47 protein-coding genes and 2 pseudogenes (1 of these 49 only partly in view) are annotated in these 57,671 nt (G+C 38.0%); 29 read left to right on the forward strand and 20 right to left on the reverse strand.

Annotated elements, in window-relative coordinates:
- Nucleotides 1-812 carry the final stretch of a PEP/pyruvate-binding domain-containing protein gene (locus BWI92_RS06105; RefSeq protein WP_141234699.1) on the forward strand. It extends 841 nt beyond the left edge of the window, so 812 of the gene's 1,653 nt are visible here — the last part of the coding sequence; its start codon lies off the left edge, out of view; it ends in the stop codon at nucleotides 810-812.
- Between the two features lie 72 nt (nucleotides 813-884).
- Here the strand turns inward: BWI92_RS06105 and aspS are convergent, their stop codons facing one another.
- Nucleotides 885-2,648: an aspartate--tRNA ligase gene (gene aspS / locus BWI92_RS06110; protein WP_095161234.1), complete on the reverse strand. Its 1,764-nt coding sequence runs from the start codon at nucleotides 2,646-2,648 to the stop codon at nucleotides 885-887.
- Nucleotides 2,649-3,015: 367 nt separating this feature from the next.
- On the opposite strand from aspS, the gene crtD reads away from it, so the two are divergent.
- Both crtD and BWI92_RS06120 read left to right on the forward strand, forming a co-directional pair.
- Nucleotides 3,016-4,488, forward strand: a complete 1,473-nt coding sequence (crtD, locus tag BWI92_RS06115; RefSeq protein ID WP_095161235.1) for a 1-hydroxycarotenoid 3,4-desaturase CrtD — start codon at nucleotides 3,016-3,018, stop codon at nucleotides 4,486-4,488.
- 59 nt (nucleotides 4,489-4,547) lie between these two features.
- Nucleotides 4,548-5,057, forward strand: coding sequence for a DUF4293 domain-containing protein (locus tag BWI92_RS06120; RefSeq protein ID WP_095161236.1), 510 nt, complete (start codon nucleotides 4,548-4,550; stop codon nucleotides 5,055-5,057).
- 300 nt (nucleotides 5,058-5,357) lie between these two features.
- Here the strand turns inward: BWI92_RS06120 and BWI92_RS06125 are convergent, their stop codons facing one another.
- Nucleotides 5,358-6,326: an SIS domain-containing protein gene (locus BWI92_RS06125; RefSeq protein ID WP_095161237.1), complete on the reverse strand. Its 969-nt coding sequence runs from the start codon at nucleotides 6,324-6,326 to the stop codon at nucleotides 5,358-5,360.
- 127 nt (nucleotides 6,327-6,453) lie between these two features.
- Between BWI92_RS06125 and BWI92_RS06130 the strand changes: the two genes are divergently transcribed.
- The 5 genes from BWI92_RS06130 (at nucleotide 6,454) to BWI92_RS06150 (ending at nucleotide 13,785) form a co-directional block, all read left to right on the forward strand.
- Nucleotides 6,454-8,808 carry an ATP-dependent DNA helicase RecQ gene (locus tag BWI92_RS06130; protein WP_095161238.1) on the forward strand — a complete coding sequence of 785 codons (2,355 nt, stop codon included), beginning with the start codon at nucleotides 6,454-6,456 and terminating at the stop codon, nucleotides 8,806-8,808.
- Nucleotides 8,809-9,102: 294 nt separating this feature from the next.
- Nucleotides 9,103-10,386, forward strand: a complete 1,284-nt coding sequence (purD, locus tag BWI92_RS06135) for a phosphoribosylamine--glycine ligase (RefSeq protein ID WP_095161239.1) — start codon at nucleotides 9,103-9,105, stop codon at nucleotides 10,384-10,386.
- Between the two features lie 190 nt (nucleotides 10,387-10,576).
- On the forward strand, nucleotides 10,577-12,145 hold the full coding sequence (locus BWI92_RS06140; RefSeq protein ID WP_095161240.1) for a regulatory iron-sulfur-containing complex subunit RicT: 1,569 nt from the start codon (nucleotides 10,577-10,579) through the stop codon (nucleotides 12,143-12,145).
- 138 nt (nucleotides 12,146-12,283) lie between these two features.
- Nucleotides 12,284-12,763, forward strand: a complete 480-nt coding sequence (locus tag BWI92_RS06145; protein ID WP_229362745.1) for a gliding motility lipoprotein GldH — start codon at nucleotides 12,284-12,286, stop codon at nucleotides 12,761-12,763.
- 389 nt (nucleotides 12,764-13,152) lie between these two features.
- On the forward strand, nucleotides 13,153-13,785 hold the full coding sequence (locus tag BWI92_RS06150; protein WP_095161242.1) for an LON peptidase substrate-binding domain-containing protein: 633 nt from the start codon (nucleotides 13,153-13,155) through the stop codon (nucleotides 13,783-13,785).
- A 234-nt stretch (nucleotides 13,786-14,019) separates the two neighbouring features.
- Here the strand turns inward: BWI92_RS06150 and msrA are convergent, their stop codons facing one another.
- A complete protein-coding gene (msrA, locus tag BWI92_RS06155) occupies nucleotides 14,020-14,682 on the reverse strand; it encodes a peptide-methionine (S)-S-oxide reductase MsrA (RefSeq protein WP_095161243.1) in 663 nt (220 codons plus the stop codon).
- Nucleotides 14,683-14,835: 153 nt separating this feature from the next.
- On the opposite strand from msrA, the gene BWI92_RS06160 reads away from it, so the two are divergent.
- From BWI92_RS06160 to BWI92_RS06210, 11 genes and pseudogenes are all read left to right on the forward strand, one after another.
- Complete coding sequence (locus BWI92_RS06160; protein ID WP_176464358.1) at nucleotides 14,836-15,564, forward strand: phosphatase PAP2-related protein; 729 nt, start codon at nucleotides 14,836-14,838, stop codon at nucleotides 15,562-15,564.
- 303 nt (nucleotides 15,565-15,867) lie between these two features.
- A pseudogene (locus tag BWI92_RS06165) lies at nucleotides 15,868-17,102 on the forward strand (nucleoside recognition domain-containing protein).
- A 59-nt stretch (nucleotides 17,103-17,161) separates the two neighbouring features.
- Nucleotides 17,162-18,427, forward strand: coding sequence for a nucleotide sugar dehydrogenase (locus tag BWI92_RS06170; protein WP_095161245.1), 1,266 nt, complete (start codon nucleotides 17,162-17,164; stop codon nucleotides 18,425-18,427).
- Between the two features lie 312 nt (nucleotides 18,428-18,739).
- Nucleotides 18,740-19,521: pseudogene (locus BWI92_RS06175) on the forward strand (oligosaccharide flippase family protein); the annotation flags it as partial.
- A 249-nt stretch (nucleotides 19,522-19,770) separates the two neighbouring features.
- Nucleotides 19,771-20,013 carry a polysaccharide biosynthesis C-terminal domain-containing protein gene (locus BWI92_RS28075; protein WP_229362794.1) on the forward strand — a complete coding sequence of 81 codons (243 nt, stop codon included), beginning with the start codon at nucleotides 19,771-19,773 and terminating at the stop codon, nucleotides 20,011-20,013.
- 36 nt (nucleotides 20,014-20,049) lie between these two features.
- Nucleotides 20,050-21,222 (forward strand): O-antigen polymerase, encoded by a 1,173-nt coding sequence (locus tag BWI92_RS06185; RefSeq protein ID WP_095161248.1) that lies wholly within the window; start codon nucleotides 20,050-20,052, stop codon nucleotides 21,220-21,222.
- A 70-nt stretch (nucleotides 21,223-21,292) separates the two neighbouring features.
- Complete coding sequence (locus BWI92_RS06190; RefSeq protein WP_095161249.1) at nucleotides 21,293-22,207, forward strand: glycosyltransferase family 2 protein; 915 nt, start codon at nucleotides 21,293-21,295, stop codon at nucleotides 22,205-22,207.
- Nucleotides 22,208-22,248: 41 nt separating this feature from the next.
- A complete protein-coding gene (locus BWI92_RS06195; RefSeq protein WP_176464359.1) occupies nucleotides 22,249-23,427 on the forward strand; it encodes a glycosyltransferase in 1,179 nt (392 codons plus the stop codon).
- A 307-nt stretch (nucleotides 23,428-23,734) separates the two neighbouring features.
- Complete coding sequence (locus BWI92_RS06200) at nucleotides 23,735-24,868, forward strand: hypothetical protein (protein WP_095161251.1); 1,134 nt, start codon at nucleotides 23,735-23,737, stop codon at nucleotides 24,866-24,868.
- Nucleotides 24,861-25,133, forward strand: a complete 273-nt coding sequence (locus tag BWI92_RS06205; protein WP_095161252.1) for a hypothetical protein — start codon at nucleotides 24,861-24,863, stop codon at nucleotides 25,131-25,133. The genes BWI92_RS06200 and BWI92_RS06205 overlap by 8 nt, the downstream gene beginning before the upstream one ends.
- A 36-nt stretch (nucleotides 25,134-25,169) precedes the next feature.
- Nucleotides 25,170-25,664 (forward strand): T9SS type A sorting domain-containing protein, encoded by a 495-nt coding sequence (locus BWI92_RS06210; protein ID WP_095161253.1) that lies wholly within the window; start codon nucleotides 25,170-25,172, stop codon nucleotides 25,662-25,664.
- Nucleotides 25,665-25,786: 122 nt separating this feature from the next.
- Here the strand turns inward: BWI92_RS06210 and BWI92_RS06215 are convergent, their stop codons facing one another.
- From BWI92_RS06215 to BWI92_RS06225, 4 genes are all read right to left on the reverse strand, one after another.
- Nucleotides 25,787-27,169, reverse strand: coding sequence for an efflux RND transporter periplasmic adaptor subunit (locus tag BWI92_RS06215; protein ID WP_095161254.1), 1,383 nt, complete (start codon nucleotides 27,167-27,169; stop codon nucleotides 25,787-25,789).
- 94 nt (nucleotides 27,170-27,263) lie between these two features.
- The gene (locus tag BWI92_RS06220) at nucleotides 27,264-28,727 is read right to left on the reverse strand and encodes a TolC family protein (protein WP_095161255.1); all 1,464 of its coding nucleotides are present in this window, start codon (nucleotides 28,725-28,727) and stop codon (nucleotides 27,264-27,266) included.
- Between the two features lie 160 nt (nucleotides 28,728-28,887).
- A complete protein-coding gene (locus tag BWI92_RS28465) occupies nucleotides 28,888-28,986 on the reverse strand; it encodes a M15 family metallopeptidase (protein WP_255406682.1) in 99 nt (32 codons plus the stop codon).
- An 86-nt stretch (nucleotides 28,987-29,072) separates the two neighbouring features.
- Nucleotides 29,073-29,480 carry a M15 family metallopeptidase gene (locus BWI92_RS06225; protein ID WP_255406680.1) on the reverse strand — a complete coding sequence of 136 codons (408 nt, stop codon included), beginning with the start codon at nucleotides 29,478-29,480 and terminating at the stop codon, nucleotides 29,073-29,075.
- Between the two features lie 516 nt (nucleotides 29,481-29,996).
- Between BWI92_RS06225 and BWI92_RS06230 the strand changes: the two genes are divergently transcribed.
- Together BWI92_RS06230 and BWI92_RS06235 are read left to right on the forward strand one after the other, a co-directional pair.
- Nucleotides 29,997-31,760, forward strand: coding sequence for an ABC transporter ATP-binding protein (locus BWI92_RS06230; protein ID WP_095161256.1), 1,764 nt, complete (start codon nucleotides 29,997-29,999; stop codon nucleotides 31,758-31,760).
- A 49-nt stretch (nucleotides 31,761-31,809) separates the two neighbouring features.
- Complete coding sequence (locus BWI92_RS06235; protein WP_095161257.1) at nucleotides 31,810-32,745, forward strand: hypothetical protein; 936 nt, start codon at nucleotides 31,810-31,812, stop codon at nucleotides 32,743-32,745.
- Nucleotides 32,746-32,959: 214 nt separating this feature from the next.
- On the opposite strand, the gene BWI92_RS06240 is transcribed toward BWI92_RS06235, so the two are convergent.
- From BWI92_RS06240 to BWI92_RS06280, 9 genes are all read right to left on the reverse strand, one after another.
- Entirely contained in the window at nucleotides 32,960-33,631 is a 672-nt protein-coding gene (locus BWI92_RS06240; protein ID WP_095161258.1) for a DUF3267 domain-containing protein, read from the reverse strand.
- 50 nt (nucleotides 33,632-33,681) lie between these two features.
- Nucleotides 33,682-34,944, reverse strand: coding sequence for a threonine ammonia-lyase IlvA (gene ilvA, locus BWI92_RS06245; protein ID WP_095161259.1), 1,263 nt, complete (start codon nucleotides 34,942-34,944; stop codon nucleotides 33,682-33,684).
- Between the two features lie 513 nt (nucleotides 34,945-35,457).
- A complete protein-coding gene (gene ilvC, locus BWI92_RS06250) occupies nucleotides 35,458-36,501 on the reverse strand; it encodes a ketol-acid reductoisomerase (RefSeq protein ID WP_095161260.1) in 1,044 nt (347 codons plus the stop codon).
- A gap of 115 nt (nucleotides 36,502-36,616) precedes the next feature.
- Entirely contained in the window at nucleotides 36,617-37,150 is a 534-nt protein-coding gene (gene ilvN / locus BWI92_RS06255) for an acetolactate synthase small subunit (RefSeq protein ID WP_095161261.1), read from the reverse strand.
- 41 nt (nucleotides 37,151-37,191) lie between these two features.
- The gene (locus BWI92_RS06260) at nucleotides 37,192-38,133 is read right to left on the reverse strand and encodes an acyltransferase (RefSeq protein WP_095161262.1); all 942 of its coding nucleotides are present in this window, start codon (nucleotides 38,131-38,133) and stop codon (nucleotides 37,192-37,194) included.
- A 179-nt stretch (nucleotides 38,134-38,312) separates the two neighbouring features.
- A complete protein-coding gene (gene ilvB, locus BWI92_RS06265; RefSeq protein ID WP_095161263.1) occupies nucleotides 38,313-40,058 on the reverse strand; it encodes a biosynthetic-type acetolactate synthase large subunit in 1,746 nt (581 codons plus the stop codon).
- A gap of 68 nt (nucleotides 40,059-40,126) precedes the next feature.
- Complete coding sequence (locus BWI92_RS06270; RefSeq protein ID WP_095161264.1) at nucleotides 40,127-41,422, reverse strand: hypothetical protein; 1,296 nt, start codon at nucleotides 41,420-41,422, stop codon at nucleotides 40,127-40,129.
- Between the two features lie 234 nt (nucleotides 41,423-41,656).
- Nucleotides 41,657-43,333 (reverse strand): dihydroxy-acid dehydratase, encoded by a 1,677-nt coding sequence (gene ilvD / locus BWI92_RS06275; RefSeq protein ID WP_095161265.1) that lies wholly within the window; start codon nucleotides 43,331-43,333, stop codon nucleotides 41,657-41,659.
- Nucleotides 43,334-43,847: 514 nt separating this feature from the next.
- A complete protein-coding gene (locus tag BWI92_RS06280) occupies nucleotides 43,848-45,374 on the reverse strand; it encodes a serine hydrolase (RefSeq protein ID WP_095161266.1) in 1,527 nt (508 codons plus the stop codon).
- Between the two features lie 372 nt (nucleotides 45,375-45,746).
- On the opposite strand from BWI92_RS06280, the gene BWI92_RS06285 reads away from it, so the two are divergent.
- From BWI92_RS06285 to BWI92_RS06305, 5 genes are all read left to right on the forward strand, one after another.
- Nucleotides 45,747-46,277 carry a gluconate 2-dehydrogenase subunit 3 family protein gene (locus BWI92_RS06285; protein ID WP_095161267.1) on the forward strand — a complete coding sequence of 177 codons (531 nt, stop codon included), beginning with the start codon at nucleotides 45,747-45,749 and terminating at the stop codon, nucleotides 46,275-46,277.
- 186 nt (nucleotides 46,278-46,463) lie between these two features.
- Nucleotides 46,464-48,185 carry a GMC oxidoreductase gene (locus tag BWI92_RS06290; protein WP_095161268.1) on the forward strand — a complete coding sequence of 574 codons (1,722 nt, stop codon included), beginning with the start codon at nucleotides 46,464-46,466 and terminating at the stop codon, nucleotides 48,183-48,185.
- 414 nt (nucleotides 48,186-48,599) lie between these two features.
- Nucleotides 48,600-49,205 (forward strand): gluconate 2-dehydrogenase subunit 3 family protein, encoded by a 606-nt coding sequence (locus BWI92_RS06295; protein WP_095161269.1) that lies wholly within the window; start codon nucleotides 48,600-48,602, stop codon nucleotides 49,203-49,205.
- Between the two features lie 177 nt (nucleotides 49,206-49,382).
- Nucleotides 49,383-51,098, forward strand: coding sequence for a GMC oxidoreductase (locus tag BWI92_RS06300; RefSeq protein WP_095161270.1), 1,716 nt, complete (start codon nucleotides 49,383-49,385; stop codon nucleotides 51,096-51,098).
- A 139-nt stretch (nucleotides 51,099-51,237) separates the two neighbouring features.
- The gene (locus BWI92_RS06305) at nucleotides 51,238-51,597 is read left to right on the forward strand and encodes a cupin domain-containing protein (RefSeq protein WP_095161271.1); all 360 of its coding nucleotides are present in this window, start codon (nucleotides 51,238-51,240) and stop codon (nucleotides 51,595-51,597) included.
- A 163-nt stretch (nucleotides 51,598-51,760) separates the two neighbouring features.
- Here the strand turns inward: BWI92_RS06305 and BWI92_RS06310 are convergent, their stop codons facing one another.
- From BWI92_RS06310 to BWI92_RS06325, 4 genes are all read right to left on the reverse strand, one after another.
- A complete protein-coding gene (locus BWI92_RS06310) occupies nucleotides 51,761-52,660 on the reverse strand; it encodes a hydroxypyruvate isomerase family protein (RefSeq protein ID WP_095161272.1) in 900 nt (299 codons plus the stop codon).
- Nucleotides 52,661-52,848: 188 nt separating this feature from the next.
- Nucleotides 52,849-53,211, reverse strand: a complete 363-nt coding sequence (locus BWI92_RS06315; protein WP_095161273.1) for a TM2 domain-containing protein — start codon at nucleotides 53,209-53,211, stop codon at nucleotides 52,849-52,851.
- The gene (locus tag BWI92_RS06320) at nucleotides 53,208-53,537 is read right to left on the reverse strand and encodes a DUF2752 domain-containing protein (RefSeq protein WP_095161274.1); all 330 of its coding nucleotides are present in this window, start codon (nucleotides 53,535-53,537) and stop codon (nucleotides 53,208-53,210) included. The genes BWI92_RS06315 and BWI92_RS06320 overlap by 4 nt, the downstream gene beginning before the upstream one ends.
- 96 nt (nucleotides 53,538-53,633) lie before the next feature.
- On the reverse strand, nucleotides 53,634-54,716 hold the full coding sequence (locus BWI92_RS06325; protein WP_095161275.1) for a mechanosensitive ion channel family protein: 1,083 nt from the start codon (nucleotides 54,714-54,716) through the stop codon (nucleotides 53,634-53,636).
- Between the two features lie 253 nt (nucleotides 54,717-54,969).
- Here BWI92_RS06325 and BWI92_RS06330 point away from each other — a divergent pair, with 253 nt between their 5' ends.
- From BWI92_RS06330 to lptC, 3 genes are all read left to right on the forward strand, one after another.
- Nucleotides 54,970-55,728 (forward strand): type III pantothenate kinase, encoded by a 759-nt coding sequence (locus BWI92_RS06330; RefSeq protein ID WP_095161276.1) that lies wholly within the window; start codon nucleotides 54,970-54,972, stop codon nucleotides 55,726-55,728.
- On the forward strand, nucleotides 55,679-57,013 hold the full coding sequence (locus tag BWI92_RS06335) for a hypothetical protein (RefSeq protein ID WP_095161277.1): 1,335 nt from the start codon (nucleotides 55,679-55,681) through the stop codon (nucleotides 57,011-57,013). The genes BWI92_RS06330 and BWI92_RS06335 overlap by 50 nt, the downstream gene beginning before the upstream one ends.
- Before the next feature lie 66 nt (nucleotides 57,014-57,079).
- Nucleotides 57,080-57,631, forward strand: coding sequence for an LPS export ABC transporter periplasmic protein LptC (lptC, locus tag BWI92_RS06340; protein ID WP_095161278.1), 552 nt, complete (start codon nucleotides 57,080-57,082; stop codon nucleotides 57,629-57,631).
- Nucleotides 57,632-57,671 lie beyond the last annotated feature (40 nt).

A 57,671-nucleotide genomic window follows, 5' to 3' on the forward strand; every position in this document is an offset into this window, starting at 1 on the left:
CACAAGGAGCTGATAAAGAAATTAACTTTTTTCTGAGTAAAAAAAGCACTTTAAATAAGTCTGAAAAACAAAAAGCGCTTGCTCGAATTCGCAATGTGATTACCAAAAGTACACCAAGTGCGGCCATGCTCGAATCTCTGCGTGGGGTATTGAATAAGTATTTTGCAGGAAAAAAAGTAAAACTACGTAGTTCTACCAATTGTGAAGATTTACCCCAATTCAATGGCGCTGGGTTATATACTTCCAAAGGGTTTAATGTAGCTGATAACGATAAAGTTTTAGCCGAAAAAATCACAAAGGTCTATGCTTCTTTGTGGAATGATGAAGCATTTGAGGAGCGCGAATATTTTGGAATAGATCATAAGAAAGTGGCAATGGCTATTTTGGTAAGTCCAGCCTTTGTTGATGAATTTGCCAATGGGGTGATTTTAGTAACGCCACACGAGAAGAGTGGAAATGTGGATGTGTTAGTCAATACCCAACCAGGCGAAAATGAAGTAGCAAATCCAAAGAAAAATGATAAACCAGAGGCTTTCCTAGTAGGACAAAATGGTGTAGTGAGTTCAATAAAAAGTCATTCAAATCTTGGTAAGGTATTTATCGGAAATGAACAAGTTTCAGCCTTGCTAAAAGTCTTGAGGATTAATGCCATCAAAGTACACCAAGCCTTAATGAATCGTCAGAAAGAATCAGGAGATAAGCAGCTTTACAGTACTGATATTGAATTTAAAGTAGTGAAAAATACCGATGGACAATACTTCTTGTATTTCAAGCAGGCTCGATTATTACGTAATCATATTTTGCCTGAGTAAAGTATTGGTATAAATAACAAAAACGGTAAAGATTAATTCTTTGCCGTTTTTGTTATTTCAAGAAATCAAACCCTAAACGATAGTTTTGATTTTTAACTCATCCAATTGTTTTGCATCAATCGTAGATGGTGAATCAATCATTACATCGCGTCCTGAGTTGTTTTTCGGGAAAGCGATAAAGTCACGAATTGAGTCAGAACCACCAAACAATGAGCAAAGACGGTCGAAACCAAAGGCCAAACCACCGTGAGGAGGAGCGCCGTATTCGAAGGCATCCATCAAGAAACCAAACTGGTGTTTTGCTTCTTCGTCAGAGAATCCAAGTGTTTCAAACATTTTAGCTTGAAGGTCTTTTTGGAAAATACGAATAGAGCCACCACCAACTTCAACACCGTTTATAACCATATCATAAGCATTGGCACGAATTTTACCTAAATCACCTGATTTCAAGAATTCGATATCTTCTGGCTTAGGAGACGTGAATGGGTGGTGCATGGCAAACCAACGATTTTCTTCTTCGCTATGCTCCAACAATGGGAAGTCTACAACCCAGTGTACAGAGTATTCGTTAGGATTACGCAAGCCCAAACGGTTACCCATTTCCAAACGCAATTCGTTTAATTGCTTTCTTGGTTTGTCGCCATCGCCACACAAAATCAACAATAAATCGCCTGGTTGTGCATTGGCTGCTTCAATCCATTTTTTCAAATCTTCTTCCGAATAGAATTTATCTACCGAAGATTTGATTGAACCGTCAGCATTGTAACGTACATAAATCAAGCCTTTTGCGCCAATTTGAGGACGTTTTACAAAGTCAGTTAATTCGTCTACTTGCTTACGAGTGTATTCAGCGCAACCTTTTGCATTGATACCTACAACTACTGATGCAGCATCGAATACTGGGAAGTTTTTATCAGAAGTTAAATCAACTTCTTCGCTTTTCAACTCATAAAACTCCATACCAAAACGAATATCTGGTTTGTCAGAACCATAATATTTCATGGCATGAGCATACGTCATACGAGGAATTTCGTTGATTTCAAGCCCTTTCAAGTTTTGGAATAATTGACGAATCAAACCTTCGAACATTTGAAGAATATCTTCTTGCTCAATGAATGACATTTCGCAGTCGATTTGAGTAAACTCAGGTTGGCGGTCTGCACGTAAGTCTTCGTCACGGAAACATTTTACGATTTGGAAGTAACGGTCAAAACCCGAAACCATCAAAAGCTGCTTAAATGTTTGTGGCGACTGAGGCAAAGCATAAAACTCACCTGGGTTCATACGTGATGGAACTACAAAGTCACGAGCACCTTCAGGCGTAGATTTAATCAAAACAGGCGTTTCTACTTCGATAAATCCTTGCTTGTCGAGGTACGAGCGTACTTCTTGAGCCATTTTATGACGCAAAATCAAGTTCTGGCGAACAGGATTACGACGTAAATCTAGGTAACGATATTTCATACGAATATCATCGCCACCATCTGTTTCATCTTCAATTAAGAAAGGAGGAAGTTTAGCAGGGTTCAAAATGCTTAACTCTGTTACCTTCACTTCAATATCTCCAGTAGGTAATTTATCATTTTTTGAAAGACGCTCAACTACAGTTCCTGTCACCGAAATCACAAATTCACGTCCTAGCGAACGAGCAGTTTCGATAGCTTCTTTTGGCGTTTTACCCTCTTCCAACATCAATTGGGTAATACCATAGCGGTCACGGAGGTCAATCCAAATCATACCACCTTTGTCACGAGTACGTTGTACCCATCCACAAAGCGTTACGATTTCGTTTACGTTAGCGATACGAAGTTCGCCGTTGTTATGAGTTCTTAACATAAGTTTTTGATACGGACGGTATTGTCCGTCTATGTAATCTCTTATTTATGAAAAAATATGGACATACCTGTCCGAGCTAAATAATTCGTAAAATTACAGAATTTGTGGGGTGTCACCCAAAAGAATTTAAAATCTATTTGAGTGGAATCTGTAACTTTCTTTAGGATTTGTAAAAAAATGCCAAGAAAGAAGAGCCTTCTCGCAAGTATTTGTAGGTTCCGCCGTATTGTCTTTTTATTTTTTATGAAAAAAAATCATATTTGAGAAAAATACTACAGACGTATAATGCTCAAACATTCCCTCCAATCTGTAGTTTCATAAGAGGATTGAAATAGATATTTGAAGAGAAAATCCTAACAAAAAAAGAATGAAAAAAGTCGCAATTATAGGAGCAGGTATAGCAGGAATCGCTTCGGCTATTCGATTGGCACACAAAGGATATGCCGTAGAAGTGTTTGAAGCGAACGAATATGCAGGTGGAAAACTCAGTAGTTTTGAGCAAAATGGCTACCGATTTGATGCAGGGCCTTCTTTGTTTACCCTGCCACATTTGGTAGAAGAACTATTCCAGTTAGTAGGGAAAAAAGTGTCTGATTTTTTTGAATATGAGCGATTATCTACGATTTGTCATTATTTCTGGGAAGATGGAACTCGACTAAATGCATACGCTGAACCTCCCAAATTTGCACAAGAAGTGGAAAAGGTTCTGGGTATTTCGGCAGCGAAAGTAGAAGAGTTTTTAAAAGATAGTGCATTCAAATATGAAGTCTTGGACGGGTTGTTCCTGCAAGATTCTTTACACAAGTTATCCACATGGACTTCGAAAAAGGCCTTACGAGGATACTTAAATCTTCCTAAACTTGGCATTTTTGGAACGATGAATCATGCCAACGAAAAGTATTTCCAACATCCCAAGTTGGTACAACTTTTCAATAGATATGCCACCTATAATGGTTCAGACCCCTATCAAACTCCTGCAACATTGAATATTATTCCGCATTTGGAATATAATGTGGGTGCTTTTTTCCCAAAAAAAGGAATGGTTGATATTACGAATGTGCTTGTCGATTTGGCAAAATCAATCGGAGTAAAATTCCATTTTCAATACCGTGTAAAAGAAATTCTTACCCAAAATCAGCAAGTAAAGGGCATTCGTGTTGTATCTCAGCATAGAGAAGAGCAAGAACTATTCTTCGACAAGGTAGTTTCTAATATGGACGTTACCCATACCTATCGCAAATTATTACCCCAATCTCCTCATCCTGATAAACTGTTAAATCAACCCAAATCTAGCTCAGGTGTAATTTTTTATTGGGGAGTAAAAAAGGCTTTTCCTGAATTAGGGCTTCATAATATCCTATTTAGTGATGATTATCGGGAGGAGTTTCGAGTGATGTTTGAGGATAAAAAGATTTTCAAGGACCCAACAGTATATATCAACATTAGTTCCAAACACAAGCCAGACGATGCACCAGAAGGTTGCGAAAACTGGTTTGTACTTATCAATGCACCAGCCAACGAAGGACAAGATTGGGATAAATTGATTCAAGACCTGCGCCAGCAAGTCATCGATAAAGTATCTAGAATATTATCTTGTGACTTAGCATCTTTAATTGAAACGGAGTCTATCCTAGATCCAAGGAGTATTGAGCTGAAAACATCATCGGCACAAGGAGCATTGTACGGAAATTCGTCAAACAATAAGTATGCGGCATTTTTAAGGCATGCGAATTTTTCAAAAACTATCAAAGAATTATATTTTGTAGGCGGAAGCGTACACCCTGGCGGAGGAATTCCTCTGGCCTTATCTTCAGCCAAAATCATGGCAAAGGAACTTTGAAATACCTACTTGCTTACTTAATTAAAGTTTCGGAACTTTGCCGAATCAAAACGAAACCTATGGGTTTTCGAAAAACAAGATTTAGCTATAACAAAATGATTCAACGTACACAAAGTCTTTTATTGGCATTAGTAGTAATTGCCATGGGAGTTGTAATTAGTAGCCCAATTTGGGAAAAAAGTAGTGCTGCACTCAATCAAAAAGTCGTATTGACAGCCAAAGCTTTGGAGCATGCACAAGGTACTACCACTGTAAGCTCAAGCACGATTTATATTGCAATTTTGGCTGGATTAGCAGCGCTTATTGCAGCATTTTCTCTTTCTCAATACAAGAAAAGAGTATTGCAAATGTCTTTAGGAGCCTTAAATTCGGCAGTTTTGGCGGGTGTATTAGGCGCTAGTTTTTTCAATGTTTTCAAAGAAGGTATTCCACTTTTCGAACCAGAAAACCAAGGCAACTACGCTTTAGGTTTTTATGCTGGCGTATTTGCTTTATTGGCAAATATGATTGCCAATCGTCTAATCCGTCGCGACGAAATGCTAGTGCGCTCAGCAGATAGAATGAGATAGTTGTAAGTGTGGAGTTTAGAGTTTAGAGTGCTGAGTTTTTAGAATATGTACTCAGGAATCCAATAAATCCTGTCTATTGATTGTCAGTAGAGACGCAATACCGTACGTCTTAAACCGAAAAACATAGCAGTATCAAAAAGGCGGTCGAAAAACAATTTTCGACCGCCTTTTTGATAAATGATTTGACGATAAGTCTAATTTCAAAGTTTGGGATGACTCAGATCTATTTCGAAGAAGATAACAAAAAAAAATCTACATCAACTCTTTGCCTTGAGCCTGTTGCCTGATCCCTATCAAAATCTAAACCAGCCCTTCCTTCAACAAATCATGTAAGTGAACAAAACCGATAGGTTTTTGATTTTCTAGTACTACTAAAGAAGTAATATTTTTCTCCTGCATTACTTGAAGGGCTTCTGTTGCATACGCATCAGGTTCTATTGTTTTTGGATTAGCGGTCATAATATCTTTCGCTTCCAAACCTGTCAAAACCTCGTACTTATTCAACATTCTACGAACGTCACCATCAGTAATAATACCCGCCAAAGTACCGTCTGCATTCACAACGGCAGTTGCCCCCAAACGTTTCGAACTGATTTCTACAATAGCATCTTTGATAGACGTATTGTATTGAACAATCGGTAATTCATGATTTGGATAAATATCACTTACTTTCAAATACAATTTTTTGCCCAAAGCACCACCAGGGTGATATTTAGCAAAATCGGTACTACTAAAACCACGGCATTCCAATAGACATACAGCCAAGGCGTCACCTAGCGCAAGTGCCACCGTTGTACTAGTGGTAGGTGCTAGGTTGAGTAAGTCTGCTTCGCGTTCGGCTAAAGCATGCAAAATAAAATCAGCGTTTTTCCCTAAATACGATTGAGGATTTGAAACCATCGCAATGAGTTTCACCCCTGTACGCTTAATCAGCGGTACAAGTACCTTAATTTCAGGCGTATCTCCAGATTTAGAAATACACATTACGGTATCTCCATATTGAATCATACCAAGGTCGCCATGAATAGCGTCGGCAGCATGCATAAACAAAGCTGGCGTACCTGTCGAATTAAGTGTTGCAACGATTTTTTGAGCAATGATTGCAGATTTACCAATACCTGTAATCACAAAGCGACCACGACTGTTAAGTAAGTGATTTACACATGATTCAAAATCTGAATCAATTTTATCAATAATTTTTTGTATCGCTTCGGCTTCTTCCTGCAAAACTTTTTTTGCTGTTGATTGAATATTTTTTACTAATTTCAATTTTAGAAACGGTTTTTAATGACTGGTTTTGTATTAATTTTAGTGCAAAGATAAACTATTATATAAGTACAGTCTCACAACCACCAAATATCAATTTTATTCATAACCTCAAATAAGTTTGAAGACAATGAGTGTTAGTCAAGAGACCACCGACTTGTTGAAGGAAAAACTCAAAGAAACCTTCGGTTACAGCCAGTTTCGTGGCGAGCAGGAAGATATCATTAAGAATACTTTAGCAGGAAAAAATACTTTCGTAATCATGCCAACAGGGGCAGGCAAGTCATTGTGTTATCAATTACCAGCCATAGCCACTGAGGGGACTGCTATTGTTATTTCGCCATTGATTGCATTGATGAAAAACCAAGTGGATCAGATGAACGCTTTTGGTATCAATGCGCAGTTTTTGAACTCGTCGCTCAATAAAGCAGAGATGACGAAAGTAAAAAATGACGTAATCAGTGGTCAAGTGAAATTGTTGTACATTGCTCCTGAGTCTTTGACCAAAGAAGATAACCTTGCTTTCTTGAAACAAGCAAAAATTTCTTTTGTGGCCATCGACGAAGCGCACTGTATCTCCGAATGGGGACACGATTTCCGCCCAGAATATCGCCGAATTCGCAGTATTGTCGAAAGCTTAGATAGTACTTTGCCAATTATTGCGCTCACCGCAACTGCAACACCAAAGGTGCAACAGGATATTCAGAAAAACCTGAATATGGATGATGCTACTTTGTTTAAGTCGTCTTTCAACCGCAAAAATTTGTATTACGAGATCCGTGCTAAGCGTGATGATATTGATAAGCAGATTATCAAATTCATCAAGGTGAATCACGGTAAGGCAGGTATTATCTACTGTCTGAGTCGCAAAAAAGTTGAAGAAGTAGCCGAGGTATTGAATGTAAACGGTATCAAAGCGCTTCCTTATCATGCAGGCTTGGATAGCGATATTCGTATGGCCAACCAAGAGGCTTTCTTGAACGAGGAGGCTGAAGTAATGGTTGCTACGATTGCCTTTGGTATGGGTATCGATAAGCCAGATGTTCGTTTTGTAATCCACTACGATGCGCCAAAATCATTAGAAGGATACTACCAAGAAACAGGTCGTGCAGGTCGCGATGGTTTGGAAGGTATTTGTATCATGTTCTATGCAAAAGAGGACATCAACAAACTGGATAAGTTTAACAAAGACAAAACCATCAACGAGCGCGACAATGCCCGCATGTTATTGAACGAGATGGTATCTTACTCTACGCTAGGAGTTTGCCGTCGTCGCCAGTTGCTTCACTATTTTGGAGAGCATGTTGAAAAAGATTGTGGCTATTGTGACAATTGTAAAAAACCAACACCAAAGTTCAAAGTAGAACAGGAGGTAGTTTTGGCATTACAAGCAGCTATCATGACAGGTGAGCGTTTTGACGCCCAGCACTTGGCAGATGTATTGCTTGGTCACAAAAACCAATACGTTACAAGCTACGAGCATCATAAATTAGATATTTTTGGAAAAGGGAAAAGCTACTTCAAACTTCAAGCCGACGACGATGAGGACGAAGAAGATGAAGAAGATGAAGAAGTAGAATACTCAGATGAGGAAGATGAGGATGGAAATCCGATTCCGAAACCTAAAGCTAAAAAAGCGCCAAAAACAACTAAGAAAAAAGCACAACAGCAAGAACCTGTAGAACAATGGTTGTCGGTTATTCGTCAAATTACTGTTTTAGGATACTTAGAAAAAGATATTGAAAACTACGGTATCTTGAAAGTATCTGAAAAAGGTCATGCTTTCTTGAAGGATTCTTTCCCATTAACGCTTTCGAAAGATCATGACTACGAAAACGAACACATTGAGGAAGAGGACGAAAAAGAATCATTAGCTGGTGGTGGTGGTTCGTACGATGCTGCATTGTTCGAATTGTTGAAAAACCTTAGAAAGAAAATTGCGAAAGACAAAAATTTGCCTCCTTACGTAATTTTCCAAGATCCTTCTCTCGAAGAAATGGCCACCACGTATCCTACTACCAAAGAGGATATGGCTCAAATCAACGGTGTGGGTATGGGTAAAGTAGTGAAATTTGGTCGTCCGTTTATTGACTTAATCAAAAAGTACGTAGAGGATAACGAAATAGAAACTGCTACTGAGGTAGTCGTAAAATCGACAGTTAATAAGTCAAAAATCAAAATTCATATTATCCAGCAGGTAGACCGCAAAGTAGATTTGGACATTATTGCCGAACAAAAAGAATTGGCAATGGAAGACCTCATCGAAGAAATCGAGCATATCTGTTATTCGGGAACAAAACTCAACTTGGATTATTATATCAATCAAGTAGTGGAGCCAGACAAGCAAGACGAAATCTATGACTATTTCTTGCATGCCGAAACCGATAATATTGCAGTAGCATTAGATAAATGTGGAATTGATGATATTACAGAGGAGGAATTACGCTTAATGAGAATTAAATTCTTGAGCGAACTTGCCAACTAGATTATCAAAAAAATAAAACAAAGAGGTATTAAGAAAACCTTGTTCAAGCATTTTAAATAAACAAACTATAGGTTTAAGGAATAAAAAGTCGATAATATTTGTTGGCAATTTATGACTTCAAACACATCGTCAAAATCTTCCAATTAATAAGATTCTGATAGTTTTGTTAAAAATGCTGAGCTAGGATTTCATAAATGCCTCTTTGTGCGTTAATTTTGCTATCCCTTTGTACTCAATTCAATTTCAAACAAATAGTCTTATTTAAAGGCTGTTTATTTTAGATTAACCAATTCAATGAACATACTAATTTTAGGCTCGGGCGGACGTGAACACGCATTTGCTTGGAAAATCGCTCAAAGCCCCCTTTGCGAAAAATTATTCGTAGCTCCAGGTAATGCTGGCACAGCTGCTATTGCTACAAACTTGGCTGTTGGCTTCAATGATTTTGAAAAAATCGCAGAGCAAGTTTTAGAAAATCAAATCGAACTAGTAATTGTTGGCCCTGAAGAACCACTTGTAAGAGGTGTTCGTGACTATTTCCAAAGTCGCCCAGATTTACAACATGTTTTGATGGTAGGACCAGACTCGAAAGGGGCAATGCTAGAAGGTTCGAAAGATTTTTCGAAAAACTTTATGGTAAAATATGGTATCCCTACTGCAAAATCACAAACTTTTACGAAAGATACACTAGAGGATGGTTTAGCATATTTGGCTACCCAAAAGCTTCCTATCGTATTAAAAGCTGATGGACTAGCAGCAGGTAAAGGAGTTATTATTGCCCAAACATTAGAAGAAGCTCAAACATCACTTTCAGAAATGCTTGTTGATGCCAAATTTGGCGATGCTAGTAGCAAAGTGGTAATTGAAGAGTTTTTGACGGGTATCGAACTTTCGGTATTTGTCCTTACTGATGGAGAATCATACAAAATTCTTCCTGAAGCAAAAGATTACAAACGTATCGGCGAAGCAGATACAGGTTTGAATACAGGTGGTATGGGAGCTGTTTCGCCAGTGCCTTTTGCTACCGAAAAATTTATGCAATCTGTTGAAGAAAATATCGTTAAACCTACACTAACTGGTCTACAGGCAGAAGGTATCAAGTATAATGGTTTTATCTTCATCGGTTTGATGAATCACGAAGGAGAACCTATCGTGATTGAGTACAACGCACGTATGGGCGACCCAGAAACAGAGGTTGTTCTACCACGTATCGAGTCAGATTTATTAACTCTTATGATAGCAACCGCTAAAGGCGAATTGGGGCAAGCAGAGTTTTCTGTAAGCAAACAACACGCCGTAACTACTGTAGTAGTAGCAGGAGGCTATCCGGGTGACTATAACAAAGGTGATGTAATTGTAGGTTACGAAAACGTAGAAGATGCCTCAATTTTCCATGCTGGTACCAAACTTGATGGAAACCTTGTAGTGACAAATGGTGGTAGAGTAATGGCTCTGACTGGAATGTCTAATACATTAGAAAGAGCTATCCAAAAATCACAAAAAGCGGCTAGTACTATCTCATTTGAAGGTAAGTATTATCGTCGCGATATTGGTTTGGACGTGCTCAGGTATAGTTAGTCGCTGAACCTCTTTGATGGAGTTAAGGAAGAACATAAAACAGTCTAAGGCTGAAAAACTTGAATTTCACTTAGTCCAAAAGAGATCAGTGTTTCACTGAGTTTTGAGCCATAGTAAAAAAGATTTCAGGAAATATATTCCAAAGTCAAACCTTACTTATCCTCATTATCTCGTTCACTTTTGAAGATATATGGGATGCAAATCATGTTCCACAGGTAGTTGTGGTACTCGTAATAACAATGGTGCTGTAAGTGGCTGTAAAAACAACGGTGCTTGTAGTACAGGTGGGTGTAATAAAATGAACGTATTTGACTGGTTGTCGAATATGGAAGTGCCCGCATTTAGTAAGTTTAATATCATCGAGGTAAAATTTAAGGGTGGTCGTAAAGAATATTTTCGAAATGTCAATCAAATCGAATTATACGCTGGCGACCCTGTAATTGTAGATGTGCCAAACGGGCATCATCTTGGCTTTGTTTCGCTTCAAGGTGAATTAGTTCGCCTTCAAATGTTGAAAAAAAGTATCAAAGATGATGAAAATGTTCGTGTAGTTTATCGTAAGGCCAATGATAAAGACTTGGAAAAGCATGAGCAAGCAATCGCTCGTGACTTGCCAACGATGTATCGTACTCGCGAGATTATCAAAGAACTTAAATTGGACATGAAGTTGTCTGATGTCGAGTTTCAATCTGATAATACCAAAGCAATCTTCTATTACTCGTCCGACGACCGTGTAGACTTTCGTGAGCTTATCAAAATTTTGGCAAGCGAGTTCAAAGTCAGAGTAGAAATGAAGCAAATTTCTTTGCGTCAAGAAGCTGCTCGTGTGGGAGGAATTGGCGTTTGCGGTCGTGAACTTTGTTGTTCTACATGGTTGACAGACTTCAAAAACGTTACGACCTCGGCGGCTCGTTATCAAAATCTTTCATTGAATCCTGTGAAATTATCAGGGCAATGTGGTCGTCTGAAATGTTGTCTCAACTATGAACTTGAGACTTACATGGATGCCCTCAAAGATATTCCGACTATCGAGAAGCCTCTACAAACTTTGAAAGGTGAAGCGCTTTTACAAAAAACTGACATCTTTAAGCGTGTCATGTGGTTTGGGTATCGTGGCGAAGAAAGTAACTGGATTCCTGTGACTGTCGATAAAGTGAGAGAAGTTGTTGAGCTAAATGAAAAAGGCATTCAGCCTCAATCTTTAGACGTAATGGAGAGCACACCAGCTTCTTTAGATTTAGATAAGGCAAGTTCTGGATTGAATGCTGACTTGGACAAAATGGACAAGAAATACAGCAACAACAAGAAAAAGCCTCATAATAAAGCTAAACAAAACGATAAACACCAAGAGGTTAAATCTGAACGCAGAGAACATAAGCATGAGAGAAAAGACCCTCGTGTGGATGTTTCTGACAAAAAAGAGAAAGCTGTAGTTGTGGATAAAAAGCCGCAGCAACAACCTCAACACAATAACCAAAAGGGTAATAATCATAATAAGCATCAGGCTAATCATCATAAAAACCCTCAGGCAAAGGCTCAGCCACAGCAGCCAAACAATGCTAATGCTCCTAAGGTTAACCCAAATCAAGGGAATAATCCTAATAATCCACAACAAGGAGGACAACAAGCAAAACCGGCTCATAAGCCTCAACAGAACAACCCTCAAGGAGCTAATAAAAATGGGAAAGGCAACCATAATCGTCCGCCACATCAACATAAAAATGGCAAGAATGATAACAATAAACCTTCTCAAAGCTAGTTGAAAGAGTAATACCCATTTTCACAAAATCGAAGGTGAACTCATTATATAAATAAGAAAGGAGTTTGGGCGAGAAATGAAACATTTCAAATCCAACTCCTTTTTTTAATCCATCGTACTCTTATGTTCCTCAAAAGTTTGAAATCGAAAATTTTTATTGGAAGTATTTTATTGGCAACGGCCATGTCAGCTTGTGATTCAAATACTATTTTGAAAGATAATTATAACATTGCTGACGCCAAGTGGTTTATTAAAGATACCCCCGAATTCGAATTCAACGTCGATGACACAACAATGACCTATAATGTGTTTTACAATGTTCGTAACAATCGTTCATATCCCTACTATAACCTTTATTTGACGCATTATTTATCTGATGATAAAGGAAAAGTAATTCATCAAAAATTGGATGAATTAGTACTTTTTGATCCAAGTACAGGTAAAAAGCTAGGAGAAGGCTTAGGCGATGTGTATGATCATAAAATTTTGGCGTTTAAAGGTTTCTCTTTTCCCAAAAAAGGAAAGTATAAAATTCAGGTAAAACAATATATGCGCCAAAATCCCCTTGCTGACATTGTCAGTGTAGGTTTTACCATCGAAAAAGCAGGCATTAAGTAATAAGGCTGAATTATAAGTTGTGAATCAGGACTGTACGAAGGATTCCAAACTATTGCAGATTGGGGATTTTTGATTTCGGAAATAAAGTAAAATACCTTTATTTTTCACAAAATATAGAAGCTTAAACTTCTGAAATCCAACATCCGATATCCGAAATAAATGGTTTTATAATCCTTCGTACAGTACTAACTTCATATCCACAATTATCTAATTTAAGTTTGTACAATTACAAAAATAATAAGGCAAAATAAAATTGCATTATTGGGCTTTCGGCAGTTGGCTATGGGCACTCGGTAAAATGTTTCTATGGTTTTCTGAGAATTTAGCCTAATGCCTACTGCTAATCGCCAACCGTACATACCCATTGGTTTTAAGCAGATACTAATCACATGCAAAAGTTTTTACCACTGTTTCCGCTCAATTTAGTGGTTTTTCCTTTGGAAGACCTCAATCTTCATATTTTTGAACCTCGCTATCGTCAGTTGATAAAAGATGCTATTCAACAAAACTCAACCTTTGGAATACCTGCGTTTATTGATGGTAAAATGCAAGGTTTTGGGACAGAAGTAAAGATTACATCCGTTTATAAAGCATATGATGATGGTAGGATGGATATCAAAACACAAGGTGTTAGAGTATTCAGAATTTTAGATTTTCAGAATCCTGTAGAAGGTAAATTGTATGCTGGAGGAGAGGTCGAAGCCCTAAAAGACCCAGAAATTACACCACCTGTTTTACCACAATTATTGGAGCAAATAAATGATCTTTATGCGCTTCTTGGAGAAGACAATAAATTTAATATTCAAAAACCACAGCCCTATTCTTTCCAAATAGCCCACAAAATAGGTTTATCGATAGAGAAAGAATATGAGTTGCTCAAAATGCCAACAGAAGCCGAAAGACAGGCTTATATCTCCAAACATTTGGAAAAGGTCTTGCCAGTCTTACAAGAATTGGAAAGAACCAAAGAGCGTATTCGCATGAATGGGCATTTTAAGAACTTAGACCCACTGAATTTTTAGGAAAATTCACGGGATGAAGTGTGAGTTATCCCGAATTTAGCGATTGAGTGATTGAGCGAATGAGTGATTATGTTAAAATTTGTATTCTCATGGTAGAGACGTAATAATTGTGTCTTATACTGAGTACAATCCAGTATGGGAGCATCAAAAAAGCGGTTGGAAAATATTGTCCGACCGCTTTTTTGATGAAAACTTGGAGGATAACCCCAATCTTAAAATTCAGTATGACTCATATTAATGCTTCAATTTATCTTTGAAAGCCTTTTTAAACTTATCAAGTTTGGGCTTAATCACAATTTGGCAATAAGGTTCGTAGCCATTTTGATTAAAGTAATCTTGGTGATAATTTTCAGCTGGATAAAATGTCGTAAAGGCACTGATTTCCGTTACGATAGGATTTGGAAAAACGTGCTCGGCGTTAAGTTTTTCTTTCCAGTATTCTGCCAACTGCTTTTGTTCGGCGTTATGGTAAAACACTACCGAACGATACTGTGTACCTTCGTCGGCTCCTTGGCGATTTAGGGTAGTTGGGTCATGAGTTTTCCAGAAAACCTCTAAAAGCTCCTCAAAAGTAATTTTTTGAGGGTCATAGGTAATCTGACAAACTTCGGCGTGTCCAGTAGTACCAGTACAAACGGCACGGTAGGTAGGGTTTGGAACTGAGCCTCCAGAATAGCCAGACACAACTTTTTCGACACCTTCGAGGTTTTGGAACACGGCTTCGACACACCAAAAGCACCCAGCACCGAAAGTTGCTATTTCCGTTTTGCCACTCGGTTTATCTTTTTCTTTGTTCTCCATTTTAGTATTTTTCTGATTTTCAGGTTTTTGAGCACATGAAATATTTACTACTAATGTTAATATTCCAAGAACAATGGCACTAATTTTTCTTTTCATAATTGATAACATTTAAAACTTGATGTAAGTTTGCAATCTTTTTAAAGATGTTTTGTCTTCTTTCCGACAAAACTCAACAACGACTCGATAATCTTCTCATTATTTATGGATAACGATTTGTTAACGCAAAAACCCAAAACAACATCTCAAGAAATGAAAAAACTTACCTACTTTCAAGCGCTTGCGAAAAGCTGGAAAGCAGGTTTTCAAACAGTTGATTTTAGTGTAAAGATAATTTTAACCTTGGGGATTTTAATTATCGGAGCTACACAGTTTCCGAGTTACTTGAACCATATCCAAAAACGACCAGGAGTCGCTCTCGAGGATTTAGTGTTGAATGCCTTGCCTTCAATGGACGTATCTGTACCTATATTTACGGTATTGTACAGTATTTTGATTTTCTCATTAATACAAAGTCTAAAAAAGGCTGAAGTGTTTTTACTTTATGCTATTACTTACGTTTGCGTAACGATTTTTCGTATGGTAACCATCACTTTGGTACCGCTTGATGCACCCGCTGGATTAATTAATCTGGCAGACCCTTTTGCCGAAGCGGCGGTGTACGGTACAGCTTCGCCTGTAACCAAAGATTTATTCTTTTCGGGACATACCGCTACAATGGTGCTCATTTGGATTATCATTGAAGGGCGTATAGCTAAAATCTTGGCTGGTATCACCTGTATTTTAATCGCTTTTTTCCTACTTTTACAACACGTACACTATACGGCCGATGTGATTGCTGCATTTGCATTTACCGTTGCTTCGTATGAATTGGCTAAAGTAATCAAGAAGTGGCATTGGATTCCATTTTCGGCGGTAATGCTGACTTTGTTTGCTTTACTTTTGACAGTATTCCGTCATGCAGCAGTCATGTACCCATAAGATACTAAGTATGAATGCTGAATTGTGAATTAGTACTGTACGAAAGATTCCAAATTATTGCAGATTTGGGATTTCGGAGATATGGTTAAATACCTTTATTTTTTTAAGAAATGTAAAAAATTAAACTTCCGAAATCCAACATCCGACATCCGAAATAAATGGTTCCTAGAACCCTAGTACACTCCTAGTAGTAAATTGTGAATGGAGTTTTTAATGACTAGCCGTAAGCTTATAGCCAACTGCCGAAAGCCAAATATTGCATGAATACTTTTCAATAAATACATAAATCCCAATCTGAATAGAATGGCTCTTAATTACCTCTGGATTGCTTTTTTTTGATTGCCTTTATTGTGGCTTTGCTCAAGTTGATTTTCTTGGGCGATACCGAAATTTTTAAACTGATTGTCGATGGTATGTTCGACTCAGCCGAAACTTCGGTCATGAACATTGCACTTCCGTTAGCTGGGGTAATGACATTCTTTATGGGTTTACTCAATATTGGAGAAAAGGCGGGTGCTATCAACTTTTTGGCTCGTATTGTCGGACCATTCTTTAATCGTCTTTTTCCTGAAGTTCCTAAAAATCACCCAGCAAGTGGACAAATGATTATGAACTTTTCGGCTAATATGCTAGGGCTCGACAATGCTGCTACGCCTTTTGGGCTAAAAGCAATGCAAAGTTTACAAGAACTAAACCCTAGTAAAACGGTAGCTTCCAATGCCCAGATTATGTTTATGGTATTGCACAGTGCAGGCCCCGTTTTGATTCCGTTGAGTATTATGGCTCAGCGGGCGATTTATGGTGCCAAAGACGCCTCTGATATTTTTATTCCATGCTTGATTGCTACTTATGTTGCTACGGTTACTGGCTTGTTATTTGTGTCGTTCAAACAAAAAATTAATCTATTAGACAGAGTTATCATTACATGGCTGGGAGGTATAACGGCTGCTATTGGGTTATTGCTTTGGTATTTATCAAGTATTCCGAAAGAACAAATCGAAATCTTTTCGAAGGTGTCGAGTAATATGATTTTGTTTGGCTTAATCATTTCGTTTTTACTTGGTGCGCTTCGTAAAAAAGTTGACATTTTTGATGCCTTTATTGATGGTGCAAAAGGTGGTTTCGAAACTTCTGTACGCATTATTCCTTATTTGGTTGCCATGTTGGTAGCTATTGGCGCATTGCGTAATTCTGGCGCTCTGACTTGGATTGTTGATGGCATGAAGTACTTATTTGCGCTTACCAATATCAATACCGACTTTACAGATGCGCTTCCAACAGCTCTGATGCACCCATTGAGTGGAGGTGGCTCAAGAGCCATGATGATTGATACCATGAAAACCTTTGGTGCAGATTCTTTTGCGGGTAGATTGGCATGTGTATTCCAAGGTTCGGCAGATACGATTTTTTATGTGATCGCTTTGTACTTCGGTTCTGTCAACATCAAAGAAACACGCTATACGCTTTGGGCAGGTTTAACAGCAGATTTAGCTGGTATTATCACAGCGATTCTGGTGAGTTATTTGTTTTTCCACTAAAAAAATAAATTGATTACCTTTGATTTTCGGTTTTTGATTTTCCATAAAATTATCTCAAAATATTGGACTTAAGTACAAGTAAAATAGCAATAATCGGTCTTGGATATGTAGGGCTTCCATTGGCTGTAGAGTTCGGGAAAAAATTTCCAGTGATAGGTTTTGATATTAATCAAAGTCGTATCGATGAACTTTCAAAAGGTTATGACCGCACACAGGAAGTAGAGACCGAAAATTTACAGTCTTCTACACAACTAAGTTTTTCGGCCAATATCAATGATTTGGTTGATTGCAATGTGTTTATCGTAACCGTACCTACGCCGATAGATCGTTTCAAAAAACCTGATTTGATTCCTTTAATCGCTGCCAGCAAAACCGTAGGAAAGGTTCTCCGTAAAGGCGATGTGGTGATTTATGAATCAACAGTATACCCAGGTTGTACAGAAGAGGATTGTGTACCAATTTTGGAAAAAGAAAGTGGTTTAGTTTTCAACCAAGACTTCTTCTGTGGTTATTCTCCAGAACGTATCAACCCAGGAGATAAGGTAAATACTTTGACCAAAATCAAAAAGGTTACTTCTGGCTCAACGCCTGAAGTAGCACAATTTGTGGATAATTTGTACGGCTCAATTATTACAGCAGGTACTTATTTGGCGACTTCTATCAAAGTAGCGGAAGCGTCGAAGGCGATTGAAAATGCTCAGCGTGATGTCAATATCTCGTTTGTGAATGAATTGGCATTGATTTTTGATAAAATGGGCATTGATACCACCGAAGTATTAGAGGCAGCAGGTACAAAATGGAACTTCCTCAAATTCAAACCGGGTTTGGTAGGTGGTCACTGTATTGGCGTAGACCCTTATTATTTACTTCACAAGTCCGAAAGTTTGGGGTATTATCCTCAGGTGATTCTTTCGGGTCGTCGTGTCAATGATAACATGGGGATTTTTGTAGCCAATAAACTGGTGAAACTATTGATTAAAAAAGGACATAAAATCGATGGTTGTAAAGTCTTGATTTTAGGTGTTACTTTTAAAGAAAACTGCCCAGATATTCGTAACTCTCGTGTGATTGATGTGTATAACGAATTAAAAGAGTTCGGAATTGATGTGGATGTATATGACCCTTGGGCCGACAAACACGAAGTTGCGGAGGAATACGGCATTCAGTTGCTCGACCAGTTGGGTACTGACTACGAAGGTATTTTGCTATGCGTATCGCATAATGAGTTCGCAAGTTTAGATATTGAAGCACTCAAAGGTGAAGACGCCGTGATTTATGATATTAAATCTTTCTGGGATAAATCATTCTCTGATGCGAGACTGTAGGGTATTGAGTGAATTGGTGAATGGTAATTTAGTGATTGATTTTGATAAAAATCAGTAGAGACGCAATACTTTGCGTCTTCAATAGCTATAAATATGAGTCATTCTTAATTTTAAGATTGGGATTATCCTCCAAATTTTCATAAAAAGGGGTCGGAATATATTTCCCGACCCCTTTTTTGAGGCTATTATGCTAGATTTACTTGGTTTGAGACGCAAGCATTGCGTCTCTACTGGGAGAATCTAAATTTTAACATAATAATCACAAATCACTCAATTGTTTTATTCTAGGCTTCTGATATATATTCTCTAACGATGAAGTTGTTTGCTACGATTCGAAATACCTTTCATGAATACCGAGGTGTTATTCACAACTTCGTGGCGTTGGCATTTTTACAAGCTACCAACCTATTAATCCCTCTTTTGTTAATTCCTCTTCTGCTTCAACGCATCGGATTGGCTCAGTATGGTATTGTGGCTTTGGCACAAAGTACCATGTTGTATTTTTATGTTTGGGTGGACTATGGCTTTAGTCTTTCAGCAGTAAAAACCTTGAGCGAAAAGCACCGTCAACAGGAAGATTTAAGCCAACTATTTTATGAAGTGAGTTTGTCCAAAATAATCCTTCTTATTTTAGGTTTTGGCATTTTACTCGTGATTATTCCTCTACATCCTGCCTTCACTCACAACACTAAACTGATTCTTGGTAGTTATATGATGGTCGTCGGTCAGGCGCTATTGCCTATTTGGTTTTTCAAGGCGTTGAAAAAATGCCTTGGGCTACTTACGCCAATTTTTGCTCAAAAATCCTTAGTGTTTGCTTGATTTATTTTTGGGTAAAAGGCGCTAGCGAAGCCATTTGGGTAAATATGATATTAGGCGGTAGCAACGTTTTGATTGGAGTCATTGCCAATATCTATTTGTCAAAAAAATATCAGTTGGTATTCCAGAAACAATGGCTGAAAGGGATTCCAAGTCAACTCAAAGAAGGTGTTTTCTATTTTACCTCCCATTTTTCAGTAAGTCTGTATATGCACTCTGGAATTATCTTGTTGGGGTGGTTTGTCAACGAACAAATGCTTGGAGTCTATAGCATAGCCGAAAAAATAGCGCTATTACTTCGCCAAGTGCTGGTCATGTTTTCACAAGCTATTTATACGCAGCTATGCCATATTCTAACACAAGGATATGAAGCTATGCAATCATTTTTGCGAAAACTATTTCTTCCTTTCTGTATTTTGGTCGGAGTAGGATGTTTGGGGTGCTGGCTGGGAGCACCACTGATAAGCACTTTGGTGAAATTAGATTTTTCGCAAAAAAGCTTATTTGTCCAACTGCTTAGGTATATGGCGTTTATCCCAGTAATTGTATGTGTCAATATCCCTTTTTATCAGCTATTGCTTATCTCAGACCATGGAAAAAGTAGCACGAAGATTTTATCTTGGGGCGCTTTGGTATGTATCTTGTTAAACGTTTTGCTGATTCCTTATTTTTCGGTGCTTGGTACTGCTTTAGCGCTATTAGTTACCGAAAGTATGATAAGTGTTTTAGTAATTCTGAAAGCAAAAAAATACTTTTTTAGACGGTAAGTTAGCTAACCGACCGACCAACCAAAGTCTCAAATCATGACATTAACGTTACTTTTGATATTATTGATAGGAAACAGTCTACTTTACAGAAGCCTGCTAAATCCTATCGTAATCCAAACAGGATTATGGTTGATGTACTATCTTATTTTTTGGCATAATCAAGCTTATTTTGCTGTCAATCTCGAAGATATTGCTCCCTTCATAGGGCTGAATTGTCTGGGGTTTTCACTGGGAGGATTGATTTGTTGGGGATTATACGAAAAAGTATTACCTGAAATAGCTATTCCTGAGCCCCTTTATGACAATGCCCTTTTCGTAAAAAATCTTTCTCTATTTTATCCCATTGTATTACTTTCTTTAGGGTTCACCCTTCCGATGGTGGTGAAGGAAGTAGGGCAGTTTTCGTGGGGAGATATACAAGAATTGCGGAATACCTTGGTCGAAAATGATGGTAAACGTTTTGGACTTTATGGATTAATTCAAACCTTGAGTTCCGTTTATTTGGTTTTGTTACTGACTAATACCTCTTTTTCTTGGCGCAATGGTATCCTATTAGCAGTGTTTTTGATTTATACATACCTACTAGGCTCACGAGGGCAATTGATTTTTTTTGTGATTCCGTTGGCTTATGATTTACTATGGAAAAATAAAATTTTGGTAGGACAAGCCATAGTGGGGGGGCTTATGCTTATGGGCTTCATTGTTCTTATTACGATAGGAAGAGCCTCTGATTTTTCGTGGGAATCTATCGTTCCTATGTTGTTGACCTATTCTGTGGCATCGCTGCCTGCCTTGAGTTTGGCAAGTATCGACCCAGTTCCGCTGTTGGGTTATAATACTTTTCGAGTAGTATGGCTCTGGATAGGGCGTTTGGGCTTCAATATTCCTGTGGCACCAGTTATTTCAGAATGGATTAGCACGCCTTTACCCACTAATACCTATTCGTATCTCAAACCCTATTATATGGATTTTGGTATGGTTGGGGTATTTGTTATTCCTTTGTTACTGGGTTTTGTCTATAATCTGCTTTATTTTCGAGCAAAAAGGTTTCATATAACTTCCTGCTATCTCCTAGGCTTTTTGATGTATGCTTTATTAATGCAACCAATCGAGGAGCAATATTTCAGATGGCTAACCAATTGGTTTTACATTGTCTTGGTAATGTTTTTTTTGAAAAAAGTAGAGATAAAATGGTTTGATACCAAGTGATTTTTTGATTTAGAAAACAATAAATTTCTCTGGCTAAATAAATTCAATTCACAATTCAATATTCCTATTTATGACTGGTCAAATTGCGGCAGTAATTGTCACTTACCACCCATTGATTACCAACATCCAACAGTTACTTGAAAGGCTTGGCCCGCAGGTAGCCAGTATTGTTGTGGTAGATAATGGAAGTCATAATGTCGAAGAAATTGAAAAAATATTGCTCAATTATCCACAAACTACCCTTATTTCGCTAGCAGATAACCTTGGAATAGGCTTTGCCCAAAATAAAGGAATAGTATTTGCTTTAGAAAAACCAGAAATAGGTGGGGTTATCTTATTCGACCACGATAGTTTGCCTGAAGCGCAAATGGTTCAGCAATTACTAGAGGCATGGCAAGTGCTGACAATCGATGGTCATAATATTGGTGCAGTTGGGCCTATTTATCGCGACCCACGCACTTTACGCAATTACCCCATTTCGGTTTTTCAGGGATTTCGACTCATTCATAATTATCCCCAAAACAAGGATGCCAAACCTATTTCTGCTTCTTTCCTCATTTCCTCTGGTTGCTTGATTGATCGTAAGACTTTTGAGACAATAGGATTCATGAACGAAGATTTCTTTATTGACTATATCGATATTGAGTGGAGTTTTCGGGCTTGCAATAAAGGATTCAAACTATTTGCTATCCCTACAGCTATTATGTGGCATCAGGTAGGCGACGACCGTCTGAAGGTTTTAGGAAGAGAAATTTCGATACATAGCCCTTTAAGAAGATATTACTTGGCTCGCAATTCGATATTAATGCTCAAGCAACCACATATTCATTGGCAATATAAAGTCCGAGAACTTTTCTATACCGTATCTAGAGTGGTTGTTTATATAGCCTTAGTTCCTCAAAAAAGAAAATATCTCAAGTACATTCTTTGTGGCTGGTACGATGGTATCGTCAATAGAGTGGGTAAGTCTAGGTTGTCTTCCTAGTTTTTGAGCCATCATTTTGCCTAGTAAAGTTTATGAAATTTATGTTTATTATTTCCGATGAAGGGAGTTTTAATATTTTTCTATCGGAATTATCCTTATCCATATTCGAACATTTTCCAGACATCGAGCTACATATTATTTGCTCGGCTGAAAAAACCATAGATATACCCAATCTTTATTCTTTCCATCACCTCAATATCCATTTTCATTATTTAGGTATTCCACGAAGTCTTCGTCTCAAACACGAATTACAGGTAGCTTGGCAGATACGGCGCTTGGTGGCAGACATCAAGCCTGATTTGGTGCACGCACATTTTACTACGGGTATATTTCCTACGATTCTTTTTCGAAAAATGGGTATTCCTTATTGGGGTACATTTCATGGATTGGGGCTTAATAGTAGCTCTGGTTGGAAAAAAGGACTTTTTTACTTTTTAGAAAATCATTGTTTTCAAAAACTCGATAAAATCTTTTTGCTCAACCAACCTGATGTGGATATTGTCCAAAAGGTTTATAAAAACAAAGTTTATAAGCATCAAAGTCTTGGGTTGGGCTGTAACTTAGAAAAGTTTAATCCAACTAATTTTTCAGAAAATACTCGAGCAACTTTACGTCAAGCATTGGGGATTCAAGAACAAAAAGTTATTGCTTTTACAGGACGATTTGTCGCATTCAAAGGCTTTCATATTGTAGTAAAGACTTTTCTACAGCTAACTCAAAGTTATCCACAGCAATTCAAACTATTGTTGATAGGTGGTCTCGATCCAGTACATTCTAGTGGGCTTAGTGCCTCACAGTGGACATTTATCGAACAGCATCCAGATATTACAATCACAGGATTTACTTCCAAAGTAGAGGAATATTTATCGATTTCAGACTATTTTGTTTTTCCTAGCAAAAAAGAAGGCATTCCTGTATGTGTGCTAGAAGCTTTGGCAATGGGCATACCAGTGATTGCTTCGGATAGTCGAGGAAATAATGAAGTCATCGAGCATTTGCATAATGGCGTTCTTATCCCTCCATCACCAGATCACGAGGAAGAAATAGTAGGTATTATTCAATCGATTGAGTTATTAGAAAAGAATACCCAACTTTACCAAGCCTTAAAATCTCAAGCTTTGTCAAACAGAAGTAGTTATTCTAGAGAAAACTTTATTAATGATTCTATCGCTGTTTATAAAACTAGTTTTTGTGAGTCATCAAAATTTCAGTTTCATTAAAGAATATGCTAATTTCATTATATTCAATCGGTAACTCATTCATCACAAGTCATTTGTTGTATTTTTGGCAAGAAGATTGTTAAAAAGAATATTAACTAACTGCTAATACCTTGCTGGGTAAGTCATTTATTTCATGCCCTTGTATCTTAAAATACCCTTCAATATACTAACCACCCTTTAATTTGATGAATCAAACTGCCCGATTACTCTTTAGTACAGGATTTGTTTGACATAGTCTATTGAACAGTTTTAACTTGGAGAATAGTCTTTGATAAAGGTTATCCTCTTTTATTTGTCCTAAGTAAAAATGAAACGCTACTACTCTCTATTATTGGTGATACTTGGTATCACTTTCAGCACATTTTCGCAGACCATAACCGCTCCTTATGGTCAAAGCTTGACTATTAATAACCCCCTAGATATTGCAGGTGGGAGTATTAATATCATGTCGGATAGTGCCTACAAAATCGGAGGGAAGCCTATCCTAAGTATTGCAGGTATCGCCAATGTTTTGTTAGGCGATGGCGCAGGCTTTAATAACCAAGGGTCAAATAATATCTTCATCGGAAAAACGGCTGGGTTTCTGAATGCATCTGGTTTTGCCAATACTTTTATCGGCGAATCGGCGGGGTATTCGAATACGACAGGCAATAACAATATGTTTCTGGGAACTGCCGCGGGACTATCCAATGCTGTGGGATACTCTAATACCTTCATTGGTGTCAATGCAGGGCGTCGTTCTTTGGCAAATGGCAACGCCTATATCGGTACGGCAAGTGGTATCAACACCATCACTGGCAATAATAATACGGGCTTGGGTACCTTGACGGGACAAGATAATGTGTCTGGTTCGCAAAATACCTTTGTGGGATTCAACTCTGGAAGCAAACTTATGTCGGGCGACTTTAATACATTTATTGGCGCATTGACAGGCGTAGCTTCGAGCGCAAGTAATATTACTAACGCCACCGCTATTGGTGCAAATACTGAATTGGCTATTTCAAACTCGATTGTATTAGGCAATAACGCTAGCGTTGGTATCGGTACAAATGACCCCGTTACTAATGGCGCAAAACTGGTGGTTGTTGGCGCAGGTAATAATGCCAATGTTTTGCAATTGAGAAATATTCCGACCCGTAATACAGTCAACGGTCTGCGACAACTTTTTGCTGATGAAGCAGGGAACCTTGTTACATTCCAAATTACGACAACAGCCAATAGTGCTTCAGAGGTCAAATTGAGTACTAATAGCGTTACGAATACCCTTTGGACCAGTAACGAATCGGGATTTTTGAAAAATAACAATAATAGAGGAGTGGTGATTGGAGAAGGAATTAATTCTTTGCCTGAAGGCTATAATCTCTATGTATCAGAAGGTATTTTGACAGAACAAGTAAAGGTAGCTTTGAAAAATACCGAAGATTGGGCTGACCATGTTTAATTTCGAAAAAACATCAATTAATGCCATTACAAAAAGTAGAAGATTATATCAAAAACACCAACATCTACCGAATATCCCTTCAGCAGCAGAAATGGTCATTTCTGGCAATGATTTGCATCAAACAGATACCAAACTTTTAGAGAAAATAGAAGAATTGACCTTGTATATGATTGAGTTGAAAAAAGAAAATCAACAAATGAAGCAAGAAATAGAGTCCTTGAAAAAGAGACAAAAGCGGACGTCATCACAGTCTAAAAAACGCTAAAACACTTTGTTGTAAGGTTTTCTTAAACGTAAAATCATGAATAAATTTTACTATCTTTTCTTTTTTTCGACTGCTATCTCTTTGAGTGGAATCGCACAAAATACTTCAACACAAGAAGTACAATCCGATTATATAAAGTCTAGTAAAGCAACTACTGTTCCGACGCATTATCGGGCCTCAAAGGCTGTAGTTTTGCAATCAGGATTTAAGGCAAGAGGGAAGAATGGCTTTAGTGCCAAAATTCAGCATTTTCCTTTAAGTGAATTCATTACAAACGTATCGCTGATGGTGTCACCTAATCCTGTACAAGACGAAGCTCTTGTTCAGGTCAAATTACCACAATCCACATTGGTATCGCTTTCAGTGAGTAATGTTTCGGGCGAGTCAATTACTGAACTCCTCCAACAAGAATATAAAGAAGCAGGAGAATATCGATTAATGTTAAATACTCAAGATTGGACATCAGGAATGTATTTGTTGCATCTTCGGACGTCGCAAGGCATAACAACTTTTAAAGTAATAAAGCCATAAAAAAAGCCATCTCCGACAATCTGAGATGGCTTTTCCATAAACCCTAAACCAAACTAAATTTATCTAATAATAATCTTAGTTCATTTTTAAAAATCATTTCTTGAGATTTGCGCCTCTATCTTTTACTTCTTCTCTTTGTTGTCCTTATTAGCTTCTTTTTTCTTCACTAATTCGCCATCTTTCAATTTCTTAGAAACTGTCACATAAGGACCTGAAATGATTTGTTCTCCTTCAGTTAATCCACTTAAAATTTCGATATTATCAAAATCGGAGATACCAGTGGTAACTTCTTTCAATTTAGCATGATTGTCTTTGGTCAAAACAAACACTACTTCTTTGAGTTTTTCTTTTTTAATAACCTTTGGTTCTTCTGAATTATTGCTTTCTTCTTCTGATTTTTTCTCTTTATCAGCAGCTTTAGGGTCACGTGTTGTAACTGCAGCCAAAGGCACTGATAATACGCCATTTTTACGGTCGGTAATAATCTCTACCGAAGCGGTCATCCCTGGTTTTAAAGGATAAGAGCGTTTGCCTTTGATAAGATCAGCATAAGAACTACGAAGCACTCTAATTTTTACTTCAAATTCAGTGACAGCGTCGTTAGATACCGAAGCTGCTGCCGAAGAAGTTGCTAAGCCATTGGCAGAACTTGCTACTTCGTAAACAATACCTTTGAATTTACGACCTGAAGCACTATATGAATCTACGTCGATAATTACGGTATCATTAAGACTAACACGGGTAATATCATTTTCGTTCACATTCACGCGAACTTCCATTTTATTCAAGTTGGCAATACGAAGCAACTCAGTACCAGCCATTTGTGATGTTCCTACAACTCTTTCGCCAAGCTCTACGTTCAATTTTGAGATAGTACCACTTTGTGGTGCATAAATTGTTGTTTTAGTCAAGTTGGTACGAGCTTCTTTCAAAGCCGCTTCCGAACTTCTTACGTTAAATGATGCAGCTTGAACGTTTGCTTTTGCTGATTCCAAATCTTGTTTTGCTACAGCGTATTGAGAACTAAATTGTTCGTAATCTGAATCAGATATTACTTTATCGTCATGTAACTTTTTGTTACGATCAAAATCAGTTTTTGCTTTCAACAAACGAGCCTCCGATTGAGATTGAATAGCTTTTGACTGCTCTAATGAAGCTTTTGCTGAATTTACCTGTGCTTCGGCACGAGCCAATAATGATTCGTAGTTATCAGGACGGATTTTTAACAATAATTGACCTGCAACAACCGAGTCGCCTTCACTTACATAAAGACCTACAATTTCGCCAGAAACATCTGGAGAGAGTTTTACCTCGATTTCTGGCTGAACTTTACCCGAAGCAGAAACACGCTCAATAATGTCTGCACGTTTTGCTTTTGAAAGTTCTACTTCTGTAGCTTCTTCTTTTCCGATCCAACCATTCTTTTTCGCTAAAATCAACCCACCTACCACTACGACTGCGACAACGGCTAAAATGACCCAGATTCTATTGGATTTGTTTTTCATTGTATATAAAGTTTTGAAAGATTGATGTTAAGGTTTTTGAAAAACGATGAAACATCATAGTTTTTCAAGGTTTTACATTCAATCGAGTGTTTGGTTAAAATGTGAGCGGTTTATTTTGGTAATAGTCTAATATTTTCGTTCTGAAAATAAAGTCATATTTGGCTTGAATTTGGTTAGCTTTTGCTTTATCCAAATTGGTTTTTTGCAAATTGTAGCTTACAAAATCTATAGCCCCTGCATTGAAACGACTTTCAGCTGCACGGAACGACTCTTCCAAAGCAGTTACTTGTACCGTCAATGCTTCATATCTTTTCGCCGAATTTGACATATTGGTGTAAGCTTGCTCGATATTCTGACGCAAAGTCAAGCGTGTTTTTTGTGCTTCCAATTCAGCATTTACTTTTTGCAATTTGGCTTGGCTTACGCGAGTTTTGTTAGCAAAACGGCTAAAGATTGGAATATTAGCACTCGCTCCGAAGGCATAGTTAAAAGTATTTTCTAGTTGCTTGAAATAACCAACCGTTCCTGCCTCAACAGTACGTGGTGTATTTACAACCAACGGAATATCTTGTCCATTAAAACTAACCGTTCCTAAGTTTTGCTGATTTGTACCGTCTACTTTGTAGATTTTTTGAGCATTTGACTGGTTGGCACCCGTCGAAGCTGAAAGGTTAATCGTTGGTAGAAAGCTAGCTCTTGCAATTTCAATTCCTTTATCAGCACTTTTTACTCTCAAATCCGAAGCCTTTACTGTTGGTTGAGTTCCTTCGGCCGTTTGATAGATTTGGTCTACAGGCGCTTCGTAAGCTGTTGTAGATGGTGTTGGTACCGAAATTCTATCTAGATTGACATTGTTTGAGAACTCCTTATCATTAAGTAGCTGTACTAAATTAAGTTTTGCCAAATCTAAGGTGCTTTGATTGTTGACAACAGTAGTTTCTTCGTTGGCAACCTGAGCTTTTAGATCCAGTAAATTGGTCTGAGGTAAAGAACCCGCACGAACTAATTTTTCAGTACGCTCAATTTGTAGTCTGGTAATAGCGGTCTGGCTTTGAGCAATAGTTAATTGGTCTTCGGCATTGAGGATATTCAAATAGGCTAAAACCACCTGCATCGAAATATTCTCTTTCATGGCCTGCATATCCAACTGGTTGGCTTTTACCAGCAAATCGTTTTGTGCAATTGTATTCTTAAGGAGATTTCCATTAAAAACCGTCACCCCAGCATTTACGCCCAAACTATTGTAGTTGATATTTCGTGCTACGTAAGTGTTGGTAAATGGGTCAAGGCTTCGACCAAAGTTGAAGAATTCACTTACGGTACCATTGGCACCAGGAAGCTGGTTATTTTTAGCTTGTTGATAATTCAACACGGCGTTCTGAAGCTGTATTTCTGACTGCTTTACAGAGATATTGTTGCGAAGTGCAATATCTACCGCCTGTTGTAGAGTGATTTTTGGGCCTTTTGAACTAGGAGCCTCTACTGCGGTTTGCGCCTGAGCTTGTGTCCCAGCGATAAGTGCAGCTCCCACTAAAAGTCTGTAAACGCCTGATTTCATATTTCGTTTGATAGTTTTGAGTATTCGCTCTCGATATAGTCCCTAGAGTTTTTTGAATAACCAATACTACGAATGAAATATCAAGTCGTGAAGTGATTTTGGATAAGTGGTTAGTGCGTAAGGATTAGTGGTTTGTTTTCGTATAGACCCAATCTTATTTTTATTCAATTATCTGATAAACCTGTTTGGCTTCACTTCGTGCAAGGGCATTAAAATGCCACCATTCGTACTTAATAGGCATAAATCCAGCTTGTTGCATTACGCTTCTCAAAAGACGACGATTAGCTACCTGTTGAGCTGTAAGTTGCTTATTTTTCAGAAAATATTCTTCGTGACTTGGATAGGCTAATTTGCCAAAAAATCAAAAGGCGTTCCCATATCTAAGGGTACTCCTTTGCTAGTAGTAATCGTCAAATCGACGGCACAGCCATAATTATGAATTGACTTTTGACTTGGGCTTGCCACGTAGGTTTCTCGCTGATGTGGTGGGTATTGAGAAAGACTATTCCATAAAATTTTTTGAATCGCAAAAGGTCGTCCGCCGTCATATACCAACAAACGATAGTGTGGATGTCTTTTTTTCAAAATCGCATTAGCCTTTGCTAGCATTTGGGCAGGCTTTTTTTGTAAATAGCAGGCCGTCATACAGCCATATACATCCTTTTTAACAAAATTGTCAGTCGTGGAATACTTGAGTAAAACAGCAATGCTAGGATCAAGACTTTTGACATTGACCAAGCCTTGTTGTTTCATTTTTTGCTCATAATCACATGGAGAAAACTTTTTTTCCTGACTGAGTGCAATACCAATAGTAAGCAGAAATAATATATAACATGTAAGGAGATTCTTCATAATCAATTGAAAAGGAAGAGTAAAAGCGGATGAGGGAGCTCATACTACTTTCACCGATTCACCAAAAGTAAGGTTGATAACGGCTTTTGTAGAAGCCTTTACTAAATTACAATGTTACTAAAATTTATTTTAATAGCTTTCAATATCTTAATTGCTATCATTTTTTAAGTCTAGATATTTTTACAGAACTATTTTAAAAACCTTATGGTTAACTCTTAGTCAAAGTCTACTATTGGCCTAGACCAATGTACATCTTAGTTATGTGTTTAGGCAATAGGCACAAGGCAAAGAGTTTAATGCCTATAGACATACTTTTGTCCAAAACTCACCGCCGAAAGCCGATACCTGAAAACCGAAACTCAATAGTTCAATTTAATTTTATATTATTCTCCAATTCACAATCGCTCATATCAAACCATGAAAATACTATTACCCTATCTTAAACGATACCAAACAACGGTGTGGCTAGCGCTATTGCTGGCAATTATTAATCAAGTTTTTTCACTGTTAGACCCGCTGATTTTTAGACATATTATCGACAATGTGGCTACTAAGTTTACGGACAAAAACAGTACTTTTCAGGATTTTGTAGGAGCTATTTTACCATTGCTCGGTGCCTCTGTTGGGGTAGCCTTTGTCTCGAGAGTAGCCAAAAACTTCCAAGATTATTTTATCAATACGATTACTCAAAAAATCGGTGCCGAAATGTACGCCGATGGGATTCGTCATTCACTCGAATTGCCGTATGAAACCTTTGAAGACCAACGTTCTGGTGAAACATTAGGCAAACTTCAAAAAGTAAGAGTCGATGTCGAAAAGCTAATCTCGTCGGGTATTAATATCTTTTTCCAGAGTTTAGTTGCTTTGGTATTTGTAACGATTTATGCCGTTTCGGTGCACTGGTCAATTGTTCCATTGTTTTTAACGATTGGCCCTCTTATTGGATGGATTAGTTCGTTATTAAGTAAAAAAGTAAAAGTAATCCAAAAATCTATTGTTCAAGAGTCTACCGCTTTGGCGGGTTCTACTACCGAATCATTACGCAATATCGAGTTAGTAAAATCTTTGGGCTTGGCGCAACAAGAAATCAATCACCTCAATAGTACGACGCAAAAGATTTTAGGACTTGAACTCAAAAAAGTGCGCTATGTACGTAGTATGATGTTTATTCAGGGTACAAGTGTTAATTTACTTCGAGTAATTTTGACCTTTATCATGATGTATTTGATTTATCGTGGAGATATCACTCTTGGTCAGTTTTTCTCTTTAAATATTTACTCATTCTTCATTTTTGGCCCATTACAAGAAATGGGTAATGTGATCAATACCTATCGTGAAGCACAAGTTTCTTTACAAAACTACGAGTCTTTATTCGATATTCCTGTTGAAGTAAAACCAGCATCTCCACAGCCTATTCCAAGCATTAAGTCATTGGCTTTTGATAATGTTTCGTTCAAACATCAGTCGGCTTCGAAGAATGCACTTCGTGAGGTAAGCTTTGAAACCGTGGCAGGACAAACAATTGCTTTTGTTGGTCCGTCGGGTTCAGGAAAAAGTACTTTGGTAAAACTATTGGTAGGGTTATATAAGCCTCAAAATGGTCAAATATTGTATAATGGTCATGATGGGCGCACGATAGATTTTGATCAGTTAAGAGAGAAAATAGGTTTTGTAACTCAGGATACCCAGTTGTTTTCTGGTACCATTCGTGAAAACCTACTTTTTGTCAATCCTAAAGCTACCGACGAAGAATGTTTGGCTGTATTGAAAAAGGCGGCTTGTGAGCCACTTTTAGCTCGTGCCGATAAAGGTCTCGATACCGTAATTGGTGAAGGTGGTGTAAAAGTATCGGGTGGCGAAAAACAACGTTTGAGTATTGCCAGAGCCTTATTACGTAATCCACATTTATTGATTTTTGACGAAGCTACTTCAGCACTTGACTCATTGACAGAAGAAGAAATTTCGGAAACAATTCGTGAAGTATCAGTACATGGCGAGCATCTTACCATTTTGATTGCGCACCGATTGAGTACAATTATGCACGCAGATAATATCTTTGTACTCGAAAAGGGAAAAATTGTTGAATACGGCTCGCATCAAGCACTATTAGAGAAAAAGGGACTCTATTATGCGATGTGGCGTCAGCAAGTAGGCGAAAAAGAAAGTATAGAAATTGAATAAAACCATTGGGGTGTCGAAATCGGCACCCTAATTTATTGTACCCAAATACATGTCCAATCACATTACCCGTTATGAAGGTTTGATTGCTTCTCAAACCTTTGATAAAGTTACTAGCAAGCTACAAAAGCAATTTGTACAAAACCTCAAACGGCTGGAAGCACTCAAAGTAGAAGTTGCCGAAGCCAAAGCCTTTGAGCGTGCTGTAGAAGTTCAAGTTGCCAAAGATATTGCTCCTCTGCACCGAAAATATAACCAACGATTGGGAGATATGCTCCTGATTTTGGACTCACATTATGGACGCTTGACTGAAGAGGAAAATTATAAACTTGGCTTCTATATTGCCACAATGGTCAGTCAGTTGTTGGCCTCGGGTCTACAACATTTACAGCCTTTGTACGAGAAATACCAAGAATATCTCATTTCAGATTCTCAAGAAGTAGATATGCCATCAGAAGAGGAGGACGATGAAGAAGATATTCCTGAAGAATGGAACGAGCAAGATAATCGCATTTTTGAGCGAGTCGAAGAAACTTTACCACCCATTACCAACAAAACCGCTCGTTCGATTTATATGGAATTAGTAAAGGAATTTCACCCAGATTTGGAATCGGACGAGGAGGAAAAGCTTCGTAAAACTAAATTGATGCACTTAATTACAGAGGCTTATTCCAAAAACGACCTTTATGAATTATTGAAGCTTCGAATGACGCTGATTACGGAACAAGAAAAGCCTCAGACTTTTGTCGAACCACAACTCAAGCGTTATAACAAGATTTTGATTAAGCAGATTTTGTTTTTGGAAAAAGAATTAAAAGATATTCAGACAGGAGCATATTGGCAGTTTGGAAAAGGTAATTACAAAACGATGGATATTAGTATTATTACTGAAATGAATTCCATTAAAAAAGCAACCAAACAATTAGAGTTTCATAAGCAAGTGCTCAAATCAAGGGAATATGTCGTGCAGTTTTTGAGTAATTATTAATATGCGCTAGGCTATAAGCCGTAGGCATTAGGCAAGCACAATTTGGCTTTCGACTTTCAGCAATGGGCTTTCGGTAAAAAACTCCCATGAATTCAAAGAAGCTTTTTTACTTTATGCCTACGGATTATAACCCGAAGTGTATTAGTGCAGAATTAGGACTAATAGTTAGGAAACATATCTATGAAGCCTCATGCTGAAAGCCGATAGCCCAATGCTAATATTTGTATTTTTCCGCTACTTTTTCATAAAAATACGACTCGCCTTTTTCCTCAATATCATCGTAGGTATATATTTCACGATGTTTATTGCGAAGGGCATATTTTACCAACATAAAATCGCCTATGCAGCCCATGGTGTGAAGCGCCAATAAGAGGATAGTCGTAAATTGCCAAGCGGGAAAAAGAAAAATAGAAGCTATCAATAAAGGAGTAATAATGGCAAAAGGCATAATGGCTAACCAAATAAGCTCCTTGAGATTTATCGCAAATTTCTGAGCATATGCATACGCCATCATGCCTTTCCAACTCCAACCAAAACCTATCTTTGGTGCGCCTAATATTTTAAATACAGCTCCATGAATAAGCTCGTGTACAGGTAATAGTAATACAAAGAATAATAGAACTCCACCAAACAATGAGCTCAAACCGTGTAAATCACCTCTAAATGCTGCTGGAATGATGCTCACTAAGCCGTATCCTACCAAAGCTCCTAAAAGCATCAATAACACCAAAGGAAGATATCTTGAAAGAGGTCTATCGGTGCTGGTATCTGTTCCTGCACTCATCTCTCTTGCCAAGAATGTACCCATTTCATCAATATGAAAAGCATCTATCAATTCAAACTCCTTGTTGTTTTGTAATTCTTCGGGTGTTGGACGTTGAGCCATAAGGATTATACAAGTTATGAGTTTATAATTGGACAAGATAATAAGTACGATTAGACCAAAAATGTAAATAAATCTGGTTTTTCGTTGAGTAATTGGTATTGGATTTTATTTTCCTCCATACGCATAAGAAGAGGGTCAAAATCTTCTTTGTATTTTAACTCAATGCCAAGCAAAACAGGTCCAGACTCACGGTTGGTTTTCTTTTGGTATTCAAAATGGGTAATATCATCGTTTTCGCCCAATACATTATTAAGGAAATTTCTCAATGCTCCAGCACGTTGCGGAAAACGAATAATAAAGTAATGTTTCAATCCTTCGTAAAGTAAAGAACGCTCTTTTATTTCTTCGGTACGAGTAATATCATTGTTGCCTCCCGACACCAAGCATACTACATTTTTACCTTTTATTTCTTCTTGTAAAAAATCCAAAGCAGCAATTGTCAAAGCACCCGCTGGCTCTGCTACAATCGCCGATTCGTTATATAATTCTAAAATAGTGGTGCATACCTTTCCTTCAGGTACCACAATGATATCATCGAGGGTTTGCTTACAGATTTCGAAGGTTTTATCGCCTACACGCTTTACAGCTGCTCCGTCCACAAATTTGTCGATCGTTTCCAATTCTACCACATGCCCAGCATTGATACTTGCTTTCATAGATGGTGCCCCTTGTGGCTCAATCCCAATGATTTTGGTATGTGGAGAAAGTTGTTTAAATACCGTAGATGTGCCAGCCGCAACACCACCGCCACCGATAGCCAAAAGAATATAATCTATTTTGACATCGGCATCCTTAAAAATCTCTAAACCAACCGTGCCTTGTCCTGCAATAACGTCCATATCATCGAATGGATGCACGTAAGTAGCATTTTGTTGCTCACAGTAGATTTTGGCCGCATTGGAAGCATCGTCATAGGTATCGCCAACCAACTGAATATCGATATGTTCACGACCAAACATTTTCACGGATTTAATCTTTTGATTTGGGGTTGTAGTAGGCATAAAAACTGTACCCTTCACCTTCATTTTATGGCAGGCATAGGCCATACCTTGAGCATGATTACCTGCACTGGCACATACAACACCTTTATTGAGAGCCTCTTTCGATAACTTTACCATTTTGTTGTAGGCTCCACGAATTTTGTAAGAACGCACAATTTGGAGGTCTTCGCGTTTCAAGAAAATATTAGCCTGATAACGTTCTGACAAAATAAGATTTTCCATCAAAGGCGTGTGAGAAGCCACGCCACGGAGGCATTCTGCCGCATCATAGATGCTTTCGAGCGAAGGAAATTGTGCTGTTCGTGTATTCATAAAATTGTTGTAGGTAAAAGATTATCAGTTAACAGTGTATCCGTTAGACTTCAACAGTATCAATTTAATAAATTCTTTTACTTGATAGATTAAATATGGGGGATAATGAGAGAACAATTGTGAATTATGAATGATGAATTGTGAATGTAAGTCGTTGATTATTAGATTTATATTCACAATTCATCATTCGCAACTCATCATTAAGTGACTGAATGGTGAATCATGAATTAGCAGTGAACGAAGTACCTATTTCGGATATCGGATGTTGGATTTCGGAAGTGTAAACTTCTATATTTTGCAAAAAGCAAAGGTATTTTACTTTATTTCCGAAATCAGAAATCCGCAATAGTTAGAATTCCTTCTGATTGTATTCTTACAACTAGCAATAACTTTCGTGCTTTTCTAAAACACAAATGAGTGAATAATAGATAGCAATCCATTACTCACTCATTGTTATAGCCAGTTTGAACAATAATGAAGATTTTAAGCCTTCAAATTCCTCAAATTAAAGAACTAGTTTCTTTCTGGACGAAGGCTACGTACAGCTGCACCAGCTCTCCACATTTCAGACTCACGAAGCTCTTCTAATTCAGCTTCCAACTTCACGCGGTAGTCAGGTTGAGAGTTCAAAGTGATAGAACGCTCAGCTTCAGCTTGAGTTTTTACAGAGTTGTACAATTGAGCGAATACAGGCTTAGTAGCTTCTTTGAAAGGTCTCCACCAGTCCAAAGCACCACGTTGAGCTGTTGTAGAGCAGTTAGCGTACATCCAGTCCATACCGTTTTCAGCTACTAATGGCATTAAAGATTGAGTTAACTCTTCAACTGTTTCGTTGAATGCTTCAGATGGAGAGTGACCGTTTTCGCGCAATACTTCGTATTGAGCAGCAAAGATACCTTGGATAGCACCCATCAAAGTACCACGCTCACCAGTTAAGTCAGAAGTTACTTCTTTGTAGAAGTCAGTTTCGAACAAATAACCTGAACCTACACCGATAGCCATAGCGATACATTTCTCACGAGCTTTACCAGTAGCATCTTGGTAAACAGCGAAAGAAGAGTTCAAACCTTTACCTTCTACGAACAAACGACGAAGAGAAGTACCTGAACCTTTAGGAGCTGCCAAGAATACGTCAACATCTGCAGGAGGAACGATACCAGTTTTCTCTTTGTAAGTGATACCGAATCCGTGAGAGAAATACAATGATTTTCCAGCAGTCAAATATTTCTTAACAGTTGGCCACAATTCGATTTGAGCAGCATCTGAAAGCAAGTAGCAAATGATAGTACCTTTTTCTAAAGCTTCTTCGATTTCGAACAAAGTTTCACCTGGAACCCAACCGTCAGCTACAGCTTTGTCATAAGTTTTACCTTTACGTTGACCAACGATTACGTTCAAGCCGTTATCTTTCATGTTCAAAGCTTGACCAGGACCTTGTACACCGTATCCAATTACAGCGATAGTTTCATTAGCCAATACTTCTCTTGCTTTTTCTAATGGGAACTCCTCACGAGTCACGATATCCTCTACCACTCCGCCAAAATTAATTTGTGCCATGATTTGATTTGTTTTTTGGAATTATGTTTTACTGAAAATTATTTACGAATGATAAATATTGGATGATTGAGGTTGGAAGATAGATACTCAACACTCACAACTCAACACTCCTAACTTACACCACTTCCCAGTTGCCTTCTGGAAGGTATTCTACCAAGCCTTTTTCTGTTTTACCAACAGCCACACGACCTGATTTTAAGTATTCAAGAATTTCCCAGTTTTTGATATATTCATAAAATTCTGAGATTTCTTGTTCTGTACCATTTTTCTCGATTACTACATAATCAAGACCCCAGTGTACAACTTTTGCATTCCAGTCAAGGTTGATTTCTTTGATGTTCAAAGGAGTACCCCCTAGTGGTGTTGCGATTTTGAAAAGGGCGATTTCGTTGAAAACGATTTCGTGGTCAAGGTATCCAAATACCGCTAATACATCGACTACCTTACGGATTTGGCGAACGAGTTTTTCAACAGCCTCGCGCGAATCGTGACGGATAACGATAGTAAAACGAGATACACCTACGCGCTCGGTTTCACATACGGTCAACGATTCGATGTTCAAGCGTCTACGAGTAAAGATAATCGTAATACGGTTGAGCAAACCGATGGTATTGGAAGTAAATATGGATAACGTGTATGTTGTTTTCATGAGTTATTGCTAGTCAAATGTTTTAGCTAAGTAAGTCTATTTTAAACTTTACGAGAAAGACTCATAGCTGGCTTTTCTATAATTCGATAGTAGATATAAGCTATACCTATTGTACTAATTAAAACGCCTATTCTGTATACTAGGATTAAACTTGGTCTATGGATATATGGCTCTAAAATCGGCAATAATGCAACTGTAACTGGTACATGTATTAGATATAAAGAGAAAGAGATTTTTCCTAAAAAGTCTAAGACACTTATTTGCTTTTTTATAAAAAAAATAAAACCGATGGCAAAGATTGTTGCTAATGTAATTGGAATAGCCGTATCTAAATGTAAGATTTGGCTGAGCCAGTAATAATTTAGGATTAATACAAAAGCAGACCCAATCAGCATTTCAGGTAATTCTATAATTCTAATGACATACTGAAATGCAAAAATGCCAACCATAAATATGAGGATATGAGAGTGAAAAAATAAGCTCCCAACCCACCAATAATTAAGTCCAAATAGTAGCAAATATGCAACGTGCCTAATCCAAAAGTTTTTGTTCGTTATTAATCCGAAAAACAATCCTATGTATAAGTAAAATTGTAATTCTACAAACAGTGTCCAATATGCATGATTAATGAACTCTTTACCCCAAAAAACATTGAGATAACCAATATTGAGTAACACCGTGGTCCAATCAAGATCAAGAGGTTTGTTTCTATAAACAAAATGCTCAATAAGCTTTAAAAGCACTAATAGCGCAATAGAAGCCACATATGGTAATTCAATTCGAACGAGTCGTCTTTTGAATAGATTACCAAAGTTTTGAATATCATACTTATTTCTATACATAGATAGTGGTATGATAAACCCTGAAATCACAAAAAAAACTTGAACGCCTAAGTATCCATATTCTGATGCTTTTACTAATAATTTGCTTGCTGGAAGTAATTTTTGTTCTGAAAAAAATGAACAAAGTACACTGCTAAACACGCTATTCCTCTCAGCATTTGCACAGAATGTATCTGACTTTTATTGTAAACTTGTTCTCTTAGACTTTCAAATTTCATTTATACAGTTGTTAAATGGACTTACTATTTAATTTTCAAATATACAAATAGCCTGTACTTTAATGAAATATGATATTAGTAAAAGAAGTGATACCACTTCTTTTACTCTAAAATTACATTAGTAACACATGTACCAGCTGGTACCATTGGGAACACGTTTTCTTCTTTTTCACAGATAATTTCAAGCAAATAAGGTTTATCTGAGTTCAACAAAGTGTCTAGTGATTCTGAAAGTTGAGCACGATCAGAAACGGTGTGTCCTGCAATACCAAATCCTTTTGCGATCGTGATAAAATCAGGGTTTTGTAATTCTACAAATGAATAGCGTCTGTCGAAGAATAACTGTTGCCACTGGCGTACCATTCCAAGGAAATTATTGTTCAGAATGATGATTTTAACAGGTAAGCCACTTTGAGCAATTGTTCCCAGCTCTTGAAGAGTCATCTGGAAACCACCATCACCGATAATTGCTACTACTTCACGGTCTGGAGCACCAACTTTAGCACCAAATGCCGCTGGAAGTGCAAAACCCATGGTTCCAGCACCACCTGAAGTTACACTTGAGAATGGCTTTTTGAAACGATAATAACGATTTGAAATCATTTGGTGCTGACCAACGTCGGTAACTGTCACGGCCTCACCTTTTGTTTTCTCAGAAAGCATTACTACTGCTTCACCCATTTTGATTTGGTCGCCGTCGTGGAAAATATCTTTCTTCGTGATTTTTTCGTATTCGATAGCATCGTATTTAGCAAACTCAGCACGCCATTCAGGGAAAGAGTTTTGGTTTACTAAAGGAATCAACGCTTTCAAAGCTTCTTTCGCATCGCCCACAACTGGTGCATCGGCAAATACGTTTTTATTGATTTCTGCAGGGTCAATTTCGATATGGATTACTTTAGCTTGCTTCGCATAAGTATTCAAATCACCTGTAATGCGGTCGTCAAAACGCATACCAATAGCAATAAGCACGTCACATTCATTAGTTAATACGTTTGCACCGTAGTTACCGTGCATACCTGGCCAGCCTACATATAAAGGGTGATCAGCATCAACTGCCGACATACCCAACAACGTTGTTGCTACAGGAATTCCAGTTTTTTCAATAAACGCCTTTAACTCATCTTGAGCATCGGCCAACAATACTCCATGACCAGCCAAGATATAAGGCTTTTGAGCTGCATTAATTAATTTGGCTGCTGCCTCAACATGTTCTTGCTTAGGTACAGTACGAGGACGATAGCTAATAATATCCACTGATTTTGGATAGTGGAAAGGCTTCGTCATTTTATCAGTTTGTGCTGTACGAGTAATATCAATCAATACAGGACCTGGACGACCAGCTTCTGCAATATGAAATGCTTTTGCAATAATTTCTGGAATCTCATTGGCATCTACCACTTGGTAGTTCCATTTTGTAATAGGCATTGAAATACCAATGATATCACATTCTTGGAAAGCATCAGTACCTAACAAATTGCCTTTTACTTGACCCACAATACAAACCATTGGGGTAGAGTCTAGCATGGCATCAGCAATAGGAGTCATGAGGTTAGTTGCTCCCGGACCAGAAGTCACCATTGCGACACCTGCACGGTTTGTCATACGAGCATAACCTTGTGCTGCGTGACCTGCACCTTGCTCATGGCGCACCAGAATGTGCTTGAGTCTATCTTGATAATCATAAAGCGCATCATAAGTAGGCATGATGGCGCCACCCGGATAGCCGAAGATTGTATCAACACCTTGCTCGACTAAAGATTGCATTATGGCCTGCGCGCCCGTAAGAAACTGTTCTGTTTCTTTTGCTTTGGGTTCTGCGGTCATGGTTTGTGTCTGTGCTGCCATGCGATTTTTGTAATTAAAATGTTGAACTCCGAAGAGTTGAATGCTAATTCTCGTTTTTGTGGTTTTGTTTAGTTCTTATTTTCAGGAAAATCCCATTTTCCTGCTTTCCAGACTTCATACCATTCCTTCTCAAAAAGAATAGGAGGATGAGCTTGACCTAAAGTTTTTTGTCTAAATGCTTGGATATTGCTTAGATATACCAATTGGTTTGCTTTTATAATCGGTGTCATTTTGTAGTAAGTCATAAAGCAAAAAAGACTACTACCAACGGCACAGGCAAGACCAATCAGATAACTAAAATGTTGGCTAATTCTAGTGTTAGCAATCATTAATATGATTAAGCATCCAACTACTGCCGAGCCTATTTTGTACCTTGGCGTTGAAATGGCTAAAACTACATCTCTGTTCATTGAAATCATACAACCTGTCGCTATCATTGCAATAAAAAAGGCAAATAGAAAAAGCTGTACAGGTTTCGAAAAGACCTGAATTGATATGAATTGAGCAAATACTAAATTTAGATTTAGTATTATTCCGATCATTACTATTATAGAACCTGCAATTATAGGAATCCATTTTCCTGTACTTACACCTGTCAAACTTCCTAAATACCCCATTGAGCCTTGAAGTATTTGTACTGGACTAGAGTTGTGACTTTGATGTTGTACGCCAGATAAATAGATTAATATGACGATAAATCCGCCAATAGTCCAAATTATGCTAGCTTTTCTTGAACCTGCAATCCATAAGGTAATAGCTCCAGCTGGAAAGACAACCATACCATTACCAGAAGTAAAAGTGGCAAAAATGCCAAATACAAATGCCCAGAGTAACTTTTTTGAACATTGAGGTACTTGTGCGATATTCCAACAACTTAATCCTAGCCATAGATATATTCCAATATTTTGGACAGCTGCCATACCAAAGAACGTATTTTCGAAAAATTGCATTTGAAACAACGTATAACTTATAGCTAGTGCATATACCCATGATTGTTGCATCTGACAAATTGCTCGATAGAAAATACTAGCAAGACCTATTAAGGTAAGATTACCAATCAATAATACTTTGTATATATCAACAGCTCCGTTGTCTGTTGTACCTACTAACCAAAAGATTAGCCTTGTAAATACGATTCTATGTTCATTGTGCGGAGTAAACCAGATTTCTAATTCCTCCTTTAGGGTTATAGCTTTGTTAATATCAACTATTGTGGTCAATACAGCGAAATCGTCTAGTTGTGGACAGTCGATTCCCCAAAAGCAAACCCATGTGTAATAGAGCAAGATTGGGAACAAAATCAGCAATACACTCCACCACTTTAGGTTTAATGTTTGCCATTGCCCCTTATTACTAAGGTTCATAAATTTTAATTGTATCGTGTTAGTGATGTGGATGAAGGTAAAGGCTGTAAACTTTACATTGAATATGTCATCTGTATACCTTCATTTACAGATCTTTCATACTCGTCGAGTAAAATAACTTACGGTCTTTTAGTTTTCAAGGTGTTATCGTATTTAAGCTTAATAAAAGCCTACGACTTGCTTTTATTGGAAAAGTAAGCCATTGGACATAGCTGAGTCCAATGGCTTAACTATTTATAAATCTGTTACACAACCCTCACTTGCTGAAGCTACGTTTTTCACATATTTGCGTAAAACACCTTGTTTGAATGGTGATTCAGATGGAGCCCAGCTTTTACGACGTTCTGCCAATTCTTCGTCAGATACGTGTAAATGAAGAATATTATTAACTGCATCAATCGTAATCAAATCGCCATCTTTTACCAATGCAATATTGCCACCTACCTGTGCTTCTGGTGTTACGTGACCTACAACGAATCCGTGTGTTCCACCTGAGAAACGACCGTCTGTGATCATCGCTACTTTGTTGCCCAAACCTGCACCCATGATAGCCGAAGTTGGTTTCAACATTTCTGGCATACCCGGGCCACCTTTAGGACCTTCGTTGCGGATTACTACTACCTGACCCTCTTTAATTTCTCCTTTTGATAAGTATTCGATTACTTCTTCTTCACGCTCACAAACCTTAGCAATACCTTCAAAACGTTCACCTTCTTTACCTGTAATTTTTGCTACAGCACCACCCGTTGCCAAGTTACCAAACAATACTTGCAAGTGACCTGTTGGCTTGATTGGACTTGTCAAAGGCTGAATGATTTTTTGTGAATCAAAATCCAATTCAGGAACATCAGCTAAGTTTTCAGCAATTGTTTTGCCTGTTACAGTCATACAATCGCCATGTAAAAACCCCTCTTTCAATAAGTATTTCATTAATGCAGGAACACCACCGATTGAAAGCATATCTTCCATATAATACTTACCAGAAGGTTTCAAATCTGCAATTAGCGGAGTGCGGTCAGAAATAGCTTGAATATCTTTTAACGTAAATTCAACTTCAGCAGCGCGAGCGATTGCCAAATAGTGCAATACAGCGTTTGTTGAGCCTCCCATTGCCATTACCATGGTAAGCGCGTTTTCGAAGGCTTTACGAGTCATGATATCTCTTGGGCAAATATTTTGCTCCAATAAGTTTTTCATTGCTGCACCAATAGCCAAACATTCAGCTTTTTTGCCTTCGTGCGTAGCTGGGTATGAAGAAGAGTTAGGCAATGTCAAACCCATAGCCTCCATCGACGATGCCATCGTGTTAGCCGTGTACATACCACCACAAGCACCAGCGCCTGGGATAGCGTTACGAATAACACCTTCATAATCCTCGTCAGAGATATTGCCTGCGAACTTTTTACCCAAAGCTTCAAATGCCGAAACGATATCTAATTTTTGACCTTTATATTCTCCAGTACGAATTGTACCACCATATACCAACATACCCGGACGGTTCAAACGAGCCAATGCCATCATGGCTCCTGGCATGTTCTTGTCACAACCTACTACTGCGATTACACCGTCGTACCATTGGGCACCTACTACGTTTTCGATTGAATCTGCAATCAAATCACGTGATGGCAATGAGTATGACATCCCGTTGTTACCGTTGGTCATACCATCTGATACGCCAATTGTATGGAAAATCAAACCTACCATTCCGTTCTCTTGAACACCTTTTTTCACATGTACCGACAATCCGTTTAGGTGCATATTACATGTGTTTCCTTCATAACCTGTACTAGCAATACCGATTTGTGCTTTTTGCATATCTTCGCTAGTAAGACCAATTCCATAAAGCATGGCTTTGGCTGCAGGGTTGGTTACTTCTTGAGTCAGTGTTTTTGAGAATTTGTTCAGTTCCATAACTTGAAAAGATGCTTTAGACTCTGCCCGACAGGATAGAAAACACGAGTCAGAGGGTTTGTATTATTCTTCTATTTTTTGACTTATTTTAAGTTCGATATTTCTGGACAGCAAAAGACCTTTCTCAGTGTGTGAGAAAGGTCTTTTCAATTATATACATAAAAGCCCGTCTCACACTTCACAGCGGAGAATCACGAGAACGAGAATGATATTTACAAATCCAGAAACTTTCATAAAAAATTAGCGAAATTTCGCTGATGTTTTTGTTAGTACTTTACAAATATACAGAGGTATATTTTTTAAATGCAAGAAAATACCAAATAAAATTTTAGTAATAAATACTTATACCAATTTTAATTTTGGGAATTTTGATTCATTTTTAGTGATTTAAAACAGTTTTTTTTCAATTTATAGTATAAAATTCTGTTTCGATTCCCTCTTTTGAAATAATATTTTTATTGAAAAAAATACACAAAATGTATTTAGCGAAATTTCGCTATTGTTTTTGGGTAATTTATTGCTTCTTCAAAAACTGGATAATTCCTGCATTAGGGAAGTCAATTTGTACTTGATCAATGGCACCTTTGAAGTTGGTCATAAATTGAATTGGCATATTGTCGAGCATATCTTTTCCTAAAAAGTAATCATAATGAAAGTGAACTAATTCTATTGTTTGGTTATGATATTTGGCCATAAGCCCTTTATCAGATTTGTAAATTTGCAAGATTCCATAAGCTGGATGTTCATAAATTCCAGTGTAATTATCAATGTTGTGTGACATCGATGCAAACAATATTCTATTGGCATTTTGCTCTTTCATTTTCTTTTCTTCTGCAAAAACTACGTCAGCTTTTTCCTGCTTCATACGACCATTCCAGTCTATTTCAGGAAGGTTAAAAAGCATATCTGTAAGGCTGTTTGTCACAACATTGACGAAGTAGTAATCGGCGGCGCTGCTGTTGGTAGTAATAAATATGCCTATATTATTGTTGGGGAAAAGCGTCATTTGCGAACGAAACCCTTCAATCGAACCATTATGTTGGAGCCTCTGAGCTCCACGATAAACATTTTGGTTCCATCCCATCCCATAAGTCGTAAACCCTAATTCGGGATATTTGGCTTCGGTTGGATATACCACGGTTAAAGGGATATGATTTTCTTTTAGGCTTTTACTAGAAATAATCTGTTGGCTCTCATATTTGCCCTGTTGTAATTGCATCAAAAGCCAATGACTCATATCCTCGGCATTAGATTTTACAGCACCTGCTGGTCCGATGGCATCTACATTGCTTCCAAAACCAGCCTCTACTAATTGCTCTTCTTGTTTGCGATATGACTTGGCATAGTCGGTAGATTTGAATAATTCAGGGTAGGTTAATACCGTTTGATTCATTTTGAGTGGTTTGAGGAGGCGCTCTTCTACAAATTTTTCCCAAGTCATGCCACTGACTCTTTCTATCAAAACTCCCGCTACCATATACATCAAATTGTTGTATTGATACTGTTCGTAAGGCTTTTTACTAAGTGTAAGATATTTTAAACTTTTAAAAATTGCTTTTCTATCAAGCGAGCTGTACAGCCATACAAAATCATGACGAGGCAAGCCTGTTCTGTGCGAAAGCAAATCTTTTACCATAACAGTGTGCTCAGCTTCTGTATCATTTAATTCAAAGTCTGGCAAATAGTATTTGACGGGTTTGTTCCAGTCTACTTTTCCTTCATCTACCAAAATAGCCATAGCTGCTGCCGTAAAAGATTTACTACATGAGGCTATAGGAAATAGGGTTTGAGGGGTAACAGTTTGTTTGGTTGTAGTATTTTTTTGTCCTAGGCCTACAGACCATAACACCTGACCGTCTTTTACGATACTGATTGCACATCCTGGTACTTTCCACTCTGTCATCCAGCCATAAATTTTCCCCTGCATGTTATGCAAGGCCAATTCGGTTTCGCTTAGCTTTGAAACTTTTTGGGCGTAGGAAACTTGTCCTATAAATGAGAGTATAATTCCAAGTACGATGGAGTAAAGAAGTTTTTTCATGCTTGATTATCAATTAATTTACTTGTAAAGAGTATATTAAATTTACGAGTCCCTCTTTAATTGGGCTAATAATTTCATATATATGTCGAATATTTGACATGATTGGTAGTAAAAAGTATCGAAATGATACTTTGACCACACAAGAAAGGTGCTATTTCTGAAAGAAATTCAATAACTTTGATTAATCGACAAAATTGTCTGTTTTAATGAAAAAATAGATGTATTCGAAGACTTTCAGGAGGGTGATTTAGGTAACATCCTAAAGTTTAGAATTTTTCAAAACGCACTTACCAATGACCAGAAGCTGCTAGGTCAAGGCAGTTCTCAAATACAAATCAAACTCAACTATTCAATTTATTAATTTGTAAAACTATGAACCGTAGAGATGCACTTCAGCATGTGGCCATCCTTTTAGGAGGTGCTATATCTGCTCCAGTGATGGCTGGTGTAATGGGCGAAAAAACCTATACAGGTGAGAGCCTTAGAGTGACTTTGGACCAAGAATCCCTGTTGGCCGAAGTAGCAGACATTATTATTCCTACAACCAATACGCCGGGAGCAAAAGCTGCAGGAGTAGAGAAATTTATCGTACGTGTAGTAAGAGATTGCTATACTAAAGAAGAGCAAAAGTCATTTTACGAAGGTTTGTCTAAACTAGATGCCGATAGTAAAACCAAATTTGGCAAAGGGTTCAGTGATTTAGATACCTCGCAGAAAAACGAAATGGTGAAGCAAACCACTGTAGACAACAAGCCGTTTTTCTTGAAAATGAAAGAGTTGACTGTAACAGGCTACTTTACTTCAGAAATTGGCGCTACTAAAGCTTTAGAATATCTTCCAATTCCTGGGCGCTTTGAGGGTTGTGTTCCTCTAAAACCTGGTCAAAAAGCTTGGGCTTTGTAAAAAATTACTACTCAAAATAAAATTTAAGATGTTGCTTTGAGCTTTCGGCTTTCAGCTTTGGGCATTCGGTAAAAACATTAAAAAACAACTAAATACTCTTTGCCTAGTGCCTGTTGCCTAAACTCAAAACTTAAATCTAATTTTGCCCAATTACTTATCGTTTCCTATTTTAACTTAATCAGAACAATGTCTTACTTAAATATAGATGCCGTAAAAGGCAATACCTACGACGCTATTGTAGTTGGGTCGGGTATTACAGGTGGCTGGGCTGCCAAAGAACTTACCGAAAAAGGCTTGCGCGTATTGATGCTCGAAAAAGGTAAAAACCTAGAGCACGTTACGGGTTATGAAAATGCCATGAAAGACCCTTGGGAATCCAAATACAATGGTCGCCTTACGGTAGAGCAAAAGGAAACACACCCAAAGTTGATACGTGATTATCCGTACAATGAAATGACGGAGAAATACTGGTTCAACGATGCGGACTCATTATATAAAGAAGAAAAACGTTTTGACTGGTATCGCCCTAATATTGTAGGAGGTAAATCTATCATGTGGGGACGTCAATCATATCGCTTGAGTGACCTCGACTTTGAAGCAAACCTAAAAGATGGTATTGCTGTAGACTGGCCTATTCGCTACAAAGATGTAGCTCCTTGGTATTCTTATGTGGAAAAATTTGTAGGGATTTCGGGTGAAAAACTTGGATTGCCACAATTGCCAGATAGCGAGTTCTTGCCTCCAATGGATATGTATTGTGTGGAAAAGGAGGTAAGAAAGCGTATCGAAAAAAATTACCCAGGACGTGTGATGACTATCGGACGTGTTGCCAACTTATCTAAGGCTGCTCAGGCTCAGTTGGGTGTTGGTCGTACGGGTTGTCAGTATCGCAACAAATGTTCGTTGGGCTGTCCTTATGGAGCTTATTTTAGTACACAATCTTCGACCTTGCCAGCTTGTATGAAAACGGGTCGTTTGACGCTTCGCCCCGACTCTATTGTAAGTGAGGTTCTGTATGACGAAAATAAAAAGAAAGCAACAGGAGTAAGAGTAATTGATTCTGTAACTATGCAAACAACCGAATACTACGCTAAAGTAGTATTCTTGTGTGCATCGGCTTTGGGTACCACAGCCTTGATGTTGAACTCTACGTCTAACCGTTTTCCAAATGGCTTAGGCAACGATTCAGGGGAATTAGGTCATAACTTGATGGATCACCACTTCCGTGTGGGTGCATCGGGTACATGGGAAGGCGACGAAGATACCTATTACTATGGTCGTCGTGCCAATGGTATCTATGTACCTCGTTACCGCAACATCGGTAGCGACAAGCGAGACTACTTGCGTGGCTTTGGCTATCAAGGCGGTGGCGGTCGTGGTCGTGGCGCATGGGCTAGCAATGTATCAGAATTGAGTTTTGGAGCAGATTTCAAAGAACAAGCAAGTGGTATCGGACCATGGTCGATGGGCTTGAGTGGTTTTGGCGAAACTCTTCCATACCACGAAAACCGCATGTATCTTGACAAAACTACGAAAGACAAATGGGGAATCCCTGTAGTAGTATTCGATGCCGAGTTGAAAGAAAATGAGAAGAAAATGCGTATCGATATGATGAACGATGCCAAAGAAATGCTAGAAACTGCTGGGGTTAAAAATGTAAAAACATATGACAGAGGTTCATATTTAGGTATGGCTATCCACGAAATGGGAACAGCTCGTATGGGACGTGACCCTAAAACTTCGGTAGTAAATGGCAACAACCAATTGCATGCCATCAAAAACGTATTTGTAACCGATGGTGCTTGTATGACTTCAGCGTCTTGCGTAAACCCATCGTTGACTTATATGGCTTTGACTGCTCGTGCTGCCAATTTTGCTGTAAACGAATTGAAGAAGCAAAATTTGTAGAATAAAGCATTAGATTTTGTTTTTCGTAAAATCCGTATGTTATTTATCCTAGTCCCCAATATCGTTCAAGGTATTGGGGATTTTTGTTGGGGTATTGTGAATAGCTTTTTTTCTCTGAACATTTGAGAAAAGATTTTTCCAAAAGGCAATATACCCCTATTTTACCTCATCATTGAGGGTAAAATGCGATATTTCCATGGCAATTCCTTGCAAAGTATTGCCGAATATTGGTTATCTTTAAACTCGCAAAAAATAAAACTTTTCAAATAAAGTTTTGTCTTTGGCGTTGAATGGGAAATATAATATCTTTATTTTCTCAATAAGATACAATGAGTTTTAAAACAATATAACTCATCGGTATGTTGGAAGAACAAAAACTAATTTATAAATACTATATCAAAATCCCGATTTAAAATGAACAGAAGAGACGCACTCTCAAAAGTTGCCTTATTGATAGGAGGGACGCTTTCGGCACCAACCCTTTTGGCAATGAGCAGAGCAGGTGAAGCTAAAAACACTTCTATGGCGCTTGAGTCGTTTAGCCTCAATGATACTCAGCGTAAAATAGTAGCAGAAGTAGCCGAGCATATCATTCCAAGAACAAGCACTCCGGGTGCAAAAGATGCAGGAGTTCCAGCATTCATTGAAATGATGTTGAATGATTGTTACAAAGCACCAGAGCATAAAAGCTTCTTGGCGGGTGTATCTGATTTAGAAAAGAAAAACTTCTTATCTCAATCAAAAGATCAACAAATTGCAACATTGAAACAGCTTGAATCAGATACCAAAGAGTTGATGAAACAATACAATGTGAAGCAAGTAAAAGTTGGTGATAACGTTGATAAAGAAAGTATGGATGGCACTATGGGTGTTCCTTTCTGGCGTTTGATGAAGGAGCTTACATTGACTGGATATTATACTTCTGAGCAAGGCTTAAAAGCTTCATTTGTGTATGAGCCAGTTCCGGGTAAATTTGAAAATATCAAATTGAAGCCAGGACAAAAAGCTTTCGCTTACTAAGAACAATGCAAGAAGGCATTATTAGGCTTTCGGAAAGAAGTCGTAAGTATCAAAAAATGGAGTAAAATCTTGTTAAATATTTACGTTATTGCCTAAAGCATACAGCCTAATGCGGGTAAAATAGATTTCATTTTACTCACTTATTTAATTTCTTTCAATACTTATAGAAGACATACAATGAATCTTAATATAGATGCAGTAAAAAACCAAACCTTCGACGCAATTGTTGTTGGTTCTGGTATTTCGGGCGGTTGGGCTGCCAAAGAATTAACAGAAAAAGGTTTGAGAGTAGCAGTACTTGAGCGTGGTCGCGAAATCAAGCATATTGAAGGTTACGAAACGGCAATGAAAGATCCTTGGGATTTTGCACACCGTGGTCGTCCAACAAACATGGCTGCTGAAGAGTACTGGGCTGGTATGCGTACTGGTTATACTGCCAACGAAGAGCATCGCTATTTGTTCGAAAACGATAAGCAAAACCCTTATATTGAGAAAAAAGGTGGTTTTGACTGGATTCGTGCTTATCACACAGGTGGTAAATCTTTGTTGTGGGGACGTCAGTCTTATCGTTGGAACAAAGCGGATTTTGAAGCTAACTTAAAAGAAGGCGTTGGAGTAGACTGGCCAATTCGTTATGAAGACCTTGCTCCTTGGTATACTTATGTAGAGAAATTTGCTGGTATTTCTGGTCAAGCAGAAGGTTTGGATGTATTACCAGATAGTCATTTCTTGCCAGCTATGAAAATGACAGCTCCTGAAACACACTTCACAAATGCGGTAAAAAGCAAATTGGGACGTCCTGTTACAGTAGGTCGTGTAGCTCACTTGACTAAGCCAGGCCCACAACATACTGCTGTTGGTCGTGGTTCTTGTCAATACCGTAACAAGTGTATGCGTGGTTGTCCTTATGGTGGTTACTTTAGCTCATTATCGGCTACTTTGCCAGCAGCAGCTCGTACAAAACGATTGGTAATGGTTCACAATGCTATTGTATCTGAAGTAATTTTTGATGATAAGACACAAAAAGCAAAAGGTGTTCGTGTAATTGACCAAAATACATTGGCTGTTACTGAATACTATGCAAAAATCATCTTCTTGAATGCTGGAGCTATTCCTTCTGCTTCAATTTTGATGAATTCAAAATCTAACCGTTTCCCTACAGGTATGGGTAATGAAAGCGATCAATTAGGTCGTAACATTATGGACCACCACTTGGGAGTTGGTGCTAGTGCATCGGTAGAAGGTTTCAATGAAGATTACTTCTTCGGTAACCGTCCAAATGGTTTGTATATTCCTCGTTTCCGTAACTGGGGTAAAGACAAACGTGATTACCTTCGTGGATTTGGATACCAAGGTGGTGCTAGCCGTGCAGGTTGGGGTCGTGGTGTTGGTATGGATGGTTTCGGTGCTTCTTTCAAAGAAGATTTAACTCAACCAGGTTCATGGTCAATTGGATTTGGTGGTTTTGGCGAAATCCTTCCAAATGAAAGTAACCGCTTCACTTTGAGCGACCAAAAAGATAAGTGGGGCTTGCCAGTACTTTCATTCGAGTCTGAATTTGGACAAAACGAATTGAAAATGCGTGAAGATATGATGAATGATGCTGCCGAAATGTTGGAAGCGGCTGGTTTCAAAAATATCAGTACTTACAATAGCCAATCAACTCACATTGGTTTGGGTATTCACGAAATGGGTACTGCTCGTATGGGTCGTGATCCTAAAACTTCGGTATTGAACAAGCACAACCAAGTTCATTCAGTTAAAAACGTATTCGTTACAGATGGAGCAGCAATGGTTTCGGCTTCTTGCGTAAACCCATCGTTAACTTATATGGCATTAACTGCTCGTGCAGCAGATTTCGCTGTAAGTGAATTGAAAAAGAAAAACTTGTAATACCCACAAGTGTATTCATATCTTTGCAAAAACGCCTCGAAAGAGGCGTTTTTGTTTTATAGCCCCACAGTTCTAAAGCTTAAATTTGTACTTTTGCTCAAATCTTAAGGTTTCGATTCTATTTCTAAAAAATAACAATATGAGTTACATTCATCAAACTAAACCTTTTGTAGTGCCTACTACAGACGGTAAACTCATCGAAGAACATTTCGGAAGAGTTGCTACTCAACAAGAAAATATCAGTATTGCACGCATGATTGCTCCATCTGGTTGGAGTGAGCCACATCAAAATCCAGCTTTCGACGAGTGGACTTTGGTAAGTAAAGGGAAAAAACTGATTGAAGTTGATGGCGAAGTAATCGAGATTTCGGCAGGACAAAGTATCTTGATAACAAAGGGAAGTAGAGTTAGATATAGTAACCCTTTTGAGGAGGCTTGTGAATACTGGAGCGTATGTCTGCCAGCCTTTTCAATTGATACCGTAAACAGAGAAGAATAATTATTCGATTTTTGGATGTGTGATTGTTGATATCGGAAAGGTTAGAGAATAGCCTAGAATGGAAGTTTGCAATCTATTTAATTGAGTGATTTGTGAATTAGTGGATGAGTGATTATTTTAAATGTAGATTAAAAATCACTCATCCACTAATTCACTCAATAGCTTAGATGTCGCAAATCAAGATACCTTCACGCAATGAAGCAATTTTATCGGTACGAGTTGGGATAAACTCTTGTCCAATAAAGCCTTTGTAGCCAGTATCCACGATAGCTTTCATAATAGCAGGGTAGTTCAACTCCTGAGAGTCGTTAATTTCATGACGTCCTGGCACACCTCCCGTATGATAATGAGAGATATACTCATAATATTTTTTGATTGTTGCAATTACGTCGCCCTCCATGATTTGCATGTGGTAGATGTCATACAACAATTTGAATTTTTCAGAACCAACCATTTCACAAAGTTCTACGCCCCATTCGGTATGATCACACTGATAATCTCTGTGGTTTACTTTTGAGTTCAACAATTCCATCGAAAGTGTCACATCATGTTTTTCAGCTGTTTTGATGATTCGTTGAATCACTTTTTTAGAGTTCAACAACCCCTGTGTTTCACTGATTCCATTACGATTTCCTGAAAAACATATCAAGTTTTTGATGCCTGCCTTTGCTGCTTCTGGAATTAAATAGTCGTTATAATAATTGACCAAAATGTCATGGTTTTTAGGGTCATTAAAAAAGCTTGTCAACCCAGTACCTTTTGGCCAACTTCCCCAACCCATACCTGCTGTAAGATCATATTTTTTCATGATAGACCATTCTTCAGGTCCTGTCAATTCAATCGACTTCATGCCGATTTCTTTTGCAGATTTACACAAATCCTCAAAAGGAACTGACTCATAACACCAACGGCAAGCCGAGTGATTGATACGTCCTTTGAGAGCCGAACCAATATGGTTATCGGCAGCTTCGATGCGGTTGTTGAGGGAGGATGTCAGCATGGTAGCAGTAGTCGCCGCTAGGGTTTTTTGTAATACCGAACGACGAGATATTGGGTTTTCCATAAGTACGATAATGAGAATGTTACATGGAGTAAATGCGAATATGTGGGTAATATACTCATTCCATGTTTTCCTATGAAATTTACAATATCTTTTTGATAAAATGATACCTGTTGACTACCAGTCTGGCACTAAATTATAAGCTTGGAAAGTGAGCTAGATTATCAAGCATATTTTTGCTTGACAAGAGTTTAACGATTACTCCAAAGTTTAAGAGTTGTCAAGATTTCTGCTGCTACCTGACGATTATATTCTAAAGTCAAGCTTTTGTAATTGACCAAATCGACAATGGTACCAATCAGACACAAGCCGCCTGTGAAGAAGTAAAGGATACCCATACCGATTCTATCGGTCAAAAAGCGTTGAATACCAGCAAAACCGAAGAATCCCATGATGGTTGTAATGAGAATCAAGGTGGTATCACGGCGTTTGTTTTGGTACATTGCCAAAAACTGTTGCTGTTGTGGTTCGTCCAAATCTTTGATTAAACTTTGGATAAAAATGGCTTCCTCAGGTTCTAAGTTGGCCATCATAATTACGAAGTTGGGATTCATTTTCTTAAAAGTTTAGATGGATAAAAGTCTTCTGTTTTGTTTGAGCAAACGTTTGAGCAAAATACGTTTTTCCCCAGTTCAAAAATGCGTTTTAAGATGATTACCAAAGCAAAGGTTCCTAATGGATGACTTTGCCAAGAAAGTTGCCATTCTCCTCTCAACAAATAAGAAATAGAATGACCTAATCCGCAACCTGGACAGTGTTCAAAACCTACTAAAGCTAAAGGACAAACAGTGAAGTGGGTATCTTCGGGATGGGAAAAAGCCAACCATAAAAGTCCACTCACCCAGATAATTAGCTCTATTGGTATATTGCGTTTGTTCATGGATTAAAGTTGTGTGTTTCTTTTTAATCCACGAGCATTTTCTACACCAGACACACGAAATCAGGGTAAATGGATGTTTTTAAGGATGACCAAAAATTAGTTAATAATTCTGAAGGTTGGATAGGCTAATTGCGCCTGATGTTTCTGAACTATCGATAAAATCTGATAATTGATTTCTTCTTTTACCTCATTCAACACAACAATACTATTGGTAGCGACATGGTAAGAAACTAAGATATCAAGAGAGTTATCGCCAATGGTATCAAATCGAGTTTTGCCAGGGTCGGTATGATATATTTTCTCATGTGATTCTACCAATGCCTGAATATCGTTGATAATTGCCTTGATGGTATCGGCAGGGGTATCTAGGCGCAAGCGTAATATATAGCGAGCACGACGGTAGTTTCTTTGACTTAGATTCTCTAATGCTTGTGCGGTAATCAGGCGATTAGGTACTGTAACCAAGCTACCATCGCCTGTACGGATACGAGTACTTCTGAATCCAATTTTTTCGACATCTCCTGTAACTTTATCTAATAGAATTGTATCGCCTACTAAAAAAGGTAAATCTAGAAAAATAGTAAAAGAAGCAAATAAATTCTCCAATGTTTCACGAGCAGCCAAAGCTATTGCCAAACCCCCAATCCCCAAACCCGTGATAAGCGCTATTACGTCGATTTTGAAGACGATTCCTAACATTGAAAAAAACGTCATTAAGACCAATGCAACAATTACTAAGTCTTTGGTAAATGGCACAAACTGGTCATCAAGTTTACTTTCTGTGAGTGCCGCTTTTTCTTGAAAAACAATTGCCAGAAATTTTGTGATACGAATCAGTATCCACGAAAAGGACATGATTAGCATAATTTGGAAGGTTTTCCAGATAACCATTAAAATACCAAAATGCTCTACTGGCGTCAGATGCCAAGCTTTCGGGACTTTGATATGGTACGAAGCAAGCCAAATAGCCGTGAGAATAACAAATACTTCTAAGGGTTTACGAAGCAATTCGATACAGGTATAGATAGGAACCTTATCATGACGAAGCACGCGATAAAGAACTTTACTTAATACAATGGAGAAATATCTTTTTATCAATACTCCGAATACACAAATACCTGTAAACCAAAGTAGGTCTATGATCGTGTTTTCGAGTATAGATTGAGATAAAAAATTCATAGATAGTTTGTTTTGATAAAGATGTTTTTGATTGCTTAGCGAGAATAGGCTCTTGATGGCTTTTTCTCAACTTCGGAGGCAAATATAAAGACCAACCGATATTCTTGTTTTAAGATTCTTGAAAATATTAGTTATGAAATAAATCATTAACCCAAATGCCTTTGATTGAATACAAAGCAATCAGAATGCAGATCTTGATCTTGTGGCTATTTATCAAAACCCTACCTTTGTCTTATTTTAGTAAATAAATCTCATGAATTTAGCGATAGACTTAGGCAATACTTTTGCCAAAACGGGAGTATTTGTCGATGGGAAACTTCAAGACCTACGAAAAGGATTGGATTATCCTACATTGTTGGAGTACATCGACAGCATCAAACCAAAGCATATTGTCGTCTCTACAGTCAGTTATTCAGAAGAACAACTCAAAGCTGATTTGGGAAAGTATGATCCAGACTTGATTTTGTTACAGCCTGATACTTTAGTGCCGTTGGTCAAGTTGTATGATACTCCCCACACGTTAGGGGCCGATCGGGTAGCTGCTGCTGTTGGTGCTACAGTATTGTTTCCACAACAAAATTGTGTTGTGATAGATTTGGGAACGTGTAATACTTATGATTTGGTGGATGCCGAAGCTAATTTTCATGGGGGCATTATTTCCCCTGGAATGAGGATGAGATTTAAAGCAATGCACACTTTTACCCAAAGATTGCCGTTAATAGAACCCGAGGGATATCCAGAATTGATTGGTAAAAGCACCGCCAAAGCTATGCAAAGTGGTGTAATCAATGGACTTCTGGCAGAAATAAATGGTTTTATAGAACAATACGAAACACTTTTAACAAAAATTAACGTCATTTTATGCGGGGGAGACGCTACATTTTTTGCAAACCGCATAAAATCACCGAACTTTGTAGAACCAGCTTTAGTGTTGATTGGTCTTAACAGAATATTAGAACATAATGTCGAAATTAAAAACGCTAGCTCACCAGACAAGCTTACACAATCGTAAAGGCCTGCCTGTAACGGCTAAATTAAAAATTGTATCTCTATTGGTACTGGGGCTAGTACTCCACTCTCAGTGGTCTAGTGCTCAGCAATCCAACTCTCCTTATTCTTATTTGGGTATTGGCGAGGCTGTTACAGAAGCCGGTTCTGTAAACTATATGATGGGTGGACTTGGCGTTGCCAATGCCTCTGGTTTATATATCAATAATTTAAACCCTGCCTTGTTGGCTCGCAACCGTTACACGCTTTTCGAAATGGGCGTTAACACGGAGGTAAAAGGTTTACAAAACAACTCGAAACGCTCTAATACTACTCGTGGTACTATTGGTCCTATCTCTTTGGCATTGCCTGTGAGCTCTCGCTGGACAATGTTGTTGGGTTTGCGCCCGTCTACCAATGTGGATTATTCTACGTTTTCAGTAAATAAACTTGACCTATTGGGCAAAGACAGTACAACAATCGCTTACAACGGAAGTGGTGGTTTGAACAAAGCTGTTTGGTCAAATGGTGTTAGACTTAACAAGAATGTGTATGTAGGTCTTGAAACAAGCTATACTTTTGGAGTAATCAACAATGATATTACAACTCAAAACTATAGTGATGGTCAAAACTATCAAATCAAATTGGCTGACCGTACCAACTATTCTGGTTTACTTTTCAAATTGGGTGGTGCTTGGCGTCCAAAAATTAGCAAAGAGTATTTCTTAAATATTGCAGCTACTGCTGATTTTTCTCAAACACTCAAAGCTAAGTCGCTTCGTCAGTTCCGTACATTGGATGCTTCAGGTATTACCGCAATTAATGCCGATACATTGACACAATCTACAGGTCATATCACCTTGCCATCAACTTATCGTTTTGGTATCAGTTTAGAAAAACCTGGTCAGTTGAGCGTCTCTCTCGACTACTCAATGACTAAATGGACGGCTTTCAGAAATGTTGATGGTAATTCAGAAAAATTAGTAGATGCCTCAACTATCGCATTTGGAGCAGAATACATTCCTGATTTTGAAGCAATCTCTGGATATTTCAACCACGTAGTCTATCGCGTAGGTGCTAGTTATACACAATCTCCTTACACTGTAACAGGAACAGCAGGAGCTAAAGACTATAATTTCTCAGTTGGAGCTTCTTTCCCAATGCGTACAATTTCATACCTAAACGTGGCTTTCGTACATGGTAAAAGGGGAACATTGGCAACCAATGGTATTGAGGAAGTTTATTCAAAAATTGTAGTTGGATTCTCATTAGGTGACTTCTCTTGGTTCCGTAAACCAAAAATCGACTAATCTTATTAAGTGAGATAGTTTTCTAGGAGTTCAGAAAATTATCGAAATACTAATTGCGATTTTGGTATGAAAACAGACAAATATATAGCGGTAATAAGTGTTATTTTATGCTGGACATTGACGCTGATAAGTTGTAAAAAAGAGGAGAAAATTGTTCAAAAGGGAATTTACAATGGACCACTGTCGGAGCTGCATGGTATCAATATGGCATATACCGATTCGGCAAGAATTATGGTAAGAATGTCGACTGAGACACAACTCACACTCCAAAATGATGACAAGGTTTATCCCAAAGAGGTAAGAATTTTCTTTTTTGATAAATTGGGAAATAATACCACAACGCTCCGAGGCGATTCGGCAAGATTTATTCGTTCGAAAAACCTCTATCACATTATGGGGCGCGTGTTGGTCAATAACCAAATCAAAAATGAGACCTTACAAACCGATGAGATGTTTTGGAGCCCTGATACCAAGAAGGTTTACACCGATAAACCTGTTGATATCAAAACCCCAGAGCAAGTATTACACGGCGTAGGAATGGATTCTAATCAAGATTTCACAGATTATACGCTTCGTCGAGTAACGGGCGTCCTGAGCGTGAAAAACTTGCCCCAATAACTAAAAAAGGTCAACCCTCATGAGGGTTGACCTTTTTTGT

It is taken from the genome of Flectobacillus sp. BAB-3569, assembly GCF_002270355.1.
In the GTDB taxonomy this organism is placed as follows: Bacteria; Bacteroidota; Bacteroidia; order Cytophagales; family Spirosomataceae; genus Flectobacillus; species Flectobacillus roseus.

Excerpts from the sequence above, each read along its gene's own strand:
- BWI92_RS06235 (WP_095161257.1), top strand. The coding sequence starts at position 31,810 with ATGTCCAATCACATTACCCGTTATGAAGGTTTGATTGCTTCTCAAACC.
- BWI92_RS06330 (WP_095161276.1), top strand. The coding sequence starts at position 54,970 with ATGAATTTAGCGATAGACTTAGGCAATACTTTTGCCAAAACGGGAGTA.
- purD (WP_095161239.1), top strand. The coding sequence starts at position 9,103 with ATGAACATACTAATTTTAGGCTCGGGCGGACGTGAACACGCATTTGCT.
- ilvC (WP_095161260.1), bottom strand. The coding sequence starts at position 36,501 with ATGGCACAAATTAATTTTGGCGGAGTGGTAGAGGATATCGTGACTCGT.
- BWI92_RS06280 (WP_095161266.1), bottom strand. The coding sequence starts at position 45,374 with ATGAAAAAACTTCTTTACTCCATCGTACTTGGAATTATACTCTCATTT.
- BWI92_RS06190 (WP_095161249.1), top strand. The coding sequence starts at position 21,293 with ATGACTGGTCAAATTGCGGCAGTAATTGTCACTTACCACCCATTGATT.
- BWI92_RS06315 (WP_095161273.1), bottom strand. The coding sequence starts at position 53,211 with ATGAATCCCAACTTCGTAATTATGATGGCCAACTTAGAACCTGAGGAA.
- aspS (WP_095161234.1), bottom strand. The coding sequence starts at position 2,648 with ATGTTAAGAACTCATAACAACGGCGAACTTCGTATCGCTAACGTAAAC.
- BWI92_RS06310 (WP_095161272.1), bottom strand. The coding sequence starts at position 52,660 with ATGGAAAACCCAATATCTCGTCGTTCGGTATTACAAAAAACCCTAGCG.
- BWI92_RS06335 (WP_095161277.1), top strand. The coding sequence starts at position 55,679 with ATGTCGAAATTAAAAACGCTAGCTCACCAGACAAGCTTACACAATCGT.
- msrA (WP_095161243.1), bottom strand. The coding sequence starts at position 14,682 with ATGAAAAGAAAAATTAGTGCCATTGTTCTTGGAATATTAACATTAGTA.
- ilvB (WP_095161263.1), bottom strand. The coding sequence starts at position 40,058 with ATGGCAGCACAGACACAAACCATGACCGCAGAACCCAAAGCAAAAGAA.
- BWI92_RS06270 (WP_095161264.1), bottom strand. The coding sequence starts at position 41,422 with ATGAACCTTAGTAATAAGGGGCAATGGCAAACATTAAACCTAAAGTGG.
- BWI92_RS06210 (WP_095161253.1), top strand. The coding sequence starts at position 25,170 with ATGAATAAATTTTACTATCTTTTCTTTTTTTCGACTGCTATCTCTTTG.
- BWI92_RS06195 (WP_176464359.1), top strand. The coding sequence starts at position 22,249 with ATGTTTATTATTTCCGATGAAGGGAGTTTTAATATTTTTCTATCGGAA.
- BWI92_RS06120 (WP_095161236.1), top strand. The coding sequence starts at position 4,548 with ATGGGTTTTCGAAAAACAAGATTTAGCTATAACAAAATGATTCAACGT.
- BWI92_RS28075 (WP_229362794.1), top strand. The coding sequence starts at position 19,771 with ATGGCGTTTATCCCAGTAATTGTATGTGTCAATATCCCTTTTTATCAG.
- lptC (WP_095161278.1), top strand. The coding sequence starts at position 57,080 with ATGAAAACAGACAAATATATAGCGGTAATAAGTGTTATTTTATGCTGG.
- ilvN (WP_095161261.1), bottom strand. The coding sequence starts at position 37,150 with ATGAAAACAACATACACGTTATCCATATTTACTTCCAATACCATCGGT.
- BWI92_RS06215 (WP_095161254.1), bottom strand. The coding sequence starts at position 27,169 with ATGAAAAACAAATCCAATAGAATCTGGGTCATTTTAGCCGTTGTCGCA.
- crtD (WP_095161235.1), top strand. The coding sequence starts at position 3,016 with ATGAAAAAAGTCGCAATTATAGGAGCAGGTATAGCAGGAATCGCTTCG.
- ilvD (WP_095161265.1), bottom strand. The coding sequence starts at position 43,333 with ATGGAACTGAACAAATTCTCAAAAACACTGACTCAAGAAGTAACCAAC.
- BWI92_RS06185 (WP_095161248.1), top strand. The coding sequence starts at position 20,050 with ATGACATTAACGTTACTTTTGATATTATTGATAGGAAACAGTCTACTT.
- BWI92_RS06205 (WP_095161252.1), top strand. The coding sequence starts at position 24,861 with ATGTTTAATTTCGAAAAAACATCAATTAATGCCATTACAAAAAGTAGA.
- BWI92_RS06300 (WP_095161270.1), top strand. The coding sequence starts at position 49,383 with ATGAATCTTAATATAGATGCAGTAAAAAACCAAACCTTCGACGCAATT.
- ilvA (WP_095161259.1), bottom strand. The coding sequence starts at position 34,944 with ATGAATACACGAACAGCACAATTTCCTTCGCTCGAAAGCATCTATGAT.
- BWI92_RS06305 (WP_095161271.1), top strand. The coding sequence starts at position 51,238 with ATGAGTTACATTCATCAAACTAAACCTTTTGTAGTGCCTACTACAGAC.
- BWI92_RS06230 (WP_095161256.1), top strand. The coding sequence starts at position 29,997 with ATGAAAATACTATTACCCTATCTTAAACGATACCAAACAACGGTGTGG.
- BWI92_RS06220 (WP_095161255.1), bottom strand. The coding sequence starts at position 28,727 with ATGAAATCAGGCGTTTACAGACTTTTAGTGGGAGCTGCACTTATCGCT.
- BWI92_RS06290 (WP_095161268.1), top strand. The coding sequence starts at position 46,464 with ATGTCTTACTTAAATATAGATGCCGTAAAAGGCAATACCTACGACGCT.
- BWI92_RS06200 (WP_095161251.1), top strand. The coding sequence starts at position 23,735 with ATGAAACGCTACTACTCTCTATTATTGGTGATACTTGGTATCACTTTC.
- BWI92_RS06285 (WP_095161267.1), top strand. The coding sequence starts at position 45,747 with ATGAACCGTAGAGATGCACTTCAGCATGTGGCCATCCTTTTAGGAGGT.
- BWI92_RS06240 (WP_095161258.1), bottom strand. The coding sequence starts at position 33,631 with ATGGCTCAACGTCCAACACCCGAAGAATTACAAAACAACAAGGAGTTT.
- BWI92_RS06225 (WP_255406680.1), bottom strand. The coding sequence starts at position 29,480 with ATGAAACAACAAGGCTTGGTCAATGTCAAAAGTCTTGATCCTAGCATT.
- BWI92_RS06130 (WP_095161238.1), top strand. The coding sequence starts at position 6,454 with ATGAGTGTTAGTCAAGAGACCACCGACTTGTTGAAGGAAAAACTCAAA.
- BWI92_RS06150 (WP_095161242.1), top strand. The coding sequence starts at position 13,153 with ATGCAAAAGTTTTTACCACTGTTTCCGCTCAATTTAGTGGTTTTTCCT.
- BWI92_RS06160 (WP_176464358.1), top strand. The coding sequence starts at position 14,836 with ATGAAAAAACTTACCTACTTTCAAGCGCTTGCGAAAAGCTGGAAAGCA.
- BWI92_RS28465 (WP_255406682.1), bottom strand. The coding sequence starts at position 28,986 with ATGCAACAAGCTGGATTTATGCCTATTAAGTACGAATGGTGGCATTTT.
- BWI92_RS06320 (WP_095161274.1), bottom strand. The coding sequence starts at position 53,537 with ATGAACAAACGCAATATACCAATAGAGCTAATTATCTGGGTGAGTGGA.
- BWI92_RS06325 (WP_095161275.1), bottom strand. The coding sequence starts at position 54,716 with ATGAATTTTTTATCTCAATCTATACTCGAAAACACGATCATAGACCTA.
- BWI92_RS06295 (WP_095161269.1), top strand. The coding sequence starts at position 48,600 with ATGAACAGAAGAGACGCACTCTCAAAAGTTGCCTTATTGATAGGAGGG.
- BWI92_RS06140 (WP_095161240.1), top strand. The coding sequence starts at position 10,577 with ATGGGATGCAAATCATGTTCCACAGGTAGTTGTGGTACTCGTAATAAC.